We start from the raw sequence: 57132 nt of genomic DNA on the forward strand, positions 1-57132 counted from the left end.
GTCGAGGTCCGCCCCACAGAACAGGGCGGACCTCGACGGCTGTGGGCGAAGAGGGACTCGAACCCCCGACCTTCCGGGTGTAAACCGGATGCTCTAACCAACTGAGCCATTCGCCCTAGGATCAGCCGCACACCTTACCGGACGGGAGCACGGCCGCCGGGGTCTCGGGTCCCAGACGGCCGTGCAGCAATATGAAAGCGCACAGTTACTGATCCCGCAGGGAAACCGCGAAGTTCACAAAGCAGCGAGGGCGGATCGGTAATCCTCGAGCGAACGCGCATCGGGCAGGCCGTTCTCGACCTTCCAGCGGACCACCCCCTCGGCATCGAGGACGAACGTCCCGCGTACCGCCGCGCCGACCTGCTCGTTGAACACCCCGTACGCCTGCGCGGTGGCACCGTGCGGCCAGTGGTCGCTGAGCAGGCTGAATGCGTAGCCCTCCCGGTCGGCGAAGACCCGGAGCGTGAACGGCGAGTCGCAGGAGATCGCCAGGATCTCGGCTCCGTCGGCGGTCAGGTCGGCGAGATTGTCGCGCAACTCGCACAGCTCGCCGGTGCAGACGCCGGTGAAGGCGAAGGGATAGAACACCACCACGACCGGCTTGCCCCGCAGCGACGAGAGCGTGACCTCCTCGCCGTGCTGGTTCTTCAGGGTGAAGTCGGGAGCCTGCTGGCCGATCTCAATGCTCATGCGGCCAGCCTAAGGGGCGGGCCAAGGCATCGGGTCGTGTGCCTCAGCGCTTGTGCGTCGAAAGCTTGGTCGCCGCCCAGTCGTCGGTCGCCGAGGAGGTCGTCGTGGTCGACAGACCCGCAACCGGAGCCGCCTCACCGATGTCGGCACCCGAGACGTAGCCCGGCCGCCCCACCTTCGGCGTCAGCAGCCAGATCGAACCACCCTCGGCCAGATCCTGCAGCGCATCCATGAGAGCGTCGGCCAAGTCGCCGTCGCCGTCACGCCACCACAGGATCACTCCGTCGACGACGAGGCCCACCTCGCCGTCGACCAATTCATTCCCGGTGACGTCCTCGACCGCCGCGCGCAGCGTGTCGTCGACGTCGTCATCCCACCCGAGCTCCTGGATGACGCTGTCGGGCACGAACCCCAACTTCGCCGCGTCCACGCTGCTCCTCTCGTCACGATGCCTGAGACGGTCCCACGGACCGCGAAAACCTACTGAAAAGTACAGAAAACTCCGAACTTCCTGGTCTCACCTTAGCGAACATCTCGTGGAAGGATGGAGGGGTCCACAAGACATCCGTGATGGGAGTCCTCATGCCGCAACCCGGCTCGCCCGATCCACGCCGCCCCGTCATCCACGAGGGGCTGCCCACGCAGCTACCCGACATCGACCCCGACGAGACGAGCGACTGGCTCGCGTCGCTCGACGAGATGGTCGACAGCCGCGGCCGAGACCGGGCGCGCTACGTCATGCTGCGTCTGCTCGAACGCGCCCGTGAACGCCAGGTCGGCGTGCCCGCGCTGCGCAGCACGGACTTCATCAACACCATCCCGCCCGAGCGCGAGCCGTGGTTCCCCGGCAACGAGGACATCGAGCGTCGCATCCGCGCCTACATCCGCTGGAACGCCGCGGTCATGGTCAGCCGCGCCAACCGCCCCGGCCTCGGCGTCGGCGGCCACATCGCCACCTATCAGAGCGCCGCGAGCCTGTACGAAGTCGGCTTCAACCATTTCTTTCGCGGCAAGTCCCACCCCGGCGGCGGCGACCAGATCTACTTCCAGGGCCACGCCGCCCCTGGCATCTATGCGCGTTCATTCCTCGAAGGCCGCCTGAGCGAAACCCAGCTCGACCGCTTCCGCCAGGAGCACTCCCACGGCCCCCGGCAGGGACTCTCGTCCTATCCGCACCCGCGGCTCATGCCCGACTACTGGGAGTTCCCCACCGTCTCGATGGGCCTGGCCGCGATCAACTCGATCTACCAGGCGCGCTTCAACCGCTACCTGCATCACCGCGGCATCAAGGACACGAGCGGCCAGCACGTCTGGACCTTCCTCGGCGACGGCGAGATGGGCGAGCCGGAGTCGCTCGGTGCGATCAGCGTCGCGGCCCGTGAGGAACTGGACAACCTCACCTTCGTCATCAACTGCAACCTGCAGCAGCTCGACGGACCGGTCCGCGGCAACGGCAAGATCATTCAGGAGTTAGAGGCCTACTTCCGCGGTGCCGGCTGGAACGTCATCAAAGTCGTCTGGGGCCGCGAGTGGGACGACCTGCTCGCCCGCGACACCGATGGCGTGCTGGTCAACCAAATGAACCGCACCCCCGACGGGCAGTTCCAAACCCTCTCGGTGGAGACCGGCGCGTACAACCGGGAGAACTTCTTCGGCCCCGACCCTCGCCTGCGACAGATGGTCGAGCATCTCAGCGACGAGCAGATCGAACGGCTCCCCCGCGGCGGCCACGACTACCGCAAGGTCTACGCCGCCTTCGACGCCGCCAGCAAGCACACCGGCCAGCCGACGGTGATCCTCGCGCACACGATCAAGGGCTGGCTGCTGGACTCCTTCAAGGGCCGCAACGCGACTCACCAGATGAAGAAACTCACCACCGAGGACCTCAAGGGCTTCCGCGACAAACTCCGCATCCCCATCACCGACGCCCAGATCGACGACGCCCACTACGTGCCGCCGTTCTACCACCCCGGCACCGACAGCGACGAGATCCAGTACATGCTCGCCCGCCGCGAGGCGCTCGGCGGCTCGCTGCCGTCCCGCAAGGTCGCTCCGGCAGTCGTCAAACTGCCCGGCGACGCCGTCTACAGCGAACTGCGCAAGGGATCGGGCAAGCAGCAAATCGCCACCACGATGGCCTTCGTCCGGCTGCTGCGCGACCTGATGAAGGACCCCGAGATCGGCCCGCGCATCGTGCCCATCGCACCCGACGAGTACCGCACCTTCGGCATGGACTCGATGTTCCCCTCGGCCAAGATCTACAGTCCGCACGGGCAGACCTACGAGTCGGTCGACCGCAAACTGCTGCTGGCCTACAAGGAGGCCGTCAACGGCCAGCTGCTGCACGAGGGCATCAGTGAGGCCGGTGCCCTCGCCTCGGCCATCGCGGCCGGCAGCGCCTACGCGACGCACGGGCAGCCGATGATCCCGGTCTACCTGTTCTATTCGATGTTCGGCTTCCAACGCACCGCCGATTCGATCTGGGCTATGGCCGACCAGTTGGCGCGCGGCTTCCTCATCGGCGCCACCGCCGGGCGCACCACGCTGACCGGCGAGGGATTGCAGCACGCCGACGGCCATTCCCCGCTCATCGCGCAGACCAATCCGGCGGTCGTCCACTACGACCCGGCCTGGGCCTTCGAGATCTCACACATCGTCAAGGCGGGCCTGCAGCGCATGTACGGCAGCGACGCCGAGCACCCGCACGGCGAGAACGTCGTCTACTACCTGACGGTCTACAACGAGCCACTGACGCAACCGGCCCAGCCCGACGACATCGACGTGGACGCCCTGCTGTCGGGTGTCTACCGCTTCCGCGCGGCACCCGGCGGCCCGGCCGCGGCCCGCATCCTGGCCTCCGGCGTCGCGGTGCCGTGGGCGCTGCGCGCACAAGAACTGCTCGCCGAAGATTTCGGCGTTCAGGCCGAGGTCTGGTCGGTCACGTCCTGGAACGAACTGGCCCGCGAGGCCGCCGAAACCGAGCGGCACAACCTGCTCGCCTCCGGCACCGAGGCACCACGGGTCCCCTTCGTGACGCGCGCGCTCGGCGGCGAGGCAGCGGTGACCGTCGCGGTCAGCGACTACATGCGGGCCGTGCCCGATCAGATCGCGCAGTGGGTCCCCGGCACCTGGGTCGCCCTCGGTGCCGACGGTTTCGGCTTCGCCGACACTCGCGCCGCCGCCCGCCGGTACTTCCAGATCGATGCCGAATCCATTGCCGTGGCCGCCTTGCACGGGCTGGCCCGCACGGGTGCGGTCGATGCGGCACTCGTGCGCGATGCGGCCGCGCGATGGCGCATCGACGACCCGACGGCGGTCGCCGGCCTAACCCAGGAAGGCGGCGACGCCTGACGGCGCGTGACGGGAACCGCCCGGCCAGAAACCCTGACCGCCCTGGCCGCGCAAGTTCTTGGTCATCTCCCATTAGGATGGCGGACATGTTGCGCCGCAATCCCTACACGTTCGTCGGCATCGTGTCCCTGGGGATCGCGGCAACCGCCCTGTACTTCTCCTTCGACCTCGGTAAGAAGATCGTCGATCCGGAAGGTTTCCTCGGCCCGGCGTACGTACGGCTGCCCGGACTGACTCTGCTGTTCTTCGCCGCCGGCATCGTGCCGCAGGCCATGCACCGCTACGGAGTCCGCCGCACCTTCTGGGGTATCCGCGAGGTCATCCGCACCGACTGGACCTGGGCGCGCTTCACCTATATCGCCCTCGGCCTGCTGTCGTTCTACACCTGTTACGTCAGTTACCGGAACCTCAAGAGCTACCTGCCGGACCTGCGCCCGCCGAACTGGGACACCAAACTCGACACCTTCGATCACTGGCTGTTCTTCGGCAACTACCCCTCCGACCTGCTGCACGATGTGCTGGGCACCGGGATCATCGCGCAGATCATCGCGGTGATCTACGTCAGTTATCTGATGCTCATCCCGATCACCCTGGGTGCCTACCTGGTGCTCAACAAAAACGTTTCCATCGGGGCCTGGTACGCCACCGCGCTGAGCCTGAACTGGGTGCTCGGCACGATCAGTTACTACATCCTGCCCACGGTCGGCCCGGCCTTCAACGCCCCGACCCGTTTCTACGAGATCCAGAACACGCCGGCCGGCGAACTCCAGCGCTCGCTATTTCGTGCCGGGCGCGACTACATCGAGAATCCCAACAGCACCAGTGTCTACGGCATTGCCGGCTTCGCCTCACTGCACGTCTCGGTGGTGTTCACCGCTTGCCTGTTCTTCCATATGACGAAGATCCACCTGGTGTTGCGCACGGTCGCGTGGACCTACTTCGTCGGCACGCTCATCGCCACGATCTACTTCGGCTGGCACTACATGTCCGACGACATCGCCGGCCTACTCATCGGCGTCATCGCCGTCTGGGTCGGTGCCTGGGCCACGGGGAACACCAAGCGGCAGAAGGAGCATGCGGCCGCCGGGCACCCCGACGTCGACAACCCCGACGTTTTCCCTCACCCGCACGAGGAGGAGTCCTCCGGCGACACCGCCGTCAGCACCGCCTGATCGCCGCGGCGCAGCATCGCGCGCCACCGGCCGCGATGGTAGGTGGCCGGCGGGTTCTCGGCCGTGAACCGCAGCACGAGGTCGGCGAAACGCTCCGGATGGTCCTTGTGCGGGAAGTGACCGGAGTCCTCCAGGATCCGCACATCCGACAGCGATGCGTGCTTGGCCTCGGTGGCGTGCTTGACCGGGATCACCAGGTCGTCGCGCCCCCACACCACCATGACCGGCATGAGCTGGGCCAGATAGGTGCGATCAGTCATGGTGACGAACTGCCCGCGCCAGTCCAGGACGTGCGTCGTCAGCCGGCGCACCGCCGCCCGTGCGCGCGGTTCGGCGAAGGACTCGTAGATACGGGCGATCTCGTCCAGGTCCCGTGTGGCCTTGAGGTTCGTCGTCGCCAGCGCCCGTAGGCCCGCAGCGACGAAGGGACGCCAGACGCGCGCGGTAGCGACGGCGAGCACGGCCGGCGCACCGGGCAGCGTGAGCATGCGGATCACGGGCGTCACCTCGCGGCCGAGGCCCCCGCTGGAGACCAGCACGACCCGTTCGGTGCGCTCGGGGAACTGGTAAGCGAACTGCATCGCCACACCGCCGCCGAAACTGTGGCCGACGATGGTGACCTTGTCGATGCCCAGGATCGTCAGCAGGTCGCGCATCCCGTTGGCGTAGCCGCCGATGGAATAGTCGCCGTCGGGCTTGTCCGATTCGCCGTGGCCCAGCAGATCGGGCGCGATCACGGTGAAGTGCTCCGCCAGCGGGCCGATGACCCGGTCCCACGTGGTCGAATCGCAGGCCATGCCGTGAATGAGCAGCAGCGCGGGACCGGAGCCTGCCCGGCGATAAGCGCGCCGGTATCCGTGGACGACGACGTACTCTAGTTCGGGACTCATCACCCGCGCGAGCATAGTCGGCTCATGTTGCCATCAGATGACGGCGCGGACCTGTCGGCGGCACCGTCTAGACTGTTGTCCATGCAACCAGAAGGCGAGGTCAAGGCCGATGTCATCGACCTCATCACCCGCCTGACGGGTTCCGACCCCGCCGCCATCGAGCCGGACTCGTCGTTACGCGACCTCGGCGTCGACTCGCTCATGGCCGTCGAGTTGGCCGAGGAGTTGGGCCGGCGTCATCAGGTCTACATCAGCGACGGTGCCGTCGACGGCCTGCGCACGGTTCAGGATGCGGTGGAGGCGATCACCCGCCACGACGGTGCCACGGCCCCCCGCTGGACCCGCAAACTCGCTCTCGTCTCCGATGAGGTCGATGACGGCCTTGTCGATGACCGCGCCCCGCACGACGAACCCATCGACCGCGAGAAGTTCACCTCCGGCGCACTGCTGACCACGATCACCATGACGGTGTTCGGCGTGATTGTCGGCGGCGCGCTGGGGTTCGCCGCCGCCACCGCACTCGATGCCGCCGGACTCGGAGCCGCCGACCTGCCACCGCTCGCGTCGGAGACCAACGCGGTGCCCGAACCCACTGACGACTCCTCGGCCTCCCCCGAACCGAGCGCGTCGGACGAAACCGACGACGGCTCCCCCGAACCGACGTTGACGGCCTCAAGCGAGGATGTCCAACTCGGCGATCCCTTCGTGTTGTCGGGCGCGCTGCCGTCCGTCGGCGAGGGCGCGGAGTTGCGTGTGCAGTTCAAGGTCGAAGACGGAAAGTGGACCGACTTCGCGGTCACCACCACGACCGGTCCGGGCGGCACATTCACTGCCGAAGTACAGACATCGCGCACCGGCCCGCGCCAGTGGCGCTTGACGAACGCCGACTCCGGCCGCGTCACGCCTACTGTCACGGTCACCATCGGCTGAGGACATCCGCAGACATTCTCATGGTGTTTCGCCGACCGCAGAAACCCTTCAGACCACCTGGTGCAGCCAACGCACAGGCGCGCCCTCACCTGCGTAACGGAATGCCTCCAATTCGGCATCCCACGGCACGCCCAGGAGCGCGTCGAGCGCCTCGTTCAGGTCAGCCTCACCGTTCGCGGCCACCGCACGCACCGCCTTGAGCCGATCCTCGGTAATCATCAAGTCGCCGTGGACACCCATGACGCCGTGGAACAGGCCCAACTCGGGCACGTAGGAGTACCGCGACCCCTCGTAGTATGCGGTGGCGTCCTCGGTCACCTCGAAGCGCAACAGGTCCCACCCTTGGAGCGCGCTGGCGATGGCGGCCCCCGACCCCGCCGGTCCGCGCCAGGAGAACTCCGCACGGTAGGAACCCGGCTCGGCGGGCTGCGGTTGCCACGACATCGTCACCTCGCCGGACAGGGCACTGTTGATGGCCCATTCGACGTGCGGGCACAGTGCGGAAGGCGCAGAGTGAATGAACACCACACCCCGTGCCGCAGGTACAGCAAAGTCGTCAGCCATGCTCATCGGAACCTCCCAGTTCGAGTGATCGCCTTCCCCTGCGCTCTCGAATCGGTCGGGCCGTTCATGCCGACGGGTCCCATTGTGCCCGACAAGCCCGCGCCTGCCAACTGCCCGGCTTGACTCACGAAAATTTCACCCGACGCCTGCACCTCGTCGCGGGCGGGTGTCTATGCTCGCGCACATGCGTTCTCTCGTGCGGTCGTCGCTGCTGCTGTCGTTGTCCCTGTTCGCGCTGACGGCGTGCGGGGCAGATGAGTCGGCCGATCCCGACCCGACGGCGTCCACGGCGTCCAGCGGCGCGCCGTGCTCGTACCTGCCCGACGGGCAGGCCGCCAAGGAGGTCGAGTTGCCGCCCGAGGAGCCGGTGAGCGCCGACGCAATGACGATCTCCACCAACCGCGGCGACATCGCCGTCGCGCTCGACGCGCAGAATGCCCCGTGTACGGTCAACTCGTTCGTGTCGCTGGCCCGGCAGGGTTACTTCGACGACACGCAGTGCCATCGCCTCGTGGTCGGTTTCGTGCTGCAGTGCGGCGACCCGAGCGCGACGGGCACGGGCGGCCCAGGATACCGCTTCGCCGACGAGCTGACCGGCGATGAGACGTACCCGGCTGGGACGCTGGCGATGGCGAACGCCGGTCCGGACACGAACGGCTCGCAGTTCTTCATCGTGCTGGAAGACGCCAGCCTTCCGCCGGACTACACCGTGTTCGGGACGGTCGACGAGGCCGGCCTGCAGGTCGCTCGTGACATCGCCGCCGACGGCAACGGCCCTGACGGCGTCGCCCCCGCCTCCGAGGTCGTCATCACTTCGGTGTCCTGAGAGGATCCGCTCGAAGGTCCGCTGGCTGAGGTGTGAGACCGCAAGCGGTCGAGCCTCGAAGCCTGCCGCGGGAGGGTCATTTCGAGGCTCGCAAGCTCGCACCTCAATGACCGGCTCGGTCCCGCTCGGAACCTCAGGGCCAGAGGGCCGTCAGTTCGGCCCAGGTGCGCCTGCGGCCAGTGTAGAAGGGGATCTCCTCGCGGACGTGGCGGCGCGCGGCACTGGCACGCAGGTCGCGCATGAGGTCGACGATGCGGTGCAGGTCGTCGGCCTCGAAGGCCAGCATCCACTCGTAGTCGCCGAGGGCGAACGAAGCAACCGTGTTAGCGCGCACGTCCGGGTAGGGGCGGGCCTGCATGCCGTGCTCGCGCAGCATGTCGCGCCGCTCGTCCTCGGGCAGCAGATACCACTCGTACGAGCGGACGAACGGGTACACGCAGACCCAGTCGCGTACCTGCTCCTCGGCCATGAAAGCCGGGATGTGCGACCGGTTGAACTCCGCAGGCCGGTGCAGTGCGGCCTGCGACCACACCGGGACCATGCGCGCGCCCAGCGCCGTGCGACGGAAGGCGTTGTAGGCACCCTGCAGGGCCTCGGCGGTCGGCGCGTGCCACCAGATCATCAGATCGGCGTCGGCGCGCATGCCGCTGACGTCGTAGGCGGCGCGGATCACGACGTCCTCGCCCGCCAGGCGCTCCTCCAAGGCCGCCACCTCGGCGGCCTCGGCTTCGCGGTCGGCCTCCCCCAGGACCCGGTCGAGCCGGAACACCGACCACATCGTGTACCGGATCGTCTCGTTGATCTCCTTGGCCAGCTTCCCTTGATTCGGCACGCTCATGTCGTCACCAGCCCCGCAAACCCACCATCGCAGGTGCCGACATGAGACACCCCATCGCTCACTCGCTGACGCTCGCTCATGTCGTCACCAGCCCCGCAAACCCACCATCGCAGATGCCGACATGAGACACCCCATTGCTCACTCGCTGACGCTCGCTCATGTGAACGATTCTCTCGTGCCTTCCGTCAGTCGGCGCACCGCCTCCTGCGCGCTCGCCACGACGGCGGCGATGCCGACGCCGTCGTAGGCCGCGCCGCACACCTCCAGACCGGGCACCCCCGCCACCGAACGGCGCACCGTCGCCACCCGGTCGAGATGCCCGACCTCGTACTGCGGCAGCGCGCCGCCCCACCGCTGCACGTGCGCCTCCGCCGGCTGCGGCAGCGGCCCGACCGCTTCGGTCAGGTCGGCGAGTACCCGGGCGACGATCTCGGCATCGCCGACCTGCAAGGCCGCCTGATCGCCGGCACGGCCGACCGAAGCTCGCAGCACCGTGTGACCCGACTCGCCCACCCACGACCACTTGGACGAGCTGAACGTCGCCGCTTTGACGAACCGGCTGTCGACCGGCGGCACGAGGAATCCCGAGCCGGGAAGCTCCAACGCTTCCTCAAACACCAGTGTCGTCAGCGCGACGCTCGTATAGGAGACGGCGGCCAGGGCGAAGGCCGCCTCCGGGGCCGCCTCGGCCAGCAGCCGCGCCGACGCGGGTGCCGGCGTGGCCAACACCACCGCATCGGCCTCGATTGCCTCGACCGATCCCACGGCTCCGGCCAGCAGCCGCCAGCCCTCGTCGTGAGGCTCGACCAGGCGCACCGTGCAACCCGTGCGGATGACGGCAGGAGGAACGTCCCTTCGAGGCTCGTCACCGGCTCCTCGCACCTCAGGGGCCGTCAGGGCCGCGGCGAGCGCTTCGGGCAGGGTTCCCACTCCGCCGGCGATCCCGGCGAACACCGGTGAGTCCTCTGCCGGCACCGACCGCGCCGCGACGGCAGCGGACACCGGGTCCTCGCCGAGGGCCGCGATCTGCGGCGCCGCCGCACGCAGCGACAGCGCATCGGCGTGTCCGGCGTAGACCCCGCCGAGCAACGGCTCGACCAATCGGTCGACGACCTCGCGGCCGGCGCGCTCGGCGACGAAGTCGGCGACGGACACGTCCTCCTGCGGCACCGGGACCGACCGGGTTTCGACTCGCTCGACGATGCCCGATGCGGCCAGGGCCCGGGTATCTGCGGGAATGCCCAGCACGGTCGGCGGCAACGGCCGCAGCGCCCCCTTGGTCCACACCGCTGCGGCCGTCGTCGCCGGGTGAACGAGGCGATCAGCCAGGCCCACCGCCTCGATCAGGCCGACCGCCTCCGGGCGGCGCGCCAGGATCGATTCGGCTCCCAGGTCGACACGCACACCGCCGACCTCACCGGTCAGCAGCTTGCCGCCGACCCGCTCGGCGCCGTCGAGCACGATCACCTCGTGGCCCGCTCGTCTCAGCTCCCATGCGGCACTCAGCCCGGCGATCCCGGCTCCGACGACGGCGACCCGCATCAGTCGGTCTCGTAGGCGTGGACGACCTCGACCAGGCGCGTCAGCGCATCCGGATCGGTGTCCGGCAGCACCCCGTGGCCGAGATTGAACACGTGCCCGCGAGCCGCGCGGCCCTGCTCGATGACCCGCCGGGCCTCGCGCTCGACCACCTCTGGCGGCGCGAACAGCAGGGTCGGGTCGAGATTGCCCTGCACGGATCGCTCCGGCCCGATGCGCCGCACCGCCTCGTCCAGCGGCACCCGCCAGTCGACACCCACGACATCAGCCCCAGCCTCCCCCATCGCCCCCAGCAACTCACCGGTCCCGACACCGAAGTGGATGCGCGGCACGTCTAGATCCTCGACTGCGGCCAGCACCGCCGCCGAATGCGGCTGCACGAAAGCGCGGTAATCGGCCAGGCTCAACGCGCCGGCCCACGAGTCGAACACCTGCACCGCCGAGGCACCCGCCTGCACCTGCAACCGCAGGAACTGTCCGGCGATGGCCGCGATCCGGCCCAGCAGGTCGTGCCAGAGATCGGGGTCGGAGTGCATGAGCGCCTTGGTGTGCCGATAGTCCCGCGACGGCCGCCCCTCCACAAGGTAGGACGCAAGCGTGAACGGCGCGCCAGTGAAACCGATCAACGGCGTACCGCCGAGTTCGCCGGTCAACGCGGTGACCGCCGCCAGCACCGGCGCGACATCATCGGGTTCCAGATCGCGCAACTGGTCGAGTCCGGCGCGCGAGCGGATCGGCTCGGCCACGACCGGCCCGACCCCCGCCACGATGTCGAGATCGACGCCGATGGCCCGCAGCGGCACGACGATGTCGGAGAAGAAGATCGCCGCGTCCACGCCGTGACGGCGCACCGGCTGCAGGGTGATCTCGACGACGAGATCGGTGGTGAAGCATGCTTCCAGCATGCCGACGCCCATGCGCAACTCCCGGTATTCCGGCAGTGAACGCCCGGCCTGGCGCATGAACCACACCGGGACGTGCGCCGGCTCCTCCCCCCGGCAGGCGCGCAGGAAAGGACTCGACGACAGGAGAGGATGCGTGGTCACCGGCCTAGTCTCGCAGCCGGTACCCTCCGCGACCGGCCCAGGATGGCGGCCTTCCCCGGAGTGTCGCACCCGGCGAGGGGCACCGGCGCACCTACGATCAACGGGTGGGTGTCCACCGCGAGCTCGACGACACACCGAGCCAGTTCGCCGCCGCCGTCGATCAGTTGAGATCGGCCGTCGTGCGGCCCGAGGTCGTGGTCGACGACATTCCCGCACCGACGCGCATCGCCCCGCACGCGCAGGCGCTGAGCGGCGAGATCGTCGTTGACGGCGACGAGCTGGCGAGCGGGCGCTTCATCCTTCTGCACGACCCCGCCGGGCAGGACGCCTGGGACGGCACCTTCCGCTGCGTGACCTTCGCCCGCGCCGGAATCGAGTTCGACCTGGCCGAGGACCCGGTGCTCCCCGCAGTCGGCTGGAGCTGGCTGACCGACGCCCTCGGCCAGCGGGGTGCCGAATACATCGCTGCGGGCGGCAGCGTCACCGTCGTCCATACCGAGGGTTTCGACTCGATGGCCGAGGAGGCACCGCGCTCGCAGATCGAGGTGCGCGCGTCGTGGACGCCGACCACCGGTGTCGCCGACCATCTCGGTGCCTGGAGCGACCTGCTCGCCGCCATCGCTGGTCTGCCGCCGCTGGCACCCGACATCGCCTATCTGCCCCGCCGGGGCCGCGTGTGACATCCTCGTTCGAGCCGGAGTTCATCGTCCCGAAGGCCCCCGAGCCGGCCGAACCCGTGGCGACACTGCCCCCGTTGACCCTGCGTGAGGATCTGCCGTCCGTGGTCGACACCCCAGAGCAGTTGACACGCACCTGCTCGGCCGTCGCCGCAGGCAGCGGCCCGGTGGCCCTGGACGCCGAGCGCGCCTCCGGCTACCGCTACTCCCAGCGCGCCTACCTAGTACAGGTGCGCCGGGAAGGGGCCGGCACCCATCTGGTCGATCCCATCGCCTTCGACGATCTGACCGGCCTCGACGCGGCCATCGGCGACGCCGAATGGATCCTGCACGCGGCCACGCAGGACCTGCCGTGCCTCACCGAGATCGGGATGCACCCGAGCGCCCTGTTCGACACCGAACTGGCCGGGCGCCTGCTGAATCTGCCACGGGTCGGCCTGGCGACGCTGGTCGAGCACTTCCTCGGCCGTAGCCTCGCCAAAGAACACTCGGCGGCCGACTGGTCCACTCGGCCCCTACCGGAACCGTGGCTGCTCTATGCGGCCCTCGATGTCGAGGTGCTCGTCGAATTGCGCGACCTGCTGGAGGCCGAACTCGAAAAGGCCGGCAAGCTGGCGTGGGCGCACGAGGAGTTCGAGGCACTGCTGACCTTTACCGGTCCGCCGGCCAAGACCGACCGCTGGCGGCGCACCTCCGGGATGCACAAGGTGCGCGGGCGACGCAACCTCGCCCTCGTGCGCGAACTGTGGGAGGCCCGCGAAGCCATCGCCGAGCAGCGCGACACCACCCCCGGCCGGGTGCTGCCCGATGCGGCCATCGTGGAGTTGTCCATCGCCGCCCCGACCACGCTCGACGCGCTCAAGGCCCTGAAGACCATGCGCAACCGCGGAGCCAAGCGCTATCTCGACCAGTGGCAACAGGCCATCGAGACGGCGCTGTCGCTGCCCGAAGACGACCTCCCGACGACCGGGGTGCGCAACGACGGGCCGCCCCCGCCGCGCGCCTGGACCGAGAAGCATCCCGAAGCGGCCGAACGGCTCGGACGATGCCGCGAGGCCGTGACGAGCCTGGCCCAGACGCACGACCTGCCACCGGAGAACCTCGTCTCCCCCGGCATCGTGCGCGAGGTCGCGTGGCAGCCTCCCGAACAGATCAGCACCGAGACCGTCACACAGGCCCTGGCCGCCGTCGGTGCCCGTCCGTGGCAGATTGCCCTGCTCGCCGAGCCGCTGTCCGCCGCCCTGGCGACCAGTTGAGGCGTATCGTCGTGCGGCATGGGTGACTTCCCGCGTCCGCTCGTATCCGGGCCGCAGTTCTTCGAGGAGATCCCTGGAGTGCCGGACCCTGCGGAGGCTTCCGCCGCCGGGCACCGGGTGGCCCAGATCCTCGTGCGCGGCACCCGGCCGGACCGCAGCGGCATCGTCGAACGAGTCGTCCACCTCGTCGACACCGAAGGCCTGGGCACCCTGGCCGATCTGTGGTCGACGGCCCCGGCCGACAGCGTGGCGGGCTGCCTGTGGCGCCTGTACCTGCTGCACACGTGGGTTCACCGCCATCCGGGCGATGCCGCCCGCGAATATGCCGCCGGCCTGGCACACGCATCGGTGCAGAACGTCGTCGCCGGGGTGGCCGCGCCGCCGACGCCCGACGACGTCGTGACCTTGGTGGACGCGGTACTCCGCGGCATCGTGCAATCGGACTTCGATGTCATCTTGGACCGGGCGAGCGCCTTCGCCCACGTCGCCGCCGTCGGGCGCGGCCAGCTCGACAGCGGCGATCCACACAGCGCGGCGCGACTGCTCGACCTGGCACAGCAGCTGCGACACGCGGCCGCCCTGGAACGCACCGGCGACCTGCTCTGACCGGCGGCGGGTCTTCCAAGCCCCGATGGGCGGGCTACGTCACCCTCGCTCGGGTAGGCTTTTCACGCGCCGGACCGCGGTAGCCCCGGGTCCCACAACACGCCGCTACGAGCGGCCACGCGCCGTGAGGCGCTCCCGGTCCGGCGCACCCACTCCGCTCACTGAGCCACGGGTGTAGCGTCGGCTCGTGCACATCGTCATTATGGGGTGCGGCCGAGTCGGTTCCTCGCTGGCTCGCAGCCTCGAAGAGCGCGGCCATTCGACCTCGATCATCGACTCCGACGCCGACGCTTTCCGCCGTCTGGGACCCACATACGCCGGCTTGACCGTGACTGGCGTGGGCTTCGACCAGGATGTCCTGCGGCGGGCCGGCATCGAGAGCGCCGACGCCTTCGCGGCGGTCTCCAGCGGAGACAACTCCAACATCATCTCCGCGCGCGTGGCCCGCGAATTATTCGGCGTGCCCAATGTCGTCGCCCGCATCTACGACGCAGGACGCGCCGAGGTCTACGAGCGGCTCGGCATACCGACGGTCGCCACGGTCCCGTGGGCCGCCGATCAGGTGCTGCGGCGTCTGCTGCCGGCCGGATCCGAACCGCAGTGGCGCGACCCGTCCGGCGAACTGCGGCTCGACAGCGTGTACGCGCCGGTCCCGTGGATCGGCCGGCCCATCGCCGACCTCGAAGAGGCCGCCGGCGTCCGGGTGGCGTTCGTGACCCGCCTGGGTAGCGGTGTCGTACCGCGCGCTCAGATGACCATCCAGGAGGGCGACTACCTCAGCGTGTTCATGCGTGACGACCACGCCGACGCTGCGCTTGCTGTCCTCGAATCCGGACCTCAGGAGCACTGATGCGTGTCGCCATCGCCGGCGCGGGAGCCGTCGGCCGTTCCGTGGCCACCGAGCTGATCGAGAACGGCCACGAAGTACTACTCATCGACAAGTCCCCGGCCTCGATCCGCTCCGATGCGGTACCCGGCGCACAATGGCTGCTCGCTGATGCATGCGAGTTGTCCTCCCTGGAGGAGGCGCGCTTGGAGACCTGCGATGTGATGATCTCGGCGACCGGTGACGACAAGGCCAATCTGGTCATCTCGCTGCTGGCCAAGACCGAGTTCGCCGTGCCGCGGACCGTCGGGCGGGTCAACCATCCCTCGAACGAGTGGTTGTTCGGCGAACCGTGGGGGGTGGATGTCGCGGTGTCCACGCCCCGTCTGATGGCCGCACTCGTCGAGGAGGCGGTGGCCGTCGGCGATCTCGTGCGGCTCTTCACCTTCCGGCAGAGCAACACCAACCTCGTGGAGTTGACGATGCCGGTGGACTCGCCGCTGGTGGGGGCGCGCATCGGCGGGGTCGCCTGGCCCGGCGATGTGCTGCTCGTGGCGATCCTGCGCGACAACACCATCATGACCCCCGACCCAGACCGGGCGCTGGAGGCCGGCGACGAGCTGTTGTTCGTCACCCAGACCGACGCCGAGGCCGCACTCAAGGCCCTCCTCGCCCCCGTCCGCCCCTGAGCAAATCTCTGAGAACGTCCGCTGGCAGGTGAACCCCGGTCCCTGAGGTGCGAGCTTGCGAGCCTCGAAGGGACCGACCATCGCAGGCTTCGAGGCTCACTCGTTCCTCGCGGGTCCTGAGGTGCGAGGAACTTGCGACGAGCCTCGAAGGGCGCACCTCAGCCGGCGGGACCTACTGGCGGAACTTCTCACTCCTGGGGTGCCAGCGGGGTCGCGTTACGGCTCAGCACCCACGCCATCGCCAGGAAAGACGCCACCTGCAACGGCCATCCCATGACAATCTTTGCCGTCCCCAGCAGCGCGACCTCGTCGGCGGCGTAGAGCGGATACTGCACCAGCACCCGCAGCAGGCACGGCAGCACGAGCAGCCAGGTCAGACGCGAGCACAAGGTGACCAGGCCCCGGTCGCGGTGCCATCCAGTCGGGTCGCCACTGAGGCTGCCCACGAGAAAGCCGACCAGCGGCCAGCCGATGAGGATCGTCACGACGAGTACCACCGCGTAGCCGCCGTTGTAGAGGATGCCCGGCAAGAAAAGGTCGCGCGCCTCGCCCGAGCGAGAGGCGAACAGCGCCCCGATGCCGATGACGAACAGCGCGTTCACGACGAACTGCGGCGTGCTGCGCTGCACGAGGCGCACCACCAGCAGCACCGCCGCGACGCCGACGGCGACGATCACTGAGCGGCGCAGGTTCTCGGTCGTCGTCCAGGCCACGAGGAAGGCGATACTGGGCACCGCACTCTCGACCACGCCGCGCAGCCCCCCGAACGCCTCGGACAGTTGCTGGCGCACCAACTGCTCGACCGTCGCCACACTGGCCGGGGCGCCGTCGGCCCCTGGCGGTGCCGCTCCCTCAGGCATCGAGTTCATAGGCCGGGTTGTAGATGATCTTGCGGCCCGCCTGCGAACCGAGCCGCCCACGCGCGGTCAGCGACCGTCCCGGCGCGATCCCGGTGATACGGCGCTGACCCAGCCAGATCAACGTGACCGTATCCGAACCGTCGTCGATATCGGCCTCCAGCACCGTGACACCGTCGACGGGACGCTGGGTCACCGAGCGCAGAACCCCGTGGATCGCCACGCGATCCCGCTCAACCGTGTCGGCGATGTGGCAGCAGTCCGCACGGGTCGCCTCCTGTCGCAAACCCGCCGCATCGCGGTGCTCGGTCGTGAAGCGCTCCAGCGCGCGGCTGACGAATCCGGCCATGAGGCGATCCTACGAGTCCTGCTGCGGCACGGAGACCGGCAGCGTCAGCAGGAGGGGTTCGGCGGCGCGGCGCGCCTCGGGACCGCGCACAACAACGAGGTCACGGAAGACGCCCATGAGGTCGCCGTCGTCACGCGGCTCTGCGGCGACGGCACCCAGCAGCGTGCCGCGAACGGTCCAGCGGGGGCCGTCGTAGCCGACCACCCGATTGGGCTGGACCAGCGTGCGTCCGTCGGGGGCCTCGACCGGCATCTGGCAGCGCACCTCCCGGCCGAACGGCCCGTCGACCTCCTCGGCCTGCCCGCCGCTGTCACGCGCCTCGCGGATGACGTCGGCGCGCAGCTGGTCCCAGACTCCCCTATCGCGCGGCGCGGCGAAAACCCGCAACAGCAGCGCCCCCTCGGGGCCGCGCACGAGCACCACCGGCACCTGGCCGTCGACGGCGGTCGAGGGCCGTTGCACCGCATAGCCCTCGGGGACGCTGAAGCGCAGCGCGCCGAGGTCCACCCGGTCGCCGAGTTCGGGACGCTCGGAGACGTCCCAGGGTCCGTGCTCGCGCTCCGGCGGCCCGGTCACCTCCGGGGCCGTCCCGCCCGCTGCCTGCGCCCGGCCGCGCCGGGGCTGGAAGAACGCCATGTCAACCTTCCTGCCGATTCAAACTCGCGTGACCACCGGTCGAGCCGTAGCCGCCCGCGCCGCGCACACTGGGTTCCAGCGCGTCGACCACGACGAACTCGGCCCGCTCGACCCGCTGCACCACCAGTTGCGCGATCCGGTCGCCCGCAGTGACCGTGAACGCCTCACGGGGATCGTGGTTGACGAGCACGACCTTGATCTCGCCGCGATATCCGGCGTCGATGGTGCCCGGAGCGTTGACGATGGAGACGCCGTGGCGCAGCGCCAGCCCCGACCGGGGATGGACGAAGGCGGCGTAGCCCTCCGGCAAGGCGATAGCGATGCCGGTCGGCACCAGGGCGCGTTCGCCCGGCTCGATGACCACGTTGACGGTGCTGACCAGATCTGCTCCTGCGTCGCCCGGCTGCGCATAGCGGGGCACCGGTGCGGCCTCGTGCAGGCGCGTCAAGGCGATCTCGACCATGCCCCGACCCTAGACCGTCGCACCCGAACCGCAGGTGCCAGACTGGGCCGGTGGGCTATCGAGAACGGCTGACCGCACCGGTGTCGTGGTGGATCGGCGCAATCGGTTTCGCCTTGACTTGCGGCTGGCTCGTGTACGTGGCGACCACACCGGCCATCGCACTGGTCACCATCGCCCTCGCTGCGGCGGCCGCTTTCACCCTGGTCTGGTCCTATGGCGCGATCGGCGTCGGCGTCGACGGCGAACTGCGCGCCGGCCCGGCCCATCTGGAGCCGGAGTACATCGGTGCCGTCGAGGTCCTCGATCCGCGCGCCTACCGCGATGCCCTCGGTCCCCGGGCCGACGTCCGCGCCTGGATCGCCACGCGGCCGTGGATCGAGACCGGCGTCAAGGTCACGGTGGCCGACGACCGTGATCCACACCCGTACTGGCTCGTCGGCACACGCCGTCCTGAGCGCCTCGCCGAGGCCATCGAGGCCGTGCGGCAGACTGGACTACGGACGGCGTCCGGTGATCGGACGCACGAGAAGGGAGCCTGAGCGTGGCGAAGCGACGCAAGCGTCAGCGCAAGACCGAGGCCGAGGCGACCGCTTCCGGTGCCGCCAAGTCCAAGCGCGGCGGCAAGGCCGCCTGGAAGCTCATGGACAAGTCGACGACGATGGCCGCCGGCATCGTGGCACCCGTGGTCGCGGCTGGCGGCTGGCGGCTGGTGACCGGCAAGCGTCCTCCGGCGGCCGCCGACAACCCCGAGATCGACACCCGCGAGGCGATCTTGTGGGCGCTGGTCGGCGGGGCGCTCGTCGAGGCCGTCAAGGTCGCGGTGCGCCGGCGCACCGCGCAGTACTGGGTGGACTCCACCGGGGCGCTCCCGCCGGGCATGAAGACGCTCGTCGACTCCGGCGATCAGCAGCAGACCCCCTCGGCCTGACGCGCACGTCTCATTTCCAGGCCAGAGCAGCACTCGGTCATTGAGGTGCGAGCGCAGCACACCGGGTCCTGAGGTGGCGCGAGGAGCGAGCGCCCTCGGAGGGCGAAATGACCCACCTGCGGCAGGCTTCGCCCTTCGAGGCTCGGCCGCGAGCGGCCTCACACCTCAGGGACCAGCCAACGGCACGCAACCCGAATAAATCAGCACTTCCCTAACTGGAGGATCCCCCTCAGTAGGCGCAGTCGCGGCAGATGAGGCGGTTGTCCTTCTCCTCGGCGAGCTGGCTGCGGTGGTGTACCAGGAAGCACGAGGAGCAGGTGAACTCGTCGGACTGCTTCGGCACGACCTGAACGGCCAGTTCCTCGTGCGAGAGGTCGGCACCGGGAAGCTCGAAGGACTCGGCCGCCTCCACCTCGTCCTCGTCGACCTTGCCCGAGTTCTTCTCGTGGCGGCGCGCCTTCAACTCCTCGATGGAGTCTTCGGACTGCTCCTCCTCGGTCTTGCGGGGAGCGTCGTAATCGGTCGCCATGGATTCCCTCCAGCGTCAGTCGTACCCGGTCGTGTGGGCTGTCGTGTGACGGAAGCGGCCACACGCCCCAGGGTGAGGGGTCGAGCAACCGGCCGGGTGATTCTTGCACACTCGGTCAACCGGACACGTCAGAACCCACAAGCGCGCACAAGGGAGAAATATTCCGCCGCGATATCGCGGTGCGCCGCCGCGACAAGCCGGCGGCCGTCGGCGTCCTGCGAGACGTCGAGCGCGCAGTCGGCCTCGGTGGCGATGAGGCCCGCTGCGGCGTCGTCCCACGGCTGCAGCCCGCGCTCGACGTAGGCGTCGACGGTGCCTTCGGCCACCGCGCACAGGTCGAGGGCAGCGGCCCCGATCCGCCGGATGTCGCGGACCTGCGGCAGCAGCAGCGCCACGGCCTCGCCCTGCGCCGCCCGCACCTGCGGGTCGTAGCCGAATCCGGTCGCCACCAGCAGCCGGTCGAGCGACGGCGGCGGCACGGGGGCCTGGATGCGCCGCCGCACACCGTCCAGCCGCCACGCGCCCCGGCCGCGCTCCGCCCCCCATTCGCGCCCGTCGGCGACATTGGTGACGAAACCCACGGCGACGCCCTCGGCATCCCTCGCAGCGACGGACACCGCGTAGGCGGGGATCCCGTACATGAAGTTGACCGTGCCGTCGATGGGATCGACGATCCACTCGACGCCGCTCGTCCCGGCGCTGCTCGGGCCGCGCTCCTCGCCCCAGAAGGCGTCCTCGGGGCGCTCGCGGGCGATGAGAGAACGGATGAGGTCCTCACTCGCCCGGTCGATCTCGGTCACCGGATCGGTCTGCGAAGACTTGACCGCCGCCGCGGCCACCCGGCCAACCGGCGGGCGGCGGTCACGCACGAGTGCGGCCGCTTCGCGCCCGACGGCGACCGCGAGGTCGAACAGCTCGAGTCCCTCCACGCTAGGCCAGCGCCTCTCGCGGGATCACTGCTGCGGGATTGAGGCAGCAGTCCTGCGCGCAGCGATCCGGCGCGGCGGGCAGTCGGCCGACGACCGGGCGCTCCGGGTTCTGCCCCCGCTCGGCGGCGGCTCGCTCGATCACCAGATCGTTGACCATCGCCGCGAAGGCCGGGGAGGTGCCGGGCGTGTCCACGCGCACGAACCGCATCCCGAGGCGCTGCGCGGTCGCCGCCGCCTCGGTGTCGAGGTCGTACACGACCTCCATGTGATCGGACACGAAGCCGATGGGCACCACCGCGACCGAGGTCACCCCGTCGCCGTGCAGTTTCTCCAGGTGGTCGTTGACGTCCGGTTCGAGCCACGACACGTGCGGCGGACCCGACCGCGAGCAGTAGGCCAGGTCGCTGTCGGCATGACCGGCGGCCTCGGTCAACAGCCGGGCCACCTCCTCGTGCTGGCGCACGTAAGCACCGGCACCCGGCCCGCCGCTGGCGGTATTCATCGCCTCGGGGATCGAATGGGTGACGAACACCAGCCGGGTCTCGGCGGGGGCAGCGGCCAGCGCCCGGTCGAGCGCCGCAGCGAAGGAGCCGACGAAGGCCGGATGGTTGAAGTAGTGCCGCAGGCGGTACAGGCGCACATCGAGACCCCGCGCCGCCTCGGCCAGGTCCTCGCGGTACTGACGGCATCCCGAATAGGAGTCGTAGGCGCTGGTCACGAAGACCGCGATGTCGCGGTGCCCGTCGGCGACCATGCGCTCGAGGGTCTCGCGCACGAAGGGATTCCAGTTCCGATTGCCCCAGTAGACCGGCAAGGCGATGCCCCGCGCGGCCAGATCTGCCTCGACATCGGCGATGAGGGCACGGTTCGCGTCGTTGATCGGCGAGCGCCCGCCGAAGCCGAAGTAATGCTCGCCGACTTCGACCAGGCGCTCGCGCGGGATGTTCTTGCCGCGGGTCACATTTTCCAGGAACGGCACAACGTCCTCGGGCCGTTCCGGCCCCCCGAAGGACAGCAGCAGCAGGGCATCAAAAGACACGTCGGCCATGCCGTCATCGTGTCACGCGGACGCCGCCGGTCCCGGCGCGGCTCCGTTCGGGCGGCGTCGGGCTTCGACCCGACCCCGATCCGGACTAGGGTGGACATCGCCATGACCGACGCCCCGTCCTCGCTGCCCGAACGCGCCGTCGCTGTAGCGCGCTCGTGGGTCACCGATTCAGCCCGCCAGCGATCCTCGACGCCCGAGGCCCGGCGGCTCGCCGCGCTGCTGGCCGACCCCGAGGGCCTGGAGTTCACCATCGACTTCGTCGACCGGGTGATCCGTCCCGAGGACCCCCGTGTGGCGGCCTCTCACCTGCGCCGGCTGGCCCGCCGCACACCGGCTTTTCTCTCGCTCCGCCAGCGGTGGGCGATCCGTTGGGGCGCGCGCCTGTCGTCGATGGCTCCGGGCTTCGTCGTGCGCCGCGCCCAACGCACGCTGCGCTCGCTCGTCGGTCACCTGCTCGCCGACGCGAGTCCCGATGCCCTGACCACGACGCTCGACCGACTGCGGCGAACCGGCCACCGGCCGAACGTCAGCCTGCTGGGCGAGGCCGTGCTCGGGCAGGCCGAGGCCGACCGTCACCGCGACGCGGTCATCGCCCTGATCCAGCGGCCCGACATCGACCGGATCTCGGTCAAGTTGTCCTCCATCACGCCGCGCCGCCCGCTGTGGGACCTCGACCGCCGCGCCGCTGAGGCGGCGGACCGGCTCCGCCCGGTCCTGGCCGCCGCGCGAGCCGCACAGCCTGTCGTCCTCGTCACGCTCGACGTGGAGGAGTACCACGACCTCGACTGGACCGTCGAAGCGTTCCTGCGGGCTGCGGCCGGTTTCCCCGACCTGCCGGTCGGCATCGCCCTGCAGGCGTATCTGCCCGATGCCGCCGCGATCTACGAACGCCTGCACGCCTGGGCGGCCCGGCGGCGCACCGACGGCGGCGAGCCGATCACCGTGCGCCTGGTCAAGGGGGCCAACGTCGCCGCCGAGCGGGTCGACGCCGAACTGCACGGCTGGCCAGTGGCAACCTGGGACTCCAAGGTCGCCACCGATGCCGCCTACAAGCGACTGGTCCTCACCGCGCTCGATCCGGCCCGGCTCGATGCCGTGCGCGTGGGCGTGGCGAGTCACAATCCGTTCGACCTCGCCTGGGTCTGGCTGCTGGCGCAGGATCGGGTCGTCACCGATGCCGTCTGGGCCGAGATGCTGCTGGGCATGGAATCGGCCGGGCCGTTGCCTGCGGCCACCGGCACCACCGGCCCGGTGGTGCTCTACACGCCGGTCGTGGCACCGGACTCCTTCGACTCCGCCCTGGCCTATCTCGTGCGCCGACTCCAGGAGAATGCCGCACCTGACAACGTCATGTCGACCATCTTCGACCTGGCCGACCCGGAGGTCTTCGAACGCGAGGCCGACCGCTTCCTGGCGTCGTTCGCCGTCTTGGACACCCTCGACCTCGCGGCCCGGCGCACCCAGGACCGGCGTCACGAGGTCACCGACGCGGCAACCGAGAAGACCTCCTTCGCCAACACCCCCGACACCGATCCGGCCCTGGCGGGCAATCGCGCGTGGGCGCTGGAACAGCTCGATCGCGCCGCCTACACGACTCTCGGCACGTCGACCGTCGCCGAGACGCGCATCCACGGCCCTGCCGGGCTGGAGACCGTCGTGCGGCAGACCCATGCTGCCGCCGGTCGATGGCAGGCCCGTGACGCCCAGGTCCGCAGTTGGCTGCTACATCAGGCCGGGCACACTCTGGCTCATCGCCGTGGCGATCTCGTATCGATCATGGCCGCCGAGGCCGGAAAGACCTTCGATCAAGCCGACACCGAGGTCAGCGAAGCCATCGACTTCGCCCACTACTACGCCGAATCGCTGCTGCGCCTCGAGGCCATTGACGGTGCCGCCTTCGTCGCCGACACCCTCACCGTGGTTGCCCCTCCGTGGAACTTCCCGGTGGCCATCGCCGCCGGCTCCGTCCTTGCCGCGCTCGCCTCTGGCAGTGCGGTCCTGCTCAAGCCCGCTCCTCAGACGCCGCGCTGTGCGGCCGTGGTTGCCGAGGCGTTGTGGGAGGCCGGCATCCCGCGTGACGTGCTGCGACTGGTCTCGATGCCCGACGGCCCCCTGAGCAAGGCGCTCATCTGCCATCCCGACGTGGACCGCGTCATGCTCACCGGGTCCTGGGAGACCGCAGCACTCTTCCGCTCCTGGCGGCCCGACCTCGACCTACGCGCCGAGACCAGCGGCAAGAACGCCTTGGTCATCACGCCGAGCGCCGACCTCGACCAGGCCGTCGCCGACCTCGTCTCCAGCGCCTTCGGGCACGCGGGCCAGAAGTGCTCGGCGGCGAGCCTCGGGATCCTCGTCGGATCGGTCGGCGCATCCGAGCGCTTCCGGCGGCAGTTGCTCGACGCGACCGCCTCCCTGCGGGTGGGCGCTGCCACCGACCCGCAGGCACAGATGGGTCCGCTCATCGAGGCTCCCGGCGAGAAGCTATTCGACGGCTTGACCCGACTCGACGAGGGCGAGCACTGGCTGCTCGAACCGCAGCGCCTCGACGAGACCGGACGCCTCTGGTCGCCCGGAATCCGCGAGGGAATCCAGCCGGGCAGCGCCTTCCATCGCACCGAGTACTTCGGCCCGGTGCTCGGTCTCATGCACGCCCCCGACCTCGACACGGCCATCGCCTGGCAGAACGACACCGACTTCGGCCTGACCGCCGGGCTGCACTCCCTCGACCCCGAGGAAGTACGCACCTGGATCGACCGGGTCGAGGCGGGCAACCTCTACGTCAACCGGGCGACGACCGGTGCCATCGTGCAGCGTCAGCCCTTCGGCGGCCTGAAGCGCTCCGTCGTCGGTCCGGGGGCCAAGGCCGGCGGACCCAACCACCTGGTCCAGCTGGGGCATTGGCAGCCTCGGCCCTTCCTGCGAGGCGCGCCCGATGTCGAGCCGGACATCGCCGTCCAGGCACTCCTGCAGCATTGTCTGTCGATCCTCAACTCCGCCGACATCGATTGGCTCGACGCCGCCGCCCGCTCCGACGAGTTGGCCTGGCGGCGCGAGTACGGCCGCGCTAAGGACGTCAGCCGTCTGCGGGCTGAGCGCAATGTGCTGCGTTACCTGCCGACACCGGTCGTCGCCCGGTTGGAGGACGCTGCCCCGCGCGATGTCGTCCGGCTGGTACTGACGGCCACGCGGGTCGGCGCGCCGCTGGTGGTCAGCACGACGATGCGGCTGGCCATCCCCGGTGTCGAGATCCACATGGAGGATCACGGCACCTGGCTCGACCGTCTCGACCGCACCCGGCCGGCACGGGTGCGACTGGTGTCCTCCTCGCTCCGCGATGCAGCCCAGACGATCGGCGGCGATCCCGATGTCGCGTTCTACGACGGACCGGTGACGCAGTCCGGCCGCCTCGAACTGCTGCCCTTCTTACGCGAGCAGTCCGTCACCCTCACCCACCATCGCTGGGGGCAGCCCCTCAGCAGCGACTGGTCCACCCTGCTCCCCCGCCGTTCCCCCTGATGCGCGCTCTCGGAGATTTCGCCAGCGCGATGCAGTGATTCTGCGGATAGGTCCGCTGGCTGAGGTGCGCCCTTCGAGGCTCGTCGCAAGCTCCTCGCACCTCAGGACCCGCGAGGAACGAGCGAGCCGGGTCCTGAGGTGCCCCGAGGAACGAACGGCCTCGAAGGGCGAAGCCTGCTGTGGATGGGTCATTTCGAGGTGTGCTGCGCTCGCACTTCGATGACCGAGTTCCGACTATCTGCGGGATCTATCCGTGCACGCTCTTCAGTTCTCTCTCGGCGCGTCGTCACCAAATCCTTGGGCGCAGTTGTGAGAATGAGGCGACAGCCAAGGAGGCCTGAACATGCGTGAACTCGGTCCGGACCGACTGAGCGAGGACGGCAGTTTCCTCATCGCTCGGGATGCGGTCTCCGGTGACGAGTTCTCCGTCCGGATCGACGACACCGTGCAACGGTTGATCGCTCTGTCCGAACAGCGCCGCAGGCCGGTCCTCACGCGCAAAGGGAAGACGATGGACATTTCGCTGAGTCCACGAGAGATTCAAGCCCGCATCCGGCGTGGCGAGACAGTCTCCGAGGTCGCCGATGCTGCGGGGGCATCACCTGAACAGATCTCCGGTTTCGCCGCGCCTGTGCTGGCCGAACGCACCTACATGGCCGAACAGGCCCGCGAGACGCCTCTGCGCCGCAAGCACGTCAGCGGCACACCCGTCGCTCTCGGGGAGTTGATCGACGAGAACCTGGCCCAGGCCGGCGTCATCGTCAACGACGCGGCCTGGGACGCCTGGCGCCGCGAGGACGGACGCTGGGCGGTGATCGTCACACCGGAGGGCCATAAGTCCGCGCACTTCATCTTCGATGTCAAGAGTCGCTACGTGCTTCCCGCCGACGAGGTCGCCCACGATCTGGTGGGGGACATCGCTCATCCCGACGAGCCGCAGTTCGACATGGCGCTGGCCGATGCCGTCGCGTCCTCGGAGGAGGGCGACCTTCCGCCGGTCGACCTCCCGCAGAGCCACGAGGAGACGGCCCACGCGAGAGTCGCCTCGCTGAAGGAGGCCCGCGACCGTCGCGCCCAGGGGCAGCTCGGCCAAGGTCTGGCCTCGACAGCCGGGCAGTACACCATCGACGGGCAATTGGACTTCGAGGACCTCGATCTCGATCACCTCGGCCACGGCACGGCGCGCGGCATCACGCCCGAGACGACGCGCGTGGCCCGCAAGCAGGAACGTCGCCGGGTGCCGAGCTGGGACGAGATCATGTTCGGCGGCCGCGACGCCTGAGCGCAGGCAACACCCGCGCCCTGAGGTGCGAGCGCAGCACACCTCAGCCAGCGGCTACCCGCGCGCGTTCTCAGTCCGCGAAGGGCAGGACGTCGGGTGACAGGGCCGAAGCCTGCGCGACAGCTGCGGTCATCCTGCGGCGGTGGTGGCGACGGCACAGCACCTCATAGCCCACCTGCGGCGCCGCCCGGTCCGGATCCTCGATGTCGCCGACCACGATCACCTCGCCCTCGGTGACCATCTCCCCGTTCTCGGTGCGCGCATTGTGGGTGGCGCGCTCGCCGCACCAGCACAGCGTCTCGACCTGCAGCGTCAACATGCGGTCGGCCAGTTCCACCAGCCGGGCCGACCCCTCGAACAGGCACGTACGGAAGTCGGTGAGGATGCCGAAGCAGAACACGTCGATGTCGAGTTCGTCGGCGATCTTGGCGAGCGTGTCGATCTGGTGCGTCGTGTAGAACTGCGCCTCGTCGGCGACGATGTAGTCGATCCGCTCGGCATGGGTCAGTTCGTGGACGACATAGCCCCAGAAGTCGAAGTCCGGGTCGACCTCGATGGCGGCCACCGACAGCCCGAGCCGGCTGGAGACGATGCCCTCCCCCGCCCGGTCGCGTGAGGTGAAGACCCGGCCGCGACGCCCGCGGGCGCGGTGGTTGTGGTCCACCTGCAGCGCGAGCGTGCTCTTGCCCGAGTCCATCGTCCCGGAGTAGTAGATGAGGTCGGCCATCGCTAAGCCACCAGCACCGGGATGCGCGTCTCGACGTCGCTGGTCGATCCGTGGAAGCCGATCATGCCCATCTCGCGCGCGAACTCCCGCGAGGAGAACACCGCGAAGTCGCCGAGCGCGGCGACGACCACGTCACCGAAGCGGCTCGCCACCGAGGTGTCGAGCGGGCCGAACCAGTCCTCGCATTCGGCGCGCAGCCGTACTTCGACGCGCTCGGGTCCCAGCTCCTCGCGCCAGCACTGCGCGATCTCGCCTGCGGCACCGGGCCGGGCGTAGAGGTGTCGGAAACGCGCCTCACCGGCCAGCAGCTCGACGCCGTCCAGCAGATGCGGGTGCTCATCGACGTCGAAACGGCCCTCCGGTGCCAGGTCGATCATGCCGTGGTCAGCCGTGACGATCAGCCGGATGTCGTCGGGCAGATCGCCACGCAGCCGAGCGAGGTCGCCGTCGATACGCCGCAACTCCTCGCGCCACTCGGCACTGCCGCAGCCGAGTTTGTGTCCGGTGTGATCGAGATTCGACTCGTAGGCGTAGATCGCCGGCCGCCCGTCGGCTTCGGCCAGATCGAGCAGGACGTCGTGACGCTCCCAGGCCGACGACACCCCGTGGAAGGGGATGCCGCGCTGAGTACACAGGGTCAGAGCCGATCCGGCGAACCGCGCCTCGTTGACCGTGGCGGCGGCGATGCCGTGCTCCTGGGCGAGGCGTTCCAGCACCGTCGGATTCGCCTGCCAGCGCAGCGGGTCGACCGGGCGGTCCCACGCGATCGAGTTCAGCCGCTCGCCCGTCTCGGGAACCCGGACGGTGTACCCCGCGACGCCGTGCTGCCCGGGCCGCAGCCCCGTGCCGAGCGAAGTCAGGCTGGTCACTGTGGTCGACGGCAGGTTGCTCCGGATCCCCTCGACGGCGTCTAGCCGCGACAGGAACGGCGTCTCGGCCTCGTGGTCGCGCAGGTTGAGCAGACCCATCCCGTCAACGAGGAAGACCACGTAGCCGCGAGCCTCGGGAAGTCCGAGGCGGTCGGTGTATCCCTCCACCCCCAGGGCCGCGGCCACGGAGGGCCAGATGTCGTGGATGCGCGGTGACGGCGCGGCCATGTCAGCGGTGCCCGCGGGGCGCGGGGCCGGTCGAGGTCGCGGCGGACAGGTGCCGGGCGAACTCGAGCAGATGCTCGACCGCGTGGCCTCCGTCGCCGGCGGCCGCCAGCCGCAGCGAGAAGTCGTCGCTGCTGACCGAGCCGGTGTACCCATGATCGGCCTCGCACTGGGGGTCGTCGCAACGGGCCGGCTCCAGATCGAGGCGAGCCACGGCACCCCAGCCGATCGTCAACACCGCCTCCTCCAGGGCACCGGTGGTCGATACGATGCGGGTGACCACGACCGAGGAGATCCGCTCCAGGCCCACGGCCTCGGAGGTCGTCGAGGTGTAGGGCCGCGGGACGAGATCGTCGGGCGGATGCTCGTCGGTGTGCAGCAGCACGATCCGGCTCGTCGTCAGCACCAGCACCGTCATGTGGCGGCGGATCTCGTCTCGGTCGAAGGTCGGCTCGTGATGCGCGACGAACGCGGCGACCTGCTCGCCGGCCAGCGCGTCGCGCAGTCCCTCGGCGACGATATCGGGGTAGTAGCCGCTGTGCGAGATCGCGGCGTAGAGGTCCGTGGAGCGGTCGTGGGCCATCACGCCAGCGTATCGCCCATCTCGCCGGTCGGATTCAACCGGCGCGTGTACCACTCGCCACGCCGATCCTGGGTGGGCACGACCTTGGCGCGGGCGCTGAGCACGGTCAGGCCGTCGGGACGCACCATGACCGGTTCGAGGTCGAGTTCGGCGATCTCGGGCAGGTCGTCCTTCAGCGCCGCGACCCGCAGGAGCAGGTCGTGAATGCTCGGCACGTCGACCGGCTCGGAGCCGCGATAGCCGAACAGCAGCGGAGCGGCACGCAGATCGGTCACCATCGTCTCGACGTCGACGTTCGTCAGCGGCGGGATGCCGTAGGTGCGGTCGCCGAGCAGTTCGCTGGAGGCCCCCGACAACCCGAAGGACACCAGCGGCCCGAACAGGCCGTCCTCGGTGGCACTGATCGTCAGCGGCACGCCGTCGGCGGCCGTGCGCTGCACGTAGAAGCGGGTGTCGGCGCGCACACCCGCCCAGCGCGACATCGCCTCCCATGCACCGCGCATGTCGTCGGCCGAGTGGATCTCGCGCCACACGTGCGCCAGGTCCGGGCGCGCCCGCAGGTGCTCGCTACCGGCCTTGAGAACGACGTCCCAGCCCAGCTCCTCACCGGCCGCAATGGCTTCGGTGACGGTGTGGACGTTGATCCAGGTCCACAGGTCGATGCCGTAGCAGGCCAGCACCGCATGGGCCTGCTCGGTCGAGAGCACCGCGCCGCGCGGGGCCAACTGAAGCACCTCGTCGATGATCGACCGGGCGTCGTCGGCACGAACCTCACCGAGGTGCGCGAACTCGCCGTGATCGCGCGAGGCCCATTCGGCGTAGTTGACCACCCGTGCCAGCGCGCGCACTGCAGACTCGGGCGCGGCATACGAGGGCACCGAGCCTCGGCCGGCCGATCCTCCGGCAACGTCGGGCACGCGCAGTAGCTCCGGCACCCCCTCACTGCCGAGGAAGGTCGACACGATGGGCTTGTCGGACTGCTCGCCGATGGCCGCCAGCACGTTGGCGACCTCCTCGCCGGTGGTGTTGAGCGGCGGGATGTAGACCACCACGAGCGCATCGACGAGCGGGTTGACCAGGACGTTCTCGATGGCCGCCTCGAAGTCGTCGGCATCGGCGGTGGCACCCAGGCCGATGGGCTTGAGGACCTCCAGGCCTGCCGCAGCGCCGGCGTCGGCCACGAGCAGGGCCATCGCGTCGGAGTTGCCGACGATGGCAATGCGGTTGCCGCGCGGCAAGGGCTGGTGGGCGAGCACCTGGGCGACGTCGAACATCTCATCGAGAGTGTCGACCTGGATCACCCCGGCTTGGCGGAACATGGCGTCTACCGCCGCCTGGGGTGCCTGGCTGCGCCGGACGGTGTGGCCGACAGGCACTCCCTGGGTGGAGCGGCCCGACTTCACCGCGACGATGGGTTTGGTCGTGGCCACCCGGCGGGCGATGCGCGAGAACTTGCGCGGGTTACCGATGGACTCCAGGTACAGCAGCACGACCTCGGTCGCGTCGTCCTCCTGCCAGTACTGCAGCAGATCGTTGCCGGACACGTCGGCGCGGTTGCCGGCCGAGACGAAGGTCGACAGGCCCAGACCCCGGCGAGAGACCGATTCGAGGATCGCGGTGCCGAGCGCGCCGGACTGGCAGAAGAAACCGACGCGGCCCTGGGGCGGTATCGCCGGCGACAGCGAAGCGTTCAGCTGCACCTGCGGATCGGTGTTGATGACGCCGAGGCAGTTCGGCCCGATCAGCCGTAGGCCGTACGAGCGGCACAACCCCAGCAAGGCGCGCTGGCGTTTGCGTCCTTCCCTGCCCTCCTCGGCAAATCCTGCGGAGATGACGATCAGCCCGTGGACGCCCTTGGCGGCGCAGTCCAGCACGACGTCGGTGACCGAATCGGCGGGCACGGCCACGATGGCCAGGTCGACCTCGGCGGGGATGTCCTGCACGGTCGGGTAGGCCGGCAGGCCGGAGACGGCCTCGGCACTGCTGTTGACCGCGTACACCGAGCCGGAGTAGTCGCCGAGCACGAGGTTGCGGACCATCGCCTGCCCGATGGAGTCCTGGCGGCGGCTGGCGCCGACGACCGCGATGCTGCGCGCGGAGAAGATCCGGGAGATGGAGGCCGCCTCGGCGCGCTGTTCCCGCGAGCGCATGACGCCGACGGCGGTGTCGGTGGCGTCGAGCGGGAAGGTGAGCTGCTGGACGCCGTCGGCCAGCTCGGCCGACAGCGAGTAGCCCATCTCGCGGAAGACCTGGAGCATGCGGGAGTTCGCGGGAAGCACCTCGGCGTGGAAGCGTTCGAGTCCGCGCTCGCGGCCGGCCTGGGCGAGGTGTTCCAGCAGCAGCTGCCCGATCCCGCGTCCCTGGTGGGCGTCTTCGACGAGGAAGGCGACCTCGGCCTCGGCGTCGCTCGTCGCGTCGTAACGGCCGACGGCGATGATCTGCTCGTTGAGGGTGACGACGAAGGCGACCCGCCGGTCGTAGTCGACCTCGGTGAAGCGCCGCACGTCGCGCGCCGACAGCGTCGGGTAGGGGGCGAAGAAGCGGTAGTACTTCGACTCGTCGGAGACCCGGCCGTAGAAGGCGACGAAATCCTCGGCGTCCTCGGGGACGATGGGGCGCAGTTGCGCGACCCGCCCATCGCGCAACAGGACGTCGGCCTCCCACTCGGGAACGGGGTGGAGCGGGTCCACGGTGTCGAGGTCGTCGGTCACGCGAACCAATCTACTGCCGGAGGAAGGGACGGCGTGCCGGTCGTGGGTTGTCAGTGCCGACCGCCACAATGGGAGGTCGGTCGCCGCACTCGGCGGAACCCGACCGGAAAGGACGGCATGGCGCGCACGAAGGCCCGCACCGAGGTCGATGACGACTTCACCGAACACATCGTCGACACCGACATCGGCGACGAGATGCGGTCGAGTTACCTGGAGTACTCCTACTCGGTCATCTACTCGCGCGCGCTGCCCGACGCCCGCGACGGACTCAAGCCGGTCCAGCGCCGCATCCTGTACATGATGGACGACATGGGGCTGCGGCACGACCGCGGTCACGTGAAGTCCGCGCGCCCCGTCGGCGACGTCATGGGCCGGCTGCACCCGCACGGCGACGGCGCGATCTACGACGCCCTCGTGCGGCTCGTCCAACCCTGGTCGATGCGCCTGCCACTGGTCGACGGACACGGCAACTTCGGCTCCCCGGACGATCCGCCCGCCGCGATGCGCTACACCGAATGCCGCATGGACGCCGCCGCCGAAGCGATGACGGCCACGCTCGACGAGGACACCGTCGACTTCCGGCCCAACTACGACGGCCGCGAGAGCGAGCCGGTCGTCCTGCCGGCCGCGCTGCCGAACCTCCTGGTCAACGGCGCATCGGGCATCGCCGTCGGCATGGCCACCAACATCGCGCCGCACAACCTCGTGGAGGTCGTCCAGGCGTGCCGCCACCTCATCGCACACCCCGAAGCGGGCCTGGACGACCTCATGCGCTTCGTGCCCGGGCCGGACCTGCCCACCGGCGGCAAGATCGTCGGCCTCGACGGCATCCGCGACGCCTACGCCACCGGCAACGGCTCGTTCAAGATGCGCGCGAGCACCCGCATCGAGCAGGTCGGCCGCCGCAAGGCCATCGTCGTCACGGAACTGCCCTACAACGTCGGCCCGGAAAAACTCATCGAGTCGATCAAGAAGCTCGTCCAGAGCAAGAAGCTGCAGGGCATCGCCGACCTGAAGAACCTCAGTGACCGGCACTCCGGGCTGGAGATCGTCATCGAGATCAAGAACGGCTTCGTGCCGGAGGTGATCCTCGAACAGCTGTACAAATCGACGCCGCTGGAGACCTCCTTCGGCATCAACGCCGTCGCCCTGGTCGACGGCCAGCCGCGCACGCTCGGGCTGAAGGACATGCTGGCGGTCTACCTCGGGCACCGTTACGAGGTCGTGCGGCGGCGTACCGGCTTCCGCCGCCGCAAGGCCGCCGAACGCCTGCACCTGCTGGAAGGACTCCTGCTCGCGCTGGTCGACATCGACGAGGTCATCCAGGTCATCCGCAGCAGCGAGAACCGCGGCGAAGCCCGGATGCGGCTCATGTCGGTCTTCGACCTGTCGACCGAGCAGGCCGAGTACATCCTCAACCTCACGCTCGGGCGGCTGACGAAGTACGACCGGATTGCGGTCGAGAACGAGATCGCCGAACTGCGCCGCACCATCGCCGAGCTCGACGCGATCCTCGCCGACGAGACACTGCTGCGCGGGGTCGTCGGCGACGAGCTGGCCGACATGGCCCGCCAGTTCGGCACTCCGCGCCGCACCATCTTGCTGGAGTCGGCCGGCCAGGCCGTCACCGCGACCGCCTCGGCGGAGGTCGCCGACGAGCCGTGCTGGGCGCTGCTGTCGGCCACCGGACTACTCGCGCGCACCACCGACGACGCCGCCTGGCAGGCTCCCGGCTCGCGCGCCGCGCACGATGTCGTCCTCGCCGCAGTCCGCACCACCACCCGCAGTCACGTCGGGCTGGTCACCGCCGACGGCGTCGTCCACCGGCTGTCGGTCCTCGACCTGCCGGCCCTGCCCGCCACGGCCTCGGCACCCTCGCTGCAGGGCGGGGTACCGGTCGGCGAACTGGTCCCCGGCGAGGCCGGACCAGTCACGCTGATGACCTTCGGCGACGACCAGCCGGGCCTGGCCCTCGGCACCCGTCAGGGCGTCGTCAAACGGGTCAAGCCCGATCACCTCAAGGGCCGTGACGAGTGGGAGGTCGTCAGCCTGGCCGACGGCGACTCCGTGGTCGGTGCCGTGGACCTGGCGAGCGGTACCGAGCACCTGGCGTTCGTCACCTCCGACGCCCAGCTCCTGCACTTCCCGGCCGAGGCGGTGCGTCCCCAGGGCCGCAGCGGCGGAGGCGTCGCCGGCATCAAGCTGGGTGCGGGGGCCGCGGTCATCGCCTTCGGCGCGGTCCGCGACCCAGCGGGTGCCCACGTGGTCACGGTCGCGGGCAGCGCCGACGCCCTGCCCGGCACCCAGACCGGATCGGCCAAAGTCACGCCCTTCGCGGCCTATCCCGCCAAGGGCCGCGCCACCGGCGGCGTCCGCTGCCAGCGCCTGCTCAAGGGAGAGGACGCCCTCGTACTGGCATGGGTCGGCGACGGCGAGCCGATGGCGTGCGCCGCGAGCGGTTCGCCGGTCCCCCTGCCGGAGGTCGACGAACGGCGTGACGGGTCGGGCAGCCCGCTGGATCAGCCGGTGCTCGCCGTCGCCGGGCCGGCCGGTGCGCTCCTGCGCGTGCCAGACTGAGTTCGTGCGCACCTTCCGAATCCCTCTCCTCGTCGTCGCGGTCACCGTGTTCGCGCTGACCGCGTGCAGCGGCCAGACGAAGACCGACCTCGATCCGGGCAACGCGGCCAAGCGCCTCGACGCCGCCGCCGAGGTGCTGGCGCAGGCCGAACGCCTCGACTTCTCGCTCACCGTCGACGGCAGCCTGCCCAAGGGGGTCGACGGCCTGGAGTCGGCGACCGGCTTCGGCAACCGTACGCCCGCCTTCGACGGCGAGGTGAAGATCGCCAACGGCTCCAGCAGCCTGAGCGCCGACGTGATCTCCGTCGACGGACAGGTGTGGGCCAAGCTGGGCTTCTCGCCGAGCTATTTCACGATCGATCCCGGCGAGTACGGTGCCCCCGATCCGGCCGCGCTCATCGGCAAGCCGGGCGAGGGGGTAGCCGCGCTGCTGTCGCGGATCGAGGTCGGCGAGGTCACCGAGGAGCGCGACGGCAAGGACGTGCTGACGACGATCACCGGTACGGTCGCCGGGACGCTGATCGCGGAGTTGATCCCCTCGGCCGACGCCGATGCCGACTACGACGTCACGGTGCGGCTCACCGAAGACGACGAGGTCCACGACGTCACGCTGACCGGCAGTTTCTATCCGGGCCAAGACGACGTCACCTACATCGTCACGGTCCTGGCGTCGTCGGAGTCCGCGACGATCACCGCCCCCTGACCCGCGCTCCGTCATGGTCACCGGCGCGACACGCACGCTCCTGGCGCTGGCTGCGGCCGCCATCGGCTTTGCCGCCGCCGACACCTATGTCGTGGTGCTCGCGCTGCCCGACATGATGTCGTCGACCGGACTCGACATCGACGAGCTGCAGCGGGCCGCGCCCATCGTCTCGGGGTTCCTCCTCGGCTATGTCGCGGTGCTGCCGCTGATCGGGCGCATCGCCGATCTGCGCGGACGCCTCCCGGTGCTGACCGGTTGCCTGGTGATCTTCGCGGCCGGCTCGCTCGTGACCGCCGCCGCCTACGACCTCGATTCGATGGTCGCCGGGCGCTTCGTCCAGGGCATCGGCGGGGGCGGGCTGATCCCGCCGACGCTCGCGCTGGTCGCCGACGTCTGGCCGCCGCAGCGCCGCGGACTGCCGCTCGGCGTCGTCGGCGCGGTGCAGGAACTGGGCAGCGTCCTCGGGCCGCTGTACGGCGCGGTGGTGCTCGCGGTGGGCGACTGGCGCGACATCTTCTGGCTGAACGCCGCCGTCGGGGCCATCATCGCGGCGGCCGTGCTGCGCCTACGTCACGCGGACCGGGAAAGCACGGGTCGTTTCGAGGTGGTGGCCCCTCCCGCTTGCGGGGGACGCTCGTCCCTCACGCGCACCTCGACGACCGCACCCGACCCGGTCCCTGAGGTGCCCGAGGAACGAGGGCCTCGAAGGGACTCGACCCGGCGCACGTCCTTCGACTGGATCGGTCTGCTCCTGGCGGTCGCCATGACCGTCGTCCTCGTCGTGATCCTGCTGGAACCCGATCGCCTGACGCGCGGCATCACCTCGGGACTGGCGTTCATCCCCGTGACCGGTGACTCGCGGTGGCTGACGCCATTGGCTCTCGCGCTGTACGCCCTCGTGGCGCTCTTCGTGCTGCGGGAGAGCACCGCGCGACGCCCGCTCGTGGCCGTGCGCTCCTGGCCCGCGACCGCACGCGACGTGGACCTCGTGGGAGCGGCGCTGATGGCCGTGGCGCTCGGCACCGTCATCGTAACCTTCGCCTCGGCCGACCCCGAGCACCAGGCGCTCTCCACCGCTGCCCCCTGGCTGCTGAGCATCGGCGCGCTCGCCGCCGGCGGCTTCGTCCTGCGCCACCGCACGGCGGCCTCACCGCTGATCCCTCGGGGTGCGCTACGCGCGCGGCAAGCGTGGGGGGCCGTCGTCGTGTCGTTCCTCATCGGTGCCTCGCTGATCGCCGCGCTCGTCGACATCCCGATGTTCGCCCGCCTCACCGTCCACCGCGACTCCCAACTCGACGCCGCCTTGGTGCTCGTGCGTTTCCTGGTCGCGCTGCCGGTCGGCGCGCTCGCCGGCGGCTGGCTGCTGCGACGCCTCTCGGCAGCCTCCCTGACTGCGGCCGGTATGGCCCTGTCGGCTGCGGGGTTTTGGCACATGACGACCTGGGGCCGCACTTCGGTCGAGTCTCCCGTCGAGACCCTGTCGCTGTTCGCCTGCGGCTTCGGCTTCGGGCTGGCCCTCGCCCCGGTGAACGCGGTGCTGCTGGAGCACACCCGCGACACGGTTCACGGCCTGGCCAGTTCCCTGGTCGTCGTGGCGCGCATGGTGGGCATGCTCATCGGCATCTCGGTGCTGACCACCCTGGGACTGCGGGCCTTCTACGCCGATGCCGGGCGTCTCGGCAGCCCGCTGGAGGTCTGCGGCGGCACCTCGCGCTGCCGGGCCTACGACGATGCCCTGCTGGAAGCGGGCATGACCCAGTTGCACACCGTCTTCGGTGCCGCTGCGCTGCTCGCCGTGGCCGCCGGGCTGGCCGCGCTCGCCCTCCTGCGCCCACGTCGACGTTAGGGGTCCCACCAATAGGTCCGTTGGCTGAGGTGGTCCCTTCGAGGTGTGCTGCGCTCGCACCTCAGGGACCGGGTTCACCTACCAGCGGATCGTTAGTGCCCGGTAACCTGCGGACATGGCCTTCGACGACCTGCTTTCCGCCAATCGCGCTTTCGCCGAGGATTTCTCGCTCCAGGGATTCGACGGCATCGCCCGAGCCGGGATCGCGATGGTCACCTGCATGGACTCGCGTATCGACCCGCTCACCATGATCGGATTGTCCGCCGGCGATGCCAAGATCCTGCGCAATCCCGGCGGCCGGGTCACCGACCAGGTACTCGTGGCCGTCGTCCTCGGCGTGACCCTGCTCCAGGTCAAGCGCGTCATGGTCGTGCAGCACACCCGCTGCGCGATGGCCTCGGCTCCCGAGGCCGAACTCCAGGCCCGGATCAGCGAGGCCACCGGCTCCGACGCCAGTTGGATGACGCTCGGTGCCATCACCGACCAGGAAGCCACGATCCGCGCCGACGTCCACAAGGTCGAGAGCCACCCGCTCGTGCCCGACGAGATCGAGGTCGGCGGCTTCATCTACGACGTCGACACCGGCCTGCTCACCCCCGTCTCCTGAGCGGTTCCGCCGGCTGAGGCGCGCCCTTCGAGGCTCCGGCCGCAGGCGGCCTACGCACCTCAGGGAGCCACGTTCGGCGCTCAGGTGGCGTAGGTGGTGTAGCCCGTGACCGGCGAACCGATCCGGGCAAGGGCGTCGAGATCGTCGGCCGCCGGCTGCCACCGGGCCGCCGCGACGTTGGCGAGGACCTGCTCGGGCCGTGAGACGCCCGCAATCACGCTGGCCACGCCCGGCTGCGCGGCCAGCCCGCCCACGGCGAGCGTCAGCAGGTCGATCCCCCGCTCCTCGGCGAAGGACCGCAGCCGCGCGATCCGGTCCCAGTCGGCTCCGGCCAGACGATGCTCCTGACGCGGTTCGGCCAACCGGCTTCCGGCCGGCGCGGGCACCCCTGGGCGGTACTTGTCGGTGAGCAGCCCGTACGCCAGCGGGAAGTACGGCAGGATGCCCACGTCCAGCGCCACACAGGCCGGCACCAGCTCGGCCTCCGCCGCCCGGTTGTACAGGGAGTATTCGTTCTGCGCCGTCGCGAACCGCGCCCGGCCGGTCGTGCGCGCCCGCCAGTCGGCGTCGACGACCTCCCAGGCGGCGAAGTTCGAGCAGCCGACGGCACGCACCAAGCCCTCCTCGACCAGTTCGGACAAGGCCGTCAGCGTCTCCTCCAGCGGCGTCTGGCGATCAGGCGTGTGTAGTTGGTACAGGTCGATGTAGTCGGTCTGCAGCCGCCGCAGGCTGGCCTCGACGGCCCGGCGCACATAGCCGGCCGAACCGCGACGCCCGCCATCGTCACCGTTGACACCCTGCATGTCCATGCCGAACTTCGTGGCGATGACGAAGCGCTCTCGCCGGCCGCGCAGCGCCTCGCCCAGCAGCGTCTCGCTCGCACCCAATCCGTAGACGTCAGCGGTGTCGAGCAGGGTCACGCCGGCTTCCTCTGCGGCGTCGATCACCAACCGGGTGCCGCCGGCATCGACCCGGCTGCCGAAAGCATTACAGCCCAGGCCGACCGTGGAAACCTCGATGCCGCTGTGTCCCAATCGCTGCGTGGCCATGCAGGTGAGCCTACGGCCTCTTGGGCAACGTCCCCGCGCAGGAGACGGGACGGCTCGACGAAATCAGTGACCGGCGTCGTGCCAGGTGAGGCCGACGCCGACCGAGACGTCCAGCGGCACCGACAACTCCGCCGCCGACCCCATCTGCTCGCGCACGAGCGCCTCCACCGCATCGCGCTCCCCGGCAGCGACCTCCAACACCAGCTCGTCATGCACCTGTAGCAGCAGGCGCGAGGCCAGCCCCTGCGCGGCCAGCTCGCGATGGACCCCGAGCATCGCCACCTTGATGAGGTCGGCGGCCGACCCCTGGATCGGTGCATTGAGCGCCATGCGCTCGGCGATCTCGCGGCGCTGCCGGTTGTCGCTCTGCAGGTCCGGCAGATAGCGGCGGCGCCCGAACATCGTCGCGGTGTACCCGCTCTGGCGTGCCTCCTCGACGACCCCGTGCAGATAGTCCCGCACCCCGCCGAAGGTGGCGAAGTAGTCGTCCATGAGCACCTGCGCCTCGCCCGGCGAGATGCCGAGTTGCTGGCCGAGGCCGTAGGACGACAGTCCGTACGCCAGCCCGTAGTTCATCGCCTTGATGCGCGCGCGCAGGCCGCCGTCGATGTCGTCCGGCTCGCGCGCGAAGACCTTGGCGGCCATGACGGTGTGGAAGTCCTCACCGGACCGGAAGGCCTCGATCAGCCCCTCATCCTCGGACAGGTGGGCCATGATGCGCATCTCGATCTGGCTGTAGTCGGCCGTGAGCAGCGTCTCGAAGCCCTCCCCCACGCAGAAGGCCTCCCGGATGCGGCGGCCCGACTCGGTACGGATCGGGATGTTCTGCAGGTTCGGATCGGCCGAACTCAACCGCCCGGTGGCCGCGATGGTCTGGGCGAAGGTCGTGTGGATGCGCCCGTCGGGGCTGACCGTTTTCTGCAGCCCCTCGACGGTCTGCCGGAGGCGGGTGACGTCGCGGTGCGCGAGCAGATGGGCCAAGAAGGGATGCTCGGACTTGGCGTAGAGCCACTGCAGCGCATCGGCGTCGGTGGTGTAGCCGGTCTTGGTCCGCTTCGTCTTCGGCAGGCCGAGCTGATCGAAGAGGACGTCCTGCAACTGCTTGGGCGAGCCGAGGTTCACCTCGCGGTCGATGGCCTGGTAGGCCTGCTGCGCGGCGTCGTTCATGCGGGTCGTGAACTCCGCGTGCAGGGTGTCCAGATGGTCGCCGTCGACCGCGATGCCCACCGACTCCATCGCCAGCAGCACCTCGACCAGCGGCAGCTCCATTCCGGTCAGCAGGCCCAGTTCCCCGGCACCTTCCAAGTCCTCGCACAGGACGGCCCACAGGTCGAGCGCCGCACGCGCCCGCTGGAGGGCCGTCGAGTCGCTGGAGTCGTCGAAGGTCAACTGGCCGGACGCCTCGCCGTCGCCCAGTTCGCGCTTGAGGTAGCGCATCGTCAGATCGGCCAGGTCGTAGGCGCGCTGGTCGGGTCGCAGCAGGTAGGTGGCGATGGCGGTGTCGGCTTCCAGTCCCGCCACCGTCCAGCCCTGCGCGGCGAGCGCATGGAACTGACCTTTGGCGTCGTGCAGCACCTTCGGCCGCTGCGGATCGGCCAGCCAGGCCGCCAGCGCCTGCTCGTCGCGCGGATCGAGGTCAACGGTGTCGATCCACAGGGCGTGGCCGTCGGCCCCGGTGATCGCCACGGCATCGGCCCGCGCGCCCACCGTCTTGACGACGCCGACCACCTCGACGCCCACCGCGTCGCGGGCGTGATCGTCGAGCCAGGCCCCCACGGCACCGGCCTCGGGCGTGGTCAACGCGATCTCGACCGACTCGGCCGGGGCCGCCTGCTCGTCGCCACCGCCGAGATAGGAGAACAACCGCTCCCGCAGGGCCGCGAACTCCAGCGCGTCGAAGACCCGGTGAATGGCCTCGCGGTCCCATTGCGTCGTGAAGGCCAGGTCGGCGGCCGGGTCCACACCGAGGTCGAGATCGCGCACGAGCGCGTTGATCCGGCGGTTGCGCAACACGTCGTCGAGGTGATCGCGCAGCGACTGGCCCACCTTCCCGGTGACCTGATCGACCTGGTCGATGAGCGCGGCCAGCGAGCCGTAGTTCGCAATCCACTTGGCCGCGGTCTTCGGGCCGACACCCGGAACGCCCGGCAGATTGTCGCTCTGCTCACCGACCAGTGCGGCCAGCTCCGGGTATTGAGCGGGCGGCACGCCGTACTTGTCCTGCACCGCCCCCGGCGTCATGCGCGCCAGGTCCGAGACGCCCTTGCGCGGGTACAGGACAGTGGTCTTCTCGGTGACCAGTTGCAGCGCGTCGCGGTCGCCGGTGCAGATGAGCACCTCCATACCGGCGGCCTCTGCCTGCAGGCTCAGCGTGCCGATGATGTCGTCGGCCTCGAAGCCTTCCTTCTCGAACATGCGGATGCCGAGAGCGTCGAGCACCTCGTAGATCAGCGGGACCTGGCTCTTGAACTCTTCGGGGGACTTCGTCCGCTTGGCCTTGTACTCGCCGTACTCCTCGGCGCGGAAAGTCTTGCGGGAGACGTCGAAGGCCACCGCCACATGCGTCGGCTGCTCGTCGCGCAACACGTTGATGAGCATCGAGGTGAACCCGAACACCGCGTTGGTGTGCTGGCCGGTCGTCGTCGCGAAGTTGTCGACGGGCAGGGCGAAGAAGGCACGATAGGCCACCGAATGACCGTCGATCAGCAGCAGTCGGTCCACGGCCACCACCCTACGGCGCGCGGCCGCCGGCCCGTGACCGACCGCGTCAGCTTCGCGGCACCGAACGCCGGCGCAGCGTGCGCCGCACCGCGACCATGCGCTCGGTCGCCGAAGCCGCGTCGCCGATGCCGGTGCGAGCACGCAACGCGCCGGTGCTCATCGCCCGCATCGTGGCGACCTGGCCGAAGCCGAGTTTGGCGAAGTACCGGGCGGGTTCGCGGGCGCTGGCCGGCACGACAGCCATCACCACCTCGCATCCGTTCTCCTCGGCGTGGACGGCGAGATGGTGGAGCAAGCGCCGGGCCACCCCGTGCCGGCGCTGTTCGGGATCGACAATGAGGTCGGTGACGATCAACATGCGGGTGCGGGTCATCGGGATCGCGGCGGACATGGTTGCGAGCGCCGCAGCAACGACGGCACCGTCGCGCAGCGCCACCCAGGTCCCGCCGTCGCCGCGAGACGTCTGCTCGGCCAGCGCCACAGCCACGTCGGCGACGTCCGGCAGGCCCCACAGCGTGTTCTCGGCGACACGCCGACCGGACCGTTCGGCGGCCGTACTCCACAGCCGCACGAGTGATTCGGCGTCCTGCTCGATCGCTTCACGCACGGTCAAGGGGAAGGTCGGGCGCATGGCTGCCAGACTACGCCGCAGGTGCCCGACTCCGGGCCGCACCAAGGCCAGGGAGGTGAGTGCATGCCCATCGGCACCGGGACGGCGACCAATGTCCTCGCCATCGTTCTGGGATCGGGACTCGGGATGCTCGTCGGGCACCGGCTTCCCGCCCACGTACGGGCCACGGTCACTACGGCGCTCGGACTCGGCACGCTGTTACTGGCCGCCGACGCCACCCTGGCTGTCACCGACCCCGCGCTGAGCGCCGCCGTGGGCGAGCGGGCACCGACATTGATCGTCATCGGCGCGCTCGCGCTCGGCGGCATCGTCGGCTCCCTGGCCCGTATCGAAGACCGAATCGGCGACCTCGGCGACTGGCTGCGCGGGCACCTGCACGCCGAACGGCACGAGAACTTCGTCGAGGGCTTCGTCGTCAGCTCCCTGGTGTTCTGCGTCGGACCGCTGACCATCGTCGGGTCGCTCACCGAGGGTTTCGGCGGCGGGGCCGACCAGTTGCTCGTCAAGTCACTGCTCGACGGATTCGCCTCCCTGGCGTTCGCCGCGTCCCTCGGGATCGGCGTCATGGCTTCGGCGCTGACCGTCGGCGTCCTGCAGGGAACCTTGACGCTGGCCGGGGTTGTGATCGGCGACGTCCTGCCGGCCGCGCATCTGGCCGCCCTGACCAGTGTCGGCGGCCTGGTGCTCATCGGGGTGGCGCTACGACTGCTGGACCTGGCCCGGTTCCGGGTGGCCGACCTACTGCCCGCCCTCGTGGCGGCGCCACTGCTCGTCACCGCCGTCGCGGCCCTGTAGACGGTCCCCCGGTCCCTGAGGTGCGCCCTTCGAGGCCCCTCCTTCGTCGGGGCACCTCAGGGACCGGCTCACTCATTCCTCTGCCAGCGGAGCCTCCCTGCGGCTCTGCCCCAGACGGTCCCCCGGTCCCTGAGGTGCGTAGGCCGCCTGCGGCCGGAGCCTCGAAGGGACCCTGGCGACATCCCGCCGTTGCGGCCCTGCCCCCTCCTCGTACCGCGGCGGCATGACCCGGCGACCACAGAACGCAATCGAACTGTTACCTGGCAGGTTGCTCAGTCCGGCCCGCGCGACCTCGCCGACCGTTATGCTCACAGCGTTCGCCGCGACGAAGCGGTGTCAAGCCGACAGGAGTCACGTGTGCGTTGGAGACTAACGCTGGCCGCCCTGCTGTGGGCCGCGCTGGCGATCTTCCTACCGACCGCGGCACTCGCCGACGAAACCCCCTCCCCCGATCCGGCCGCCACCGCTGCGGCACCCCCTCCGGACGGCAGCTACTTCGACGTCACGCTCATCGACAAATCCAAGGGCAAAGACGGTGAACCGGTCGCCGACGTGACCTTGGAGGTCTACGACGGCGACGACCTCGTCAGCAAGGGCACCACCGACGTCGACGGCCGGGTCTACCTGGAGATCCCCGGCGGCGGCACCTACACCGTCACCGTCGATGAGGACTCCCTGCCGAAGGGCGTCACCCTCGACGGCAAGGCCTCGCTGACCAAAACCGTCATCCTCGACGGCCGCCAGGCGATGCTCTTCCCCATCGGCACCGCCGAGAAGGTGTCGACGCCGCTGAGCGAACGCATCCTGCAGGGACTGGCCAACGGCACCAAGGAAGGCCTCATCATCGCCCTGGCGGGCCTGGGCCTGTCGCTGATCTTCGGCACCACCGGGCTGACGAACTTCGCCCACGGTGAATACATCACCTTCGGTGCCGTGATGAGTTTCATCATCAACATCCAACTCGACATACCGGTGATCCCGGCGGCCATCTTCGCCACGGCCTTGGGCGGCGTGTTCGGCTACGCGAGCGAGCGGGGACTCTGGCGGCCACTGCGCCGCCGCGGTGTCGGGATCATCGCCATGATGATCGTCTCCATCGGCTTGTCACTGTTCCTGCGCAGCATCTTCCAGTACCGGATCGGCACCCAGAACCGGCCGCTGTCGGACTATGTCGTCCAAAAACGCGTCGACCTCGGCCCGTTCTCCCTGACGCCGAAGGCCCTCGCCATCATCGTCATCTGCCTGGTCGTCATCACCGTCGTCTGCGTCCTACTGATGAAGACCCGCATGGGCAAAGCAACGCGGGCCGTGGCCGACAACCCGGCCCTGGCGGCGGCCTCCGGGATCAACGTCGACGCGGTGATCCGCAACGTGTGGGTCCTCGGCGGCGCGCTCTCGGCTCTCGCCGGTGCCCTGCTCGCCATCGACCGCCAGGTCAGCTACCAGATGGGCTTCCAGCTGCTACTGCTGATCTTCGCCGGCGTCACGCTCGGCGGCCTCGGCACCATCTGGGGTGCCCTGGTCGGCTCGCTCATCATCGGCTACGTGGTCGAGCTGAGTCCGCTGCTCGGTATTCCGGCGGACTTGAAGTTCGCCAGCGCGCTGGTCATCTTGATCGTCATCTTGTTGGTCCGGCCGCAGGGCATCCTGGGCCGCGCGGAACGCATCGGCTGAGGCGGGGAGACATCCATGGATTTCACGATCATCCTGCGTGACGCCCTCTCGGCGGCGCTCGGCCCTGCGGCCGTGGTCTACGCGCTCGCCGCCATCGGCCTCAACGTCCATTTCGGCTACGCGGGCCTGCTCAACTTCGGTCAGGCCGGCTTCATGCTGGTCGGCGCGTACGGGCTGGCGATCAGCGCGGTCATCTACGACGTGCCGTTCGTGCTCGCGCTGCTCATCGGCTTCGCCGCCTCGGTCGTGCTGGCGCTCGTGCTCGGCATTCCGACGCTGCGGCTACGGGCCGACTATCTGGCCATCGCCACTATCGCGGCCGCCGAGGTGCTGCGTTATATCGCCAACTCCCCCAGTAACGCCGACTGGACCAAGGGATCGCAGGGTATCGCGGGCTTCGCCCGGCCGTTCCACGATCTCAACCCGTACGGCTCCGGCATCAGCCTCGGCATCCTACGGATCAGCCGCGGCGACCTGTGGACCGCCACCGTCGGCTGGACGCTCGTCGCCCTGTGCTGCCTGCTGGTGTGGGCGCTCATGCGCAGCCCCTGGGGCCGCGTGCTGCGCTCGATCCGCGAGGACGAGGACGCCGTCCGTTCGCTCGGCAAGAACGTCTATGCCTACAAGATGCAGGCCCTCGTTCTCGGCGGGGTCTTCGGCGGCTTGGCCGGCATCATGCTCGCACTGCGTCAAGCCTCGACCATCCCGTCGGACTTCGGTACGCACGTCACGTTCTACGCCTACACGGCGCTGCTTATCGGCGGTGCCGCCCGCGTGCTCGGCCCGGTGGTCGGCGCGATGATCTTCTGGTTCCTGCTCAACGGCCTGGGCACGCTGTTCTCGCAGCTGACCGCCGGGGAGAACCCGATCCTGCCCGAATGGCTCATGGACCAGCAACAGGCCTCGCTGGTGCGCTTCATCCTCGTCGGCCTCGGACTCATGCTGCTGTTGATCTTCCGCCCTCAGGGGATCTTCGGCGACCGGAAGGAGCTGGCCATCGATGCCCGCTGACACCGCCCTGCACGACGTCGCACCCGAACCCGGCGTCGCCAAGCCTGATCCCATCGTCGTCGGCAGTTCCATCAGCCGTCAGTTCGGCGGTCTCAAGGCCGTCGATGTCGAGCACCTGGAGATCCAGCGCGGCGCGATCACCGCGCTCATCGGCCCGAACGGCGCCGGCAAGACCACGCTGTTCAACCTGCTGACCGGCTTCGACAAGCCCGACACGGGCGAGTGGAGTTTCAACGACCGCTCCCTGCAGGGCGTGCCCGCCTACAAAGTCGCCCGGTCGGGCATGGTCCGCACCTTTCAGCTCACCAAGGTCCTGGCCCGGCTGAGCGTCATCGAGAACATGCGGTTGGGTGCCACCGGGCAGCGCGGCGAGCGGCTGTGGGCCGCAGTCCTGCGGCCGCTGTGGCGAGGCCAGGAGGCGGCAATCACCGCTCGCGCCGACGACCTGCTCACCCGCTTCAAGCTCGACGCCAAGCGCGAGGACTTCGCCGGCTCCCTGTCGGGCGGCCAGCGTAAGTTGCTGGAGATGGCACGGGCGCTCATGGTCGATCCCGAACTCATCATGCTCGACGAGCCGATGGCCGGCGTGAACCCGGCGCTCAAGCAGTCGCTGCTGGGGCACGTGAAGTCGCTGCGCGACGAGGGCCGCACGGTGCTGTTCGTCGAGCACGACATGGACATGGTCCGTGACATCTCCGACTGGGTCATCGTCATGGCGCAGGGGCAGATCGTCGCCGAAGGCCGACCCGAGACGGTCATGTCAGACCCGCGAGTGATCGACGCCTATCTCGGTGCACACCACGACACCGACCTCAGCGAGATCGACACCGACACGCTCGCGGCGCAGGTTGCCGAGGAGATCCAGGAAGAGGCCGCCGAATGAGCTACGACGCTCCCCCGACGCAGCAGGGAAATCCCGAGCGCGACAAGCACCAGCGGGCCGCCGAGGGCGCGATCCTGCGAGCCGATGCCGTCTACGGCGGCTACCTGCCCGGCATCGACATCCTCAACGGTGCCGATCTGTACTGCCAGCCCGGTGAACTGGTCGGCATCATCGGCCCGAATGGCGCGGGCAAGTCCACACTGCTCAAGGCACTGTTCGGCCTCGTACACGTGCGCGAGGGCGGCGTCACGCTCAAGGGCGAGAGCATCGTCGGTCTGCGTGCCGACCAGTTGGTCGCCAAGGGCATCGGTTTCGTTCCGCAGACCAACAATGTCTTTCCGAGCCTGACCATCGAGGAGAACCTCGCGATGGGCTGCTACCAGGAGCCGAAACTGTTCGGCGAGCGGTTCGACTTCGTCACGTCGATCTTCCCGACACTGGCCGAGCGCCGCAAGCAGCGCGCGGGCGGGCTGTCCGGCGGCGAGCGGCAGATGGTCGCTATGGGGCGTGCGCTGATGATGAACCCGTCGGTACTGCTGCTCGACGAGCCGTCGGCGGGCCTATCGCCGGTCATGCAGGACGAGGTCTTCGTCCAGACCCGCGACATCAACGCCGCTGGCGTCTCGATCATCATGGTCGAGCAGAACGCGCGGCGCTGCCTGCAAATCTGCGACCGCGGATATGTGCTCGACCACGGCACCACCGCCTATTCCGGCACGGGCCGCGCATTGGCCAACGACCCGAAGGTCATCGAACTCTACCTCGGCACCCTCGGCCAGAAGGCCTCCTGAGAGTCCCGCCCGGAGTAGGTATCCCTCACGGTCCCTGAGGTGCGAGGCCGCCTGCGGCCGAGCCTCGAAGGGAGACCCGACACCACTTCCGTGAAGCCCGGTCCCTGAGGCGCGAGGCCGCCTGCGGCCGAGCCTCGAAGGGACCCCACCACAGCCAGCGGAACCTATCCGCGCAACCCCGATTCCATCACGCCTCCCACACACGACAGCGGGACCCGGACCGTGACGGTCCGGGTCCCGCTGGGGAAGGTGCTACTCAGTCCTCCGACGGATCCGGGATCTCACCGGAGATGAAGTCCACCGGGCTGATCTCGTTACTTTCGTCGTAGGCATAGATACCGATCGACGCGGCCGTCGGGCTACCGGTCGAGCCGAGCTCGATCGGGCCGGAGACACCGTCGTAGTCGATGTCTTCGCCGGCCTCCAGGAGCGCCTTGCAATCGGTGAAGGTGGTGCACTTGGTGCCCTCCTTCGTGACGCCCGGAATCTCCGTGGCGACCTCGTCGGCCTTGTCGGTGTCGGCGGCGATGGCGGCCAGGGCCGTCACGATGACCGCGTCGTAGGACTCAGCCGAGTACGAGAAGTCGGTCAGCGACGGATCGACACCGAGCAGGCGCTGACGGAACTCGTCGGGAGCCTGCGCACCCGGGATCGTGCCCTTGACACCCACGAGGGCACCGGCCGGAAGCGCGGCGTCCTCGGGGTCAGCCGGATCATCGTTGTACTCGGCGGTGTTGCCGTCGACGAAGTACGTCGGCAGCGCGTCCGGTCCGACACCTGCGGCGGTCAGCGCAGGAATGATGTCAACGGTCTCGTTGAACGCGATGACGACCACCGCATCCGGGCTGGCCTGCGCGATGGCGTCGACCTGCGTGTCGTAGTTGTCGCTGCCCGAACCGAAGTACTGGGCGTCGAGCGCGAGCTGCGAGCCGCCGGCCTCGAGGTTCTTCGAGACTTCCTCGGTCAGCGTGGTGCCGTAGGGATCATCGGTCGAGATGATGGCGACGTTCTGGCGACCCTCCTGCAACAGCAGGTTGGCCAGCACCGCACCCTGGAGGATGTCCGACGGGGCCGTGCGGAAGTACAGGTCCGCGCCGTCGTAGGGCTTGGTGTCGAACGAGGTGGAGGTGTTGGCCGGCGAGAACTCGATGACACCGGCACCGAGGATCTTGTCGATCACCGTAGTCGTCACGCCCGAGGACGCGGCACCGATGATCGCGTCGACGTCGGCGTTGATGAGCTTGTCAGCCTCCTCCGGCGCGATGTTCTGGTCGCCGGGGCCGTTACCGCCGGAGTCGCCGCGCACGTGCTCGACCGGCTTGCCGAGGACACCGCCGGCGGCGTTGATCTCCTGAACGGCCAGATCGACACCCGCGAACTCCGGCGGGCCGAGGAAGGAGAGGTTGCCGGTGGCCGGCAGCAGCGAGCCGACGGTCAGCACGCCGTCACTCTTCGACTCGACCTTCTTGTCCTTCTCGTCGTCGCTGTCGCCTCCACCGCACGCGGCGAGCACCAGGGCGCTCGCGGCGGCAACGGCGGCGAGACGGTACGTCTTCGTCCTGCGCGTCATCGGTCCTCCGGATTGATCGGTTGTCACACGACGGGATTGCCCCGTGATGCGGATTGTCCAGAACCTAGCCCGTTCCCGTGTCATTTGTGTGACACAGACCGCCAGATGAGCCTTCGTAGCCAAGTTGTAACTCAGCCGCATGCACCCGTGGGCCGCTGGCCGATGTGCACCCTTCGAGGCTTCGGCCGCAAGCGGCCTACGCGCCTCAGGGACCGGGTCCCGCCTATCCGCGCATCCTCTCCACTGCCCGGCCGGGCGAGCCGCTCAATCGCCTGCGGGACCCGACTCCTTCTCGATGACCTGCTCGGCGACCTCCCGCATCGACATACGCAGGTCCATCGCAGACTTCTGAATCCAGCGGAACGCCTCGGATTCGCTGATACCGAAGGACTCCTGCAGCGCCGACTTAGCTCGTTCGACCGCCTTGCGCGTCTCCAGGCGCTCCTGGAGACCGTCGACCTCGGACTCCAGCGCCATCATCTCGGCGAACCTGCTGCGCGCGACCTCGATGGCCGGGGCGAGGTCGGACTTCTGGAAGGGCTTGACCAAATAGGCCATGGCCCCGGCGTCCCGTGCGCGTTCGACCAGTTCGCGCTGGCTGAAGGCGGTCAACAGCACCACCGGTGCCAGCCGCTGCTCGGAGATCCGGGTGGCGGCCTCGATGCCGTCGAGCTTGGGCATCTTGATGTCCATGAGAACCACGTCGGGCCGGTGCTCGCTCACCAGCGCGAGCGCCTGCTCGCCGTCGGAGGCCTGCGCGACGACCTCGTAGCCCTCCTCGGCGAGCATCTCGGCCAGGTCGAGCCGGATCAGCGCCTCGTCCTCGGCGATGACGATGCGCGTGGCAGGGGCCGGGCGTTGCTCGTGGGGGGTCACATGAGAAGGTTATCGAGCCTCAGGGCGAGCCGAGATGGCGGAATGGTAGACGCGATGGTCTCAAAAACCATTGTCCGAAAGGGCGTGCGGGTTCGAGTCCCGCTCTCGGCACACTTTTCGCGGTGACGATAAGGGCCTCGGGCTGGGGGTCCCTTCGAGGCTTCGGCCGCAGGCACCCTACGCACCTCAGGCACCGGGTCCGCGAGGATCCGACGGTTGATCGTCACCTCACGGCGCGGATCGGCTGGACCGCTGCGGCGGCGAGCAGCCCGGTGACCAGCACCAGCACGTACAGCGTCGGGTAGCCCCACAGGTTGATGACCACGCCGCCGAGGGCCGCAGCCAGCACGTACGGGAGGATGTTGGCGACCCCGATGATGCCCAGATCCTTACCCCGGTCGTGGGCGTCAGGCAAGACCTGGGTGATGAGCGCCTGATCGACCGCCGCGTACACGCCGTAGCCAGCACCGAGCACGATGGCACCCACTGCGGCGGCCGGCATGTTCGGGATGAAGGCCAGGATCAGGCCTGCGGCCCCTTGCAGCACCGACGAGATGACCACCATGCGTTTGCGGCGCATGGTGCGATCCGACAGCCGCCCGGCCGGGATCGCCGCGAGCGTGCCCGAGACCGCATAGAGCACCGTCAGGATGAGGACCGCCGTATCCGGATCGTCCACCTCGACGTAGTCCTTGAGATAAAAGAACAGGTACATCTGCGCCAGCGCGTTCGACAACTGGATGCCGAAGCGGCCGAGCCAGGCCCAGGTGAAGTCCGCGTGCCGCAACGGGGCGACGAGACTCCTGAGCACCTGGCCGAGACGCTGCGGCTCGGGCCGCTCACTCACCGGCAGCCGGACACTCTTAGCTCGCAGAGCGAACGGCAGCGCCATGAGCAGGCATAACGCCGCGACGACGCCGTACTGCACCCGCAAGTCGCCGGCGACGGCCACCGCAGCGGCGATCAGCAGCAGCGGGCCGAGGCACATCGCCATCGCGTAGAACGCCGAGACGTAGGCGCGCTGGTTGACCGGCACGTCGTCCGGGACGATGGCGAGGATCGCCGACCCGCCGCTGGCATAGCCCACGGCGACCACCGACCAGCAGGCGACGACCAGCCACGGCTCGTCGGCCCAGCCTTGGGCCATCGTGCCGAGCGCCATCACCATGACACCGCCGACGACCCACGGGTAGCGCCGGCCGCGGCGGTGCGTCGTCCGGTCCGAGACCACGCCGACCGTGATCGTCACGACGAAGGTGACCACGGCCGCCAGGCCCGTCGCCCAGGCCGTCAGCGCAACCTTCGCCGAGTCGCTGTCGGTGATCTGCTCGGCCTGCTCAGGCAACACAATCTGGGCCACCGCGTAGTAGGCACCGAACATGCCCATCATCACGAGGGTCCACGGGGTCAGCCACCGCCGGCCCACGGGAGCCGTCGGATCGCTCCAGAGTGGCGGCTGTGAGGTGTCGGTCATGTTCGGCTCGCTCTCGTCCGGCGCACGTGGTCGGCGAACCAGTCGTAGGAGGCACGCGGCGTGCGCTCTAGCGTCGCCGTGTCGACGTGGACCAGTCCGAACCGCTGACGATAGCCCTCGGCCCACTCGAAGTTATCCAGCAGCGACCACACGAAGTACCCGCGCACGTCCGCTCCGCTGCGGCGGGCAGCGTCCAACTCCTCAAGATGGGCGTGCAGGAACGCAATGCGGCGCTGGTCGTCGATACGCCCGTCGACCGCGGGGTCGTCGTAGGAGCATCCGTTCTCCGTGATGACGACCGGCGGCAGCGCCGCGCCGTACCGCTCCCGCAGCAGGTCCAGCAACTCGCCCAGTCCGTCTGCTTCGACCGCCCAGCCGAAGTCGGTGCGCTCCCCCGCATAGCCCGGCGGCACGTCGTGTACCTCGAAGGGCAGGCCGGCGGGCATGTCGATCCCGTTGACGTCACGCTCACGTCCAGTCGGCGCGCCGACGTATGCCGGGCTGTAGTAGTTGACGCCGTACCAGTCCAGCGGCGACGCGATGGCCCTCAGGTCGTCGTCCACCGGACCAGGCATGAGGTCGGCGAATCCGTCCGGATACGCGCCGGTGAGCAGCGGATCGGCGAACAGCCGGTTGTTGAGCAGGTCGTACAACTCGGCGGCCGACCGGTCCTCCTCGCGCTCGCCCACGGCCCGCACCGGCTCGTGACTCATGGCGATGCCCACCGACTCGGCCCCCGCCGCGCGCAGCGCCTGGAGCGCCCAGCCGTGGCCGAGAAGCAGGTGATGGGCCACCGGCAGCGCGTCGAACATCAGGCCGCGGCCCGGCGCATGGGTGCCGAGGGCGTACCCGAGCAGCGTCACCTCACGCGGCTCGTTGATCGTGATCCAGTGCGCCACGCGGTCGCCGAGCCGCTGCGCGACGAGGGCGGCATAGTCGGCGAAATGCCGTGCCGTATCGCGCGACAGCCAGCCGCCGTCCGCCTCCAGCGTGCTCGGCGTGTCCCAGTGGAAGAGCGTCGGCAACGGGGTGACGCCGCGCTGCAGCAGCCCGTCGACCAGGCGGTCGTAGAAGTCCAGGCCCGCCGTACTGACCGAACCGGTGCCGCCCGGCAGCACCCGCGGCCAGGCCACCGAGAAGCGGTAGGCGTCGACGCCCAGGCCCGCGATGAGGTCGAGGTCTTCGGCGAGCCGGTGGACGTGGTCGGTGGCGACCTGGGCATCCGAACCGTCGGCGATGGCCCCGTGCCTGCGGGCGAAGTCGTCCCATACGGAGTCTCCGCGCGGGGCATCCGGCGCGGTTCCCTCGATCTGGTGGGCCGAGGTGGACACGCCCCACCAGAACGAACCGGCCCGCGTCACCACGACCCGTTCAGCCCTCGGCGTCCTGATACGCGGGAACGACCCGGTTGATGGCGTCGCCCATGCGGTGAATCCGGACGGCATTGGTCGAGCCGGGGATGCCCGGAGGTGCCCCCGCGACGCACACGACCTCCTGGCCTTCGCTGCAGCGCGCGGCCTCCAGCAGCACCCGGTCGAGTTGCAGGACCATCTGGTCGGTGTGCTTGACCTCGGGCATGAGGAAGGTCTCGACGCCCCAGGTGAGCGCGAGCTGGTTGCGGGTGTGCGCATGCGGCGTGAACGCCAGCACCGGGATGTGCGAGCGGTACCGCGCCATCCGGCGGGCCGATCCGCCCTTGGTCGTGAAGGCGACGACGTACTCGGCGTCCACGGCCTCGGCGATCTGCTGGGCGGCCTTGCAGATGATGCCCGTGCGGGTGCGGGCCTGCCAGGTGTAGGCGGCCATGCGCGGCAGGCCGTGGTCCTCGGTCGACTCGATGATGCGCGCCATCGTGCGGACGGTGTGGATCGGGTACTCCCCCACGCTCGTCTCGCCCGACAGCATCACCGCGTCGGCCCCGTCGAGGACAGCGTTGGCGACATCGGAGGCCTCCGCGCGGGTGGGTCGCGGTGCCGAGATCATCGATTCGAGCATCTGCGTGGCGACGATGACCGGCTTGGCGTTGCGGCGGGCCTTCTCGACGATGAGCTTCTGGACGATGGGCACGTCCTCGAGCGGCAACTCCACGCCGAGGTCGCCGCGCGCGACCATGAATCCGTCGAAGGCGTCCATGATGTCGTCGAGCGCGTCGACGGCCTGCGGTTTTTCGATCTTGGCGATGATCGGCCGCGACACGCCCTCCTCGGCCATGATCCGCCGGACGTCCTCTGCGTCGCGGGCCGACCGCACGAAGGACAGCGCGATGAAGTCGACGCCCTCGCGCAAGGCCCACCGCAGGTCGTCGATGTCCTTGTCGCTCATGGCGGGGACGCTGACGGACACACCGGGCAGGTTGATGCCCTTGTTGTTGCTGACCGTGCCGGGCGTCTCGACGATGGTGGTGACGTCGGTGGCGCTGACCTCCAACGCCCGCAGCCGCACGCGCCCGTCGTCGACGAGGATCTCGTCGCCGGGGGACACATCGCCGGGCAGGCCCTTGTAGGTGGTCGAGCAACGCGCGACGTCGCCCTCGATGTCGTCGACCGTGATGGTGAACCGGTCGCCGAGCGCAAGGTCCACCGGACCGTCGGCGAACCGGCCGAGGCGGATCTTCGGCCCCTGCAGATCCGCGAGGACGGCGATGGCCTTACCGGTCTTCTCGGCCGCCGCGCGGACGTACTGGAGGTTAGCCAGGTGGTCGGCCTGGTCGCCGTGGCTCATGTTGAGGCGCGCGACGTCCATGCCCGCCTCGGCCAGTTGAAGGATCCGCTCGGCGGTGTTGACGGCCGGCCCGAGGGTACACACGATCTTGGCTCTACGCACACCGCGAGCCTAGCCCCCCGACCCCGGCCCGACGAGCCGCTACGCCAATGTCCGAGACATGGCATAAACTGCCATCCATTGCCCTCGCGCGCGAAAGGAGCCGTTCGCCATGCCGACACGCAATGTCGTCCTCAGCGACCACCAGCACGCGCTTGTGGACACTCTCGTCCGTTCTGGCCGCTATCAGAACGCCAGTGAGGTGCTCCGCGACGGACTGCGCTTGATCGAACGACAAGAGTGCCTGGAGGAGGCCAAACTCACAGCGCTCCACGCCGCCGTCGAACACGGGTGGGAGGACATCGCCCACGGACGGTTCATCGACGTTCGGGAGAACGAACTCGGTGACTTCATCGCTCGACTCGGAACCAGGGCCGCCAGCCTCGCCGACTCCGACACATGAGCGACTTCCGACTGTCGTCAGCGGCGGAGGACGGCATCGTCAACATCCTGCGCCAGTCACATGAGGTGTTCGGCGAGAGAGTCCGCCTCGCCTACGAGGCGCTGCTCACCACTTCCCTCCATGACGCCGCCCGACACCGTGACCAGCCTGACATCGCGATCCGTCGTCCCGAACTGGGCGACGACGTCTACGTATGGCATCTACGCCGCAGCCGCGATCGGTCTCCGGGAGGAGCAGTCAAACAGCCGCGTCACTTCGTCGTCTACAAGATCGAACGCGACACCATTCTGATCGGGCGCGTGCTCCACGACTCGATGGAACTGTCGCGCCATTTCGACGACACAGCATGGGAGTAGAACGACGGTCCCACAGGCAATGACTGCGGGAGCGTCGCCGATATCGGCTCTCAGACCGTCAGCGGGCGGGCGGTCGGCGGGATCGGCTTGGGCAGCGTCGTCGCGCCTTGCAGGTAGGCGTCGACTCCGGAGGCGGCGCCCCGGCCCTCGGCGATGGCCCACACGATGAGCGACTGACCGCGACCGCAGTCACCGGCCACGAACACGCCCGGCTCGCTCGACATGTAGTTCAGGTCGCGCTTGACGTTGCCGCGCTCGTCGAGTTCCAGGCCCAGTTGCGCCACGACGCCGTCGGTCTCCGGACCGGTGAAGCCCATCGCGAACAGCACCAACTGCGCGGGGATGACCCGCTCGGTGCCCTCGACCTCGGTGAACCGGCCATCGACCAACTCGACCTCGCTGATCCGCAAGCCCGCGACGTGGCCGTCTGCATCCCCCACGAACTCCTTGGTGGAGACCGAGTAGACGCGCTCGCCGCCCTCCTCGTGCGCCGAAGCCACCCGGTAGATCATCGGGTAGGTCGGCCACGGCTGATTCGCCGGACGGTCCTCACCGGGCTGCGGCATGATCTCCAGGCTCGTGATGCTCTTGGCACCCTGACGGATCGAGGTGCCGAGGCAGTCCGCGCCGGTGTCGCCGCCGCCGATGATGACGACGTCCTTGCCGGTCGCAAGGATCTGACCCTCGACTGTCTCGCCGACCGCGACCCGGTTGGCCTGCGGCAGGAACTCCATCGCCTGATGGATGCCGCTCAGCTCGCGGCCCGGAGCGGGCAGATCACGCCGGACGGTCGCCCCGGTGGCGATCACGATGGCGTCGTAACGCTCGCGCAACTGCGCGCCGGTGATCGTCTCGCCGACCGCAGTGCTGGTGCGGAAGACGGTGCCCTCGGCCTCCATCTGCTTCACCCGGCGGTCGACCTGAGCCTTCTCCATCTTGAACTCGGGGATGCCGTAGCGCAGCAGGCCGCCCGGCTTGTCGTCGCGCTCGTACACGACCACCGTGTGCCCGGCGCGGGTCAACTGCTGCGCCGTGGCCAGGCCCGCCGGACCCGAACCGATCACCGCGACGGTCTTGTCGGTCAGCACCTCCGGCGGCTGCGGGCGGACGTTGCCCGCCTCCCACGCCTTGTCGATGATCGAGACCTCGACGTTCTTGATGGTCACCGGGTCGCGGTTGATGCCGACGACACAGGCCGTCTCACACGGCGCGGGGCACAGCCGCCCGGTGAACTCCGGGAAGTTGTTCGTACGGTGCAGCCGGTCGATGGCCACGTCCCAGTCATCGCGCCACACCAGGTCGTTCCACTCGGGGATGAGGTTGCCGAGCGGGCAGCCCTGGTGGCAGAACGGGATGCCGCAGTCCATGCAGCGTCCGGCCTGCTCGGTGATGATCGGCAGCAGCGCCTTGCCGGGTCCACCGGGGTAGACCTCGTTCCAGTCGCCGACCCGCTCCTCGACGGGGCGACGGGGCGCGACTTCGCGGGGGGTCGTGATGAATCCACGGGGATCAGCCATGAGCGGCCACCTCCATCATGCGAGCAGTGGTCTGTTCTTCGGAAAGCCCCTCGGCCTGGGCGGCGGCCCGCGCCTGGAGCACCTTGCGGTAGTTGACCGGCATGATCTCGGTGAAGCGCGCCAGCGCGGCCGGCCAGTCGGCCAACAGATCCTCGGCCACCGTCGAACCGGTCTCCTCGGCATGCTTGCGCAGCAGGTCGCGCAACTCCTCGACGTGTTCCTCGGCCACCGCACGGGTCTCGACCATCTCGCGGTTGACCAGCGACTCGTCCAGGTCCAGGACCCAGGCGGTGCCGCCGCTCATGCCTGCGGCGATGTTGCGGCCGGTCGCTCCGAGGATGACCACCCGGCCGCCGGTCATGTATTCCAGCGCGTGATCGCCCACGCCCTCGACGACGGCCCGCGCGCCGGAGTTGCGCACGCAGAAACGCTCGCCGACCTTGCCGCGCAGGAAGATCTCGCCACCGGTCGCACCGAAGCCGATCACGTTGCCGGCGACGATGTTCTCCTCGGGCACGAAGCGCGCGTCGCGGGCGGGCCGGACGATGATCCGGCCGCCGGACAGGCCCTTGCCGACGTAGTCGTTGCCGTCGCCTTCCAGCCGCAGCGTGATGCCGCGAGGAACAAAGGCTCCGAAAGACTGCCCGGCCGCGCCGACGAAGGTGATGTCGATGGTGTCGTCGGGCAGCCCCGCGCCGCGGTAGCGCTTGGTCACCTCGTGGCCGAGCAGCGTGCCGACCGTGCGGTTGACGTTGCGGATCTCTACCTGCGCGCGCACCGGCTCGCCCCGTTCCAGGGCGTCGCCGCTGAGCGCGATGAGTTCGACGTCGAGCGCCTTGTCGAGGCCGTGGTCCTGCGTGGTGACGCAGTGCCGCGCGGCCCCCTCGGGCAACTCTGGCACGTGGAAGATCGGCGACAGGTCCAGGCCCGAAGCCTTCCAGTGGTCGATGGCCGGCCGCGCGTCGAGCACCTCGGCGTGGCCGACCGCCTCCTCGACGGAACGGAAGCCCAGCTCGGCGAGGATCTCGCGCACCTCTTGAGCGATGAACTCGAAGAAGTTCACGACGTACTCGGCCTTGCCGGAGTACTTCTCGCGCAGTTGCGCGTTCTGCGTGGCCACGCCGACCGGGCAGGTGTCGAGGTGGCAGACGCGCATCATGATGCAGCCGCTGACCACGAGCGGGGCCGTCGCGAAACCGAACTCCTCGGCACCGAGCAGCGCCGCGATGACGACGTCCCGGCCGGTCTTGAGCTGGCCGTCGGCCTGCACGACCAC

Annotated in this window: 52 protein-coding genes and 2 tRNA genes (1 of these 54 only partly in view); 25 read left to right on the forward strand and 29 right to left on the reverse strand. The window is 69.3% G+C overall.

What is annotated here, in order from left to right; all coding sequences use genetic code 11:
* Positions 1-42 precede the first annotated feature (42 nt).
* The 3 genes from QM597_RS03090 to QM597_RS03100 all read right to left on the reverse strand — a co-directional run bounded on the left by QM597_RS03090 (position 43) and on the right by QM597_RS03100 (position 1120).
* Positions 43-116 (reverse strand) — tRNA-Val (locus QM597_RS03090).
* A 118-nt stretch (positions 117-234) separates the two neighbouring features.
* Positions 235-690: a peroxiredoxin gene (locus QM597_RS03095; protein ID WP_415003406.1), complete on the reverse strand. Its 456-nt coding sequence runs from the start codon at positions 688-690 to the stop codon at positions 235-237.
* A gap of 43 nt (positions 691-733) precedes the next feature.
* On the reverse strand, positions 734-1120 hold the full coding sequence (locus tag QM597_RS03100) for a DUF3052 domain-containing protein (protein WP_415003407.1): 387 nt from the start codon (positions 1118-1120) through the stop codon (positions 734-736).
* A gap of 140 nt (positions 1121-1260) precedes the next feature.
* Here QM597_RS03100 and aceE point away from each other — a divergent pair, with 140 nt between their 5' ends.
* Together aceE and QM597_RS03110 are read left to right on the forward strand one after the other, a co-directional pair.
* The gene (aceE, locus tag QM597_RS03105; RefSeq protein ID WP_415003408.1) at positions 1261-4041 is read left to right on the forward strand and encodes a pyruvate dehydrogenase (acetyl-transferring), homodimeric type; all 2781 of its coding nucleotides are present in this window, start codon (positions 1261-1263) and stop codon (positions 4039-4041) included.
* A gap of 86 nt (positions 4042-4127) precedes the next feature.
* Positions 4128-5213: a phosphatase PAP2 family protein gene (locus QM597_RS03110; protein WP_415003409.1), complete on the forward strand. Its 1086-nt coding sequence runs from the start codon at positions 4128-4130 to the stop codon at positions 5211-5213.
* On the opposite strand, the gene QM597_RS03115 is transcribed toward QM597_RS03110, so the two are convergent.
* The gene (locus QM597_RS03115; protein WP_415003410.1) at positions 5162-6103 is read right to left on the reverse strand and encodes an alpha/beta fold hydrolase; all 942 of its coding nucleotides are present in this window, start codon (positions 6101-6103) and stop codon (positions 5162-5164) included. The genes QM597_RS03110 and QM597_RS03115 overlap by 52 nt on opposite strands.
* Before the next feature lie 81 nt (positions 6104-6184).
* On the opposite strand from QM597_RS03115, the gene QM597_RS03120 reads away from it, so the two are divergent.
* Positions 6185-7033 (forward strand): acyl carrier protein, encoded by an 849-nt coding sequence (locus tag QM597_RS03120; RefSeq protein ID WP_415003411.1) that lies wholly within the window; start codon positions 6185-6187, stop codon positions 7031-7033.
* 48 nt (positions 7034-7081) lie between these two features.
* Here the strand turns inward: QM597_RS03120 and QM597_RS03125 are convergent, their stop codons facing one another.
* Positions 7082-7597, reverse strand: a complete 516-nt coding sequence (locus tag QM597_RS03125) for a DUF3145 domain-containing protein (protein ID WP_415003412.1) — start codon at positions 7595-7597, stop codon at positions 7082-7084.
* A gap of 184 nt (positions 7598-7781) precedes the next feature.
* Here QM597_RS03125 and QM597_RS03130 point away from each other — a divergent pair, with 184 nt between their 5' ends.
* Positions 7782-8423: a peptidylprolyl isomerase gene (locus QM597_RS03130; RefSeq protein ID WP_415003413.1), complete on the forward strand. Its 642-nt coding sequence runs from the start codon at positions 7782-7784 to the stop codon at positions 8421-8423.
* A gap of 133 nt (positions 8424-8556) precedes the next feature.
* On the opposite strand, the gene hemQ is transcribed toward QM597_RS03130, so the two are convergent.
* The 3 genes from hemQ to hemE all read right to left on the reverse strand — a co-directional run bounded on the left by hemQ (position 8557) and on the right by hemE (position 11846).
* A complete protein-coding gene (gene hemQ, locus QM597_RS03135; RefSeq protein WP_415003414.1) occupies positions 8557-9261 on the reverse strand; it encodes a hydrogen peroxide-dependent heme synthase in 705 nt (234 codons plus the stop codon).
* A 156-nt stretch (positions 9262-9417) separates the two neighbouring features.
* Positions 9418-10803: a protoporphyrinogen oxidase gene (hemG, locus tag QM597_RS03140; protein WP_415003415.1), complete on the reverse strand. Its 1386-nt coding sequence runs from the start codon at positions 10801-10803 to the stop codon at positions 9418-9420.
* Entirely contained in the window at positions 10803-11846 is a 1044-nt protein-coding gene (gene hemE / locus QM597_RS03145; protein ID WP_415003416.1) for a uroporphyrinogen decarboxylase, read from the reverse strand. Before hemE ends, hemG begins: the two co-directional genes overlap by 1 nt.
* A gap of 104 nt (positions 11847-11950) precedes the next feature.
* Here hemE and QM597_RS03150 point away from each other — a divergent pair, with 104 nt between their 5' ends.
* The 5 genes from QM597_RS03150 to QM597_RS03170 all read left to right on the forward strand — a co-directional run bounded on the left by QM597_RS03150 (position 11951) and on the right by QM597_RS03170 (position 15900).
* Entirely contained in the window at positions 11951-12526 is a 576-nt protein-coding gene (locus QM597_RS03150) for a DUF3000 domain-containing protein (RefSeq protein WP_415003417.1), read from the forward strand.
* Positions 12523-13779 (forward strand): ribonuclease D, encoded by a 1257-nt coding sequence (locus QM597_RS03155; protein WP_415003418.1) that lies wholly within the window; start codon positions 12523-12525, stop codon positions 13777-13779. Before QM597_RS03150 ends, QM597_RS03155 begins: the two co-directional genes overlap by 4 nt.
* A gap of 18 nt (positions 13780-13797) precedes the next feature.
* Positions 13798-14385: a hypothetical protein gene (locus QM597_RS03160; protein ID WP_415003419.1), complete on the forward strand. Its 588-nt coding sequence runs from the start codon at positions 13798-13800 to the stop codon at positions 14383-14385.
* Positions 14386-14572: 187 nt separating this feature from the next.
* Complete coding sequence (locus QM597_RS03165; RefSeq protein ID WP_415003420.1) at positions 14573-15235, forward strand: potassium channel family protein; 663 nt, start codon at positions 14573-14575, stop codon at positions 15233-15235.
* Complete coding sequence (locus tag QM597_RS03170) at positions 15235-15900, forward strand: potassium channel family protein (RefSeq protein ID WP_415003421.1); 666 nt, start codon at positions 15235-15237, stop codon at positions 15898-15900. Before QM597_RS03165 ends, QM597_RS03170 begins: the two co-directional genes overlap by 1 nt.
* Positions 15901-16088: 188 nt before the next feature.
* Here QM597_RS03170 and QM597_RS03175 read toward each other — a convergent pair whose 3' ends face one another.
* Genes QM597_RS03175 through dut form a run of 4 tightly spaced genes read right to left on the reverse strand, consistent with a single transcriptional unit; the run spans position 16089 to position 18205 of the window.
* Positions 16089-16769: a DUF3159 domain-containing protein gene (locus tag QM597_RS03175; protein WP_415003422.1), complete on the reverse strand. Its 681-nt coding sequence runs from the start codon at positions 16767-16769 to the stop codon at positions 16089-16091.
* Positions 16753-17106 carry an OB-fold nucleic acid binding domain-containing protein gene (locus QM597_RS03180; protein ID WP_415003423.1) on the reverse strand — a complete coding sequence of 118 codons (354 nt, stop codon included), beginning with the start codon at positions 17104-17106 and terminating at the stop codon, positions 16753-16755. The genes QM597_RS03175 and QM597_RS03180 overlap by 17 nt, the downstream gene beginning before the upstream one ends.
* A 9-nt stretch (positions 17107-17115) precedes the next feature.
* Complete coding sequence (locus QM597_RS03185) at positions 17116-17742, reverse strand: DUF3710 domain-containing protein (protein WP_415003424.1); 627 nt, start codon at positions 17740-17742, stop codon at positions 17116-17118.
* 1 nt (position 17743) lies between these two features.
* Entirely contained in the window at positions 17744-18205 is a 462-nt protein-coding gene (dut, locus tag QM597_RS03190) for a dUTP diphosphatase (RefSeq protein WP_415003425.1), read from the reverse strand.
* Between the two features lie 50 nt (positions 18206-18255).
* Between dut and QM597_RS03195 the strand changes: the two genes are divergently transcribed.
* Both QM597_RS03195 and QM597_RS03200 read left to right on the forward strand, forming a co-directional pair.
* Positions 18256-18744: a DUF3093 domain-containing protein gene (locus tag QM597_RS03195; RefSeq protein ID WP_415003426.1), complete on the forward strand. Its 489-nt coding sequence runs from the start codon at positions 18256-18258 to the stop codon at positions 18742-18744.
* Positions 18745-18746: 2 nt separating this feature from the next.
* Entirely contained in the window at positions 18747-19133 is a 387-nt protein-coding gene (locus QM597_RS03200; RefSeq protein ID WP_415003427.1) for a DUF4235 domain-containing protein, read from the forward strand.
* A 229-nt stretch (positions 19134-19362) separates the two neighbouring features.
* Here QM597_RS03200 and QM597_RS03205 read toward each other — a convergent pair whose 3' ends face one another.
* From QM597_RS03205 to QM597_RS03215, 3 genes are all read right to left on the reverse strand, one after another.
* Positions 19363-19662, reverse strand: a complete 300-nt coding sequence (locus QM597_RS03205; RefSeq protein WP_415003428.1) for a DUF4193 domain-containing protein — start codon at positions 19660-19662, stop codon at positions 19363-19365.
* Positions 19663-19790: 128 nt separating this feature from the next.
* Positions 19791-20591: an inositol monophosphatase family protein gene (locus tag QM597_RS03210; RefSeq protein WP_415003429.1), complete on the reverse strand. Its 801-nt coding sequence runs from the start codon at positions 20589-20591 to the stop codon at positions 19791-19793.
* A gap of 1 nt (position 20592) precedes the next feature.
* Positions 20593-21639 (reverse strand): ferrochelatase, encoded by a 1047-nt coding sequence (locus QM597_RS03215; RefSeq protein ID WP_415003430.1) that lies wholly within the window; start codon positions 21637-21639, stop codon positions 20593-20595.
* A gap of 102 nt (positions 21640-21741) precedes the next feature.
* On the opposite strand from QM597_RS03215, the gene QM597_RS03220 reads away from it, so the two are divergent.
* Complete coding sequence (locus QM597_RS03220; protein ID WP_415003431.1) at positions 21742-25155, forward strand: proline dehydrogenase family protein; 3414 nt, start codon at positions 21742-21744, stop codon at positions 25153-25155.
* A gap of 343 nt (positions 25156-25498) precedes the next feature.
* Positions 25499-26437 (forward strand): septation protein SepH, encoded by a 939-nt coding sequence (gene sepH, locus QM597_RS03225; protein ID WP_415003432.1) that lies wholly within the window; start codon positions 25499-25501, stop codon positions 26435-26437.
* 70 nt (positions 26438-26507) lie between these two features.
* Here sepH and QM597_RS03230 read toward each other — a convergent pair whose 3' ends face one another.
* Genes QM597_RS03230 through QM597_RS03245 form a run of 4 tightly spaced genes read right to left on the reverse strand, consistent with a single transcriptional unit; the run spans position 26508 to position 31552 of the window.
* Entirely contained in the window at positions 26508-27164 is a 657-nt protein-coding gene (locus tag QM597_RS03230) for a thymidine kinase (RefSeq protein WP_415003433.1), read from the reverse strand.
* Positions 27165-27166: 2 nt separating this feature from the next.
* Positions 27167-28261 carry an alkaline phosphatase family protein gene (locus QM597_RS03235; protein ID WP_415003434.1) on the reverse strand — a complete coding sequence of 365 codons (1095 nt, stop codon included), beginning with the start codon at positions 28259-28261 and terminating at the stop codon, positions 27167-27169.
* A 1-nt stretch (position 28262) separates the two neighbouring features.
* Positions 28263-28841 carry a DUF5998 family protein gene (locus QM597_RS03240; protein WP_415003435.1) on the reverse strand — a complete coding sequence of 193 codons (579 nt, stop codon included), beginning with the start codon at positions 28839-28841 and terminating at the stop codon, positions 28263-28265.
* On the reverse strand, positions 28841-31552 hold the full coding sequence (locus QM597_RS03245) for a GNAT family N-acetyltransferase (protein ID WP_415003436.1): 2712 nt from the start codon (positions 31550-31552) through the stop codon (positions 28841-28843). The genes QM597_RS03240 and QM597_RS03245 overlap by 1 nt, the downstream gene beginning before the upstream one ends.
* Positions 31553-31669: 117 nt before the next feature.
* Between QM597_RS03245 and QM597_RS03250 the strand changes: the two genes are divergently transcribed.
* From QM597_RS03250 to QM597_RS03265, 4 genes are all read left to right on the forward strand, one after another.
* The gene (locus QM597_RS03250; RefSeq protein WP_415003437.1) at positions 31670-34129 is read left to right on the forward strand and encodes a DNA gyrase/topoisomerase IV subunit A; all 2460 of its coding nucleotides are present in this window, start codon (positions 31670-31672) and stop codon (positions 34127-34129) included.
* A 4-nt stretch (positions 34130-34133) separates the two neighbouring features.
* The gene (locus QM597_RS03255; RefSeq protein ID WP_415003438.1) at positions 34134-34832 is read left to right on the forward strand and encodes an LppX_LprAFG lipoprotein; all 699 of its coding nucleotides are present in this window, start codon (positions 34134-34136) and stop codon (positions 34830-34832) included.
* 13 nt (positions 34833-34845) lie between these two features.
* On the forward strand, positions 34846-36678 hold the full coding sequence (locus QM597_RS03260) for an MFS transporter (RefSeq protein ID WP_415003439.1): 1833 nt from the start codon (positions 34846-34848) through the stop codon (positions 36676-36678).
* 115 nt (positions 36679-36793) lie between these two features.
* Entirely contained in the window at positions 36794-37285 is a 492-nt protein-coding gene (locus QM597_RS03265) for a beta-class carbonic anhydrase (protein ID WP_415003440.1), read from the forward strand.
* An 80-nt stretch (positions 37286-37365) separates the two neighbouring features.
* Here QM597_RS03265 and QM597_RS03270 read toward each other — a convergent pair whose 3' ends face one another.
* The 3 genes from QM597_RS03270 to QM597_RS03280 all read right to left on the reverse strand — a co-directional run bounded on the left by QM597_RS03270 (position 37366) and on the right by QM597_RS03280 (position 41686).
* A complete protein-coding gene (locus tag QM597_RS03270) occupies positions 37366-38334 on the reverse strand; it encodes an aldo/keto reductase (RefSeq protein WP_415003441.1) in 969 nt (322 codons plus the stop codon).
* Between the two features lie 63 nt (positions 38335-38397).
* A complete protein-coding gene (gene polA, locus QM597_RS03275; RefSeq protein ID WP_415003442.1) occupies positions 38398-41064 on the reverse strand; it encodes a DNA polymerase I in 2667 nt (888 codons plus the stop codon).
* Positions 41065-41101: 37 nt separating this feature from the next.
* On the reverse strand, positions 41102-41686 hold the full coding sequence (locus QM597_RS03280) for a GNAT family N-acetyltransferase (protein WP_415003443.1): 585 nt from the start codon (positions 41684-41686) through the stop codon (positions 41102-41104).
* Between the two features lie 63 nt (positions 41687-41749).
* Here QM597_RS03280 and QM597_RS03285 point away from each other — a divergent pair, with 63 nt between their 5' ends.
* The 5 genes from QM597_RS03285 to QM597_RS03305 all read left to right on the forward strand — a co-directional run bounded on the left by QM597_RS03285 (position 41750) and on the right by QM597_RS03305 (position 46840).
* Entirely contained in the window at positions 41750-42481 is a 732-nt protein-coding gene (locus QM597_RS03285; RefSeq protein ID WP_415003444.1) for a DUF554 domain-containing protein, read from the forward strand.
* 357 nt (positions 42482-42838) lie between these two features.
* Positions 42839-44155, forward strand: a complete 1317-nt coding sequence (locus QM597_RS03290) for an ABC transporter permease subunit (RefSeq protein WP_415003445.1) — start codon at positions 42839-42841, stop codon at positions 44153-44155.
* 15 nt (positions 44156-44170) lie between these two features.
* Positions 44171-45166: a branched-chain amino acid ABC transporter permease gene (locus tag QM597_RS03295; protein WP_415003446.1), complete on the forward strand. Its 996-nt coding sequence runs from the start codon at positions 44171-44173 to the stop codon at positions 45164-45166.
* Positions 45156-46049 (forward strand): ABC transporter ATP-binding protein, encoded by an 894-nt coding sequence (locus QM597_RS03300; RefSeq protein ID WP_415003447.1) that lies wholly within the window; start codon positions 45156-45158, stop codon positions 46047-46049. Before QM597_RS03295 ends, QM597_RS03300 begins: the two co-directional genes overlap by 11 nt.
* On the forward strand, positions 46046-46840 hold the full coding sequence (locus QM597_RS03305; RefSeq protein ID WP_415003448.1) for an ABC transporter ATP-binding protein: 795 nt from the start codon (positions 46046-46048) through the stop codon (positions 46838-46840). Before QM597_RS03300 ends, QM597_RS03305 begins: the two co-directional genes overlap by 4 nt.
* A gap of 256 nt (positions 46841-47096) precedes the next feature.
* Here QM597_RS03305 and QM597_RS03310 read toward each other — a convergent pair whose 3' ends face one another.
* Both QM597_RS03310 and QM597_RS03315 read right to left on the reverse strand, forming a co-directional pair.
* Complete coding sequence (locus tag QM597_RS03310) at positions 47097-48410, reverse strand: ABC transporter substrate-binding protein (RefSeq protein WP_415003449.1); 1314 nt, start codon at positions 48408-48410, stop codon at positions 47097-47099.
* Between the two features lie 264 nt (positions 48411-48674).
* Positions 48675-49286, reverse strand: a complete 612-nt coding sequence (locus tag QM597_RS03315) for an ANTAR domain-containing response regulator (RefSeq protein ID WP_415003450.1) — start codon at positions 49284-49286, stop codon at positions 48675-48677.
* Positions 49287-49314: 28 nt separating this feature from the next.
* On the opposite strand from QM597_RS03315, the gene QM597_RS03320 reads away from it, so the two are divergent.
* A tRNA-Leu gene (locus QM597_RS03320) sits at positions 49315-49397 on the forward strand.
* Positions 49398-49509: 112 nt separating this feature from the next.
* Here QM597_RS03320 and QM597_RS03325 read toward each other — a convergent pair.
* The 3 genes from QM597_RS03325 to pyk are packed head-to-tail and all read right to left on the reverse strand — an operon-like array spanning position 49510 to position 53583.
* The gene (locus QM597_RS03325) at positions 49510-50760 is read right to left on the reverse strand and encodes an MFS transporter (protein ID WP_415003451.1); all 1251 of its coding nucleotides are present in this window, start codon (positions 50758-50760) and stop codon (positions 49510-49512) included.
* Complete coding sequence (locus QM597_RS03330) at positions 50757-52121, reverse strand: GH1 family beta-glucosidase (protein ID WP_415003452.1); 1365 nt, start codon at positions 52119-52121, stop codon at positions 50757-50759. Before QM597_RS03330 ends, QM597_RS03325 begins: the two co-directional genes overlap by 4 nt.
* A 10-nt stretch (positions 52122-52131) precedes the next feature.
* Positions 52132-53583: a pyruvate kinase gene (gene pyk / locus QM597_RS03335; RefSeq protein WP_415003453.1), complete on the reverse strand. Its 1452-nt coding sequence runs from the start codon at positions 53581-53583 to the stop codon at positions 52132-52134.
* Between the two features lie 109 nt (positions 53584-53692).
* On the opposite strand from pyk, the gene QM597_RS03340 reads away from it, so the two are divergent.
* Positions 53693-53983: a type II toxin-antitoxin system ParD family antitoxin gene (locus QM597_RS03340; protein ID WP_415003454.1), complete on the forward strand. Its 291-nt coding sequence runs from the start codon at positions 53693-53695 to the stop codon at positions 53981-53983.
* A complete protein-coding gene (locus QM597_RS03345; protein ID WP_415003455.1) occupies positions 53980-54339 on the forward strand; it encodes a type II toxin-antitoxin system RelE/ParE family toxin in 360 nt (119 codons plus the stop codon). The genes QM597_RS03340 and QM597_RS03345 overlap by 4 nt, the downstream gene beginning before the upstream one ends.
* Positions 54340-54389: 50 nt before the next feature.
* Here QM597_RS03345 and QM597_RS03350 read toward each other — a convergent pair whose 3' ends face one another.
* Both QM597_RS03350 and gltB read right to left on the reverse strand, forming a co-directional pair.
* Positions 54390-55856: a glutamate synthase subunit beta gene (locus QM597_RS03350; RefSeq protein ID WP_415003456.1), complete on the reverse strand. Its 1467-nt coding sequence runs from the start codon at positions 55854-55856 to the stop codon at positions 54390-54392.
* A protein-coding gene (gltB, locus tag QM597_RS03355; RefSeq protein ID WP_415003457.1) for a glutamate synthase large subunit crosses the window boundary here: on the reverse strand, positions 55849-57132 show its final stretch. It continues 3258 nt past the right edge of the window; only the last 1284 of its 4542 coding nucleotides appear in the window; its start codon lies beyond the right edge, outside the window — the gene reads right to left on this strand; its stop codon occupies positions 55849-55851. The genes QM597_RS03350 and gltB overlap by 8 nt, the downstream gene beginning before the upstream one ends.

It is taken from the genome of Aeromicrobium sp., assembly GCF_047607065.1.
GTDB lineage: Bacteria > Actinomycetota > Actinomycetes > Propionibacteriales > Nocardioidaceae > Aeromicrobium.

What these genes read in the sequence shown, in the direction of transcription:
- QM597_RS03235 (WP_415003434.1), bottom strand. Translation starts at nt 28,261, where the DNA reads ATGGCCGCGCCGTCACCGCGCATCCACGACATCTGGCCCTCCGTGGCC.
- QM597_RS03125 (WP_415003412.1), bottom strand. Translation starts at nt 7,597, where the DNA reads ATGGCTGACGACTTTGCTGTACCTGCGGCACGGGGTGTGGTGTTCATT.
- QM597_RS03270 (WP_415003441.1), bottom strand. Translation starts at nt 38,334, where the DNA reads ATGGCCACGCAGCGATTGGGACACAGCGGCATCGAGGTTTCCACGGTC.
- QM597_RS03240 (WP_415003435.1), bottom strand. Translation starts at nt 28,841, where the DNA reads ATGGCCCACGACCGCTCCACGGACCTCTACGCCGCGATCTCGCACAGC.
- QM597_RS03280 (WP_415003443.1), bottom strand. Translation starts at nt 41,686, where the DNA reads ATGCGCCCGACCTTCCCCTTGACCGTGCGTGAAGCGATCGAGCAGGAC.
- QM597_RS03115 (WP_415003410.1), bottom strand. Translation starts at nt 6,103, where the DNA reads ATGAGTCCCGAACTAGAGTACGTCGTCGTCCACGGATACCGGCGCGCT.
- QM597_RS03310 (WP_415003449.1), bottom strand. Translation starts at nt 48,410, where the DNA reads ATGACGCGCAGGACGAAGACGTACCGTCTCGCCGCCGTTGCCGCCGCG.
- QM597_RS03160 (WP_415003419.1), top strand. Translation starts at nt 13,798, where the DNA reads ATGGGTGACTTCCCGCGTCCGCTCGTATCCGGGCCGCAGTTCTTCGAG.
- QM597_RS03215 (WP_415003430.1), bottom strand. Translation starts at nt 21,639, where the DNA reads ATGGCCGACGTGTCTTTTGATGCCCTGCTGCTGCTGTCCTTCGGGGGG.
- QM597_RS03230 (WP_415003433.1), bottom strand. Translation starts at nt 27,164, where the DNA reads ATGGCCGACCTCATCTACTACTCCGGGACGATGGACTCGGGCAAGAGC.
- aceE (WP_415003408.1), top strand. Translation starts at nt 1,261, where the DNA reads ATGGGAGTCCTCATGCCGCAACCCGGCTCGCCCGATCCACGCCGCCCC.
- hemQ (WP_415003414.1), bottom strand. Translation starts at nt 9,261, where the DNA reads ATGAGCGTGCCGAATCAAGGGAAGCTGGCCAAGGAGATCAACGAGACG.
- sepH (WP_415003432.1), top strand. Translation starts at nt 25,499, where the DNA reads ATGCGTGAACTCGGTCCGGACCGACTGAGCGAGGACGGCAGTTTCCTC.
- QM597_RS03265 (WP_415003440.1), top strand. Translation starts at nt 36,794, where the DNA reads ATGGCCTTCGACGACCTGCTTTCCGCCAATCGCGCTTTCGCCGAGGAT.
- QM597_RS03250 (WP_415003437.1), top strand. Translation starts at nt 31,670, where the DNA reads ATGGCGCGCACGAAGGCCCGCACCGAGGTCGATGACGACTTCACCGAA.
- QM597_RS03130 (WP_415003413.1), top strand. Translation starts at nt 7,782, where the DNA reads ATGCGTTCTCTCGTGCGGTCGTCGCTGCTGCTGTCGTTGTCCCTGTTC.
- QM597_RS03345 (WP_415003455.1), top strand. Translation starts at nt 53,980, where the DNA reads ATGAGCGACTTCCGACTGTCGTCAGCGGCGGAGGACGGCATCGTCAAC.
- QM597_RS03205 (WP_415003428.1), bottom strand. Translation starts at nt 19,662, where the DNA reads ATGGCGACCGATTACGACGCTCCCCGCAAGACCGAGGAGGAGCAGTCC.
- QM597_RS03300 (WP_415003447.1), top strand. Translation starts at nt 45,156, where the DNA reads ATGCCCGCTGACACCGCCCTGCACGACGTCGCACCCGAACCCGGCGTC.
- QM597_RS03110 (WP_415003409.1), top strand. Translation starts at nt 4,128, where the DNA reads ATGTTGCGCCGCAATCCCTACACGTTCGTCGGCATCGTGTCCCTGGGG.
- QM597_RS03120 (WP_415003411.1), top strand. Translation starts at nt 6,185, where the DNA reads ATGCAACCAGAAGGCGAGGTCAAGGCCGATGTCATCGACCTCATCACC.
- QM597_RS03340 (WP_415003454.1), top strand. Translation starts at nt 53,693, where the DNA reads ATGCCGACACGCAATGTCGTCCTCAGCGACCACCAGCACGCGCTTGTG.
- QM597_RS03350 (WP_415003456.1), bottom strand. Translation starts at nt 55,856, where the DNA reads ATGGCTGATCCCCGTGGATTCATCACGACCCCCCGCGAAGTCGCGCCC.
- hemG (WP_415003415.1), bottom strand. Translation starts at nt 10,803, where the DNA reads ATGCGGGTCGCCGTCGTCGGAGCCGGGATCGCCGGGCTGAGTGCCGCA.
- QM597_RS03170 (WP_415003421.1), top strand. Translation starts at nt 15,235, where the DNA reads ATGCGTGTCGCCATCGCCGGCGCGGGAGCCGTCGGCCGTTCCGTGGCC.
- QM597_RS03295 (WP_415003446.1), top strand. Translation starts at nt 44,171, where the DNA reads ATGGATTTCACGATCATCCTGCGTGACGCCCTCTCGGCGGCGCTCGGC.
- QM597_RS03305 (WP_415003448.1), top strand. Translation starts at nt 46,046, where the DNA reads ATGAGCTACGACGCTCCCCCGACGCAGCAGGGAAATCCCGAGCGCGAC.
- QM597_RS03260 (WP_415003439.1), top strand. Translation starts at nt 34,846, where the DNA reads ATGGTCACCGGCGCGACACGCACGCTCCTGGCGCTGGCTGCGGCCGCC.
- QM597_RS03325 (WP_415003451.1), bottom strand. Translation starts at nt 50,760, where the DNA reads ATGACCGACACCTCACAGCCGCCACTCTGGAGCGATCCGACGGCTCCC.
- QM597_RS03185 (WP_415003424.1), bottom strand. Translation starts at nt 17,742, where the DNA reads ATGGCGTTCTTCCAGCCCCGGCGCGGCCGGGCGCAGGCAGCGGGCGGG.
- QM597_RS03285 (WP_415003444.1), top strand. Translation starts at nt 41,750, where the DNA reads ATGCCCATCGGCACCGGGACGGCGACCAATGTCCTCGCCATCGTTCTG.
- dut (WP_415003425.1), bottom strand. Translation starts at nt 18,205, where the DNA reads ATGGTCGAGATCGCCTTGACGCGCCTGCACGAGGCCGCACCGGTGCCC.
- QM597_RS03180 (WP_415003423.1), bottom strand. Translation starts at nt 17,106, where the DNA reads ATGGCCGGATTCGTCAGCCGCGCGCTGGAGCGCTTCACGACCGAGCAC.
- QM597_RS03175 (WP_415003422.1), bottom strand. Translation starts at nt 16,769, where the DNA reads ATGAACTCGATGCCTGAGGGAGCGGCACCGCCAGGGGCCGACGGCGCC.
- QM597_RS03220 (WP_415003431.1), top strand. Translation starts at nt 21,742, where the DNA reads ATGACCGACGCCCCGTCCTCGCTGCCCGAACGCGCCGTCGCTGTAGCG.
- QM597_RS03095 (WP_415003406.1), bottom strand. Translation starts at nt 690, where the DNA reads ATGAGCATTGAGATCGGCCAGCAGGCTCCCGACTTCACCCTGAAGAAC.